Source organism: Gluconobacter sp. ESL1110, from assembly GCF_058107395.1.
Genome location: NZ_JBYLUK010000006.1, coordinates 1 through 54604, shown reverse-complemented (window position 1 = coordinate 54604; position 54604 = coordinate 1). Strand labels below are relative to the sequence as shown.

Genomic DNA, 54604 nt, shown 5'->3' with positions numbered 1-54604 from the left:
TGACGCTTGTTTTCCCTTCGACAGTGTTGGTCAAAAGATACAGGTGGTAGCCCCACGCATTTCCATTGTCGCGCCATGTCTGGAACACGGAAAATGGTCCGTCTGGTCCCTTGAAACTGTTCAAACCGTCATGCAGCGGCAAGGGTGTCAGTTGCTCCAGTTTCGGGGAGGCAGCCTGCATGTTCCTGGCCAAAGCCGGTGCGCAAACCGTGAAAGCACTTATTAGGAAAAGTGGGAGCGAACAGACGGCGACGTAACGCATCCCGTTAATCATTGCTCTGGACCCTCTTGTGTGGAGGCACGCTGTTCCCGATAACGAAGGAACTGAAATGGTTCGGCCATGCAAAAGGTGTTTTATGCTCGATATTTCTTTCGGTTCGTTCCCTGCGCTGAATGACAGCGCGCCGCAGGCTGTCGCGTTGATCTGTCATGGTAAAGGAACGTCTGATGACGCGACGTTCAAGGCGATTGATGAGGCGACAGCTGGCGCACTGGGGCGTGCTGTTTCGTTCAAGGGCTTCAAGGGTGATGCGGGGCAAACGCTTGTTCTGACAGCTCCTTCTGCCTCCCTGTCTCAGGTCGTACTTGTTGGATGTGCTGCCAAGGATGGTTCGGCTGTGACGTCCGTTGCCGTTGAAAATGCTGGCGGTACGGCGGCCAAGGCTCTGGATGGTGTGGAAAATGCTGTTTTGGCTCTGGGGGCGGATGTTGCCGGGTTTGCCGCGGAAGCCGCTTCGGGCGCGCGCCTCGCTCGTTATGATTTCGATCTTTATCGGACGAAGAAGTCTTCTGATCGTGCGTCCCTGAAAGCCTTGACGGTTGCGACGTCTGATGTGGCTGCTGCGGAAAGTCGCTGGGTGGCTCTGGATGCCGTGTCCCGCGGTGTGTTCCTGACGCGTGATCTGATCAGCGAGCCGGCCAACATTCTTTATCCGGAGACGTTCACCGCGCGTATCGAGGCGCTGCGTGAGGTCGGGCTTGAGGTTGAAGTGCTTGATCAGGCAGCGATGCAGGAGCTTGGGTTTGGTGCGCTTCTCGGTGTAGCGCAGGGCAGTGCCAATGCGCCTCGCACGGTCATTGTTCGCCATAACGGCGGTGGAGACGAAGCGCCGCTGGCATTCATCGGCAAGGGCGTGACGTTCGACAGCGGTGGCATTTCCATCAAGCCAGCCGCTGGCATGGACGAAATGAAGACCGATATGGGTGGTGCGGCGACCGTCATTGGTCTGATGAGCGCGCTGGCGCGTCGTAAGGCGCCGGTCAATGTTATTGGCGTTGTTGGACTGGTTGAGAACATGGTGTCCGGCCGGGCGCAGCGTCCTGGTGATATTGTGACGAGCTATAGCGGCCAGACCATTGAAGTTCTGAACACCGACGCCGAGGGTCGTCTGGTTCTGGCGGATGTGCTGGCCTACACGAAGGATCGTTTCAAGCCGAAGCTGATGGTGGATCTGGCCACGCTGACCGGTGCGATCGTGGTGAGCCTTGGCACGGAAAATGCGGGTCTGTTCAGCAATGACGACGCACTGGCGTCTGGCCTGTTCGAGGCCGGAAAGCAGGTTGGCGAAGGTCTGTGGCGGATGCCGATGGGCGAGGCGTACAACCGTCAGATCGACTCTGATATTGCCGACATGAAGAACATCGGTGGCCGTCCGGGCAGTGCCATTCTGGCCGCTGAATTCCTGAAGCGTTTTGTGGGTGATGCCACCTGGGCCCATCTGGATATCGCGGGCACGACCTGGAAGACGACGGCATCCCCGACGGCTCCAAAGGGCGCTACAGGTTTCGGTGTGCGCCTTCTGAACCAGTTCGTGCAGTTCCATGAGGCTCGTGCCTGAGAACGGGAGCCTGAGAGTGGATGTCGGATTTTACCATCTGACGCGGACGCCTCTTGAAGAGGCGTTGCCTGCGCTGTTGGGCAAGACGCTGGAGGTCGGGGAGCGGGCGCTTGTCCGTTGTCCCGATGCGGCGTCTGTCACCGCGCTGGATACGGCGCTGTGGGTGTCGCGTGATCCGGTCTGGCTTCCGCATGGAACGGCAAAGATGGGGCACGCGGCGCGACAGCCGATCTGGCTGACGGAAGGGAATGACGTGCCGAATGGTGCGAAATTCCTGTTCCGTGTTGATGGGGCGGGAGAGGATGACTTCTCTCCCTTCACAAGAATTTTTGATCTGTTTGACGGCCGTGATCCAGCGAGTGTCCAGCGGGCGCGTCAGCGTTGGGTTGGGCTGAAGGCTGCGGGGCATACGCTTGTGTACTGGCAGCAGCAGGAGCGGGGCTGGAAGAAATCCGGCTGACCTTCTGGCGGAACATCTCCCGCGCTCATGTCGTTGTGTGACTGAGTTCTTCCCGGGAGACGCCTTATGAAAACCGTTACGCTCCGCAACGGCACCACCGTTCCAGCCCTTGGAATGGGAACATGGAATGTCGGAGACAGTGCAGATCGTCGCTCTTCGGAAATCGAAAGCCTGCGTAAAGGGCTCGAAGCCGGTCTGCGCGTGATTGATACCGCGGAAATGTATGGCAATGGCCGGTCCGAAAAGCTGGTTGGCGAGGCCATCGCGGACGTGCGTGATGATGTCTATCTCGTCAGCAAGGTTTTGCCCTCCAATGCGTCATATGAAGGGGTTCGCCGGGCCTGCCGCCGTTCGTTGGAACATCTGGAGACGGACTGGCTGGATATGTATCTGCTGCACTGGCGCGGTGGTACGCCCCTGGAAGAGACGATCCGGGCGTTTGAAGACCTTCAGGAAGACGGACTGATCCGGGGCTGGGGTGTCTCGAATTTCGATGTCGATGACATGGAAGAAATCGAAGACCTTTCTGGTTCCTGCCAGATCAACCAGATCCTCTACAGTCTGGAACATCGTGGCACCGAGTTTGATCTGCTGGATCATGATCTGAAGGCAAGCGTGGTCACGATGGCGTATTCGCCATTGGGGCAGGGTGGGGAATTGCTTCAACATCCCGCCCTCAGGGAAATTGCCGGACGACACGAGACCTCTGCCGGGCCCGCTGATCCAGCGCAGATTGCGTTGGCCTGGGTGATGCGGCGGGAGAATGTCATGGCTATTCCGAAGGCTGGATCTGCGAAGCATCTGCTTTCGAATGTTGCCAGTCTGGAGATTGTTCTGACGGAAGATGATCTGAAAGTTCTGGATCATGCTTTTCCTCCGCCGCAACGCAAGGTATCTCTCGCCATGATCTGACGGGCATGATCTGATACGGCCCGTTTCCACTGCCGAAGCGGACCGTACCCTGTTCAATTTTTCGACCCTGTTTCATACCGATCCGGTCTCTCTGTGCCTCGCAGTATTGACTGTTCCTGCCGTTTTGAAAGCGGATCGGGACAGTATGGCCGGGCGTGGCCGGATTGCGCTTCCCGCGGCGCTCGTTGCGATCCTTGCGACGTCAGGTCCAGCCATTGCCGTGGCTCTTGGCGTCTGGATGACGCAGGAGCGCAAGGGGTGTCCGCTCTGGTGGGCATTGCCAGCGCTGCTGTGTTCCGTTCTGCTTCCTGACAGTACCGTGGCTCTTCTGGCACTTTTTCCGGTGCTTTACTGGCCTGCGCTGAGTTCACGCGATGGGGCGCAGTTTCCGGCTCTCTCTGGCATTCTTGCCGTTTCGACGCTCTGGCACGCTGGGGCCATCAACCCGATTGTTTGCATGGCAGGCCTCGGCGCGATGACGCTTCTTGTTTTGGGGCGGTGTGCTCTGTGGGGGGAAAAGCCGGGGGATCTTGGACTGCTTCGTCCAGCCATTCTGGCAACGCTCGTGATCGCAGCTCAGGATGAAGGATTGACGACGGGCGCCCGCATTGCCCTTGAAGCTCTGTTGCTGGATCTGACCCTTCTGGTTCTGTACGTCCCGGTGCTTCGTCTTCTTCCGGTGCTGGCCATTCTCAGGCTGCCTTTCCCACCGTTGCCGGGATTTATCGTGCTGTGGCTTGGGATCCATGCTGCGCTTGGGTTGGCTGCCGGTGTGCAGGGCTGGAGCGTGATCGGGGTGTTTGTTGCACTTCTGATCGGCCTGATTTCGTTGGTGGATGTTCTGACGGTTGGGCGTAGACCAGATTCTGGCGCGTTGCCTGTCGGCCCTGCCGGGGCGGTCGGTATCATTGCTCTGGCAACCATGGTGCTGCCTCTGATCGTGTTCGGTGTCTTCAGCCCGGTTCTTCATCATGTGGGGGGCGAATGGGTTTGGCCTTTCTGGTCTCTGGGGGGCGGAGACGGCGCGCATCTCAGGTTGCCAGCCATTGTCCTTCTTCTCGGCGTAATCTGGCTGTGGCTGGTCAAATCATGGCGGGTGGAGCGTGGGTTGGAAAAAGCCTTTGCAGGCCTGTTTTCCGGTCGGCTTCAGACTGCGCAAGGCGAAACTGGTCTGTTTGAAGAGCCAGCCGCGCTGCCGTGGGTTGTTCGTCGTCTGATCGTGGGTGGGCGGGGACGTTTCTGCGCCATGATGGCCCTGAAAGTCGGGAACATGCCGGAGACGCGGCGGATGGCTGTTGGACTGTGGCTTGTGCTGCTGGCTCTGGTGCTGGCCATTCTAGGGCTGACATCATGATGACGGCTGTCCTCCTTGCTGTCGCCCAGACGCTTTTTCAATGTGTTCTACTGCTCCTATTGACGCCGCTGATGGCTTGGATGCTGGAAGAACTGCCGCGCTGGATTAATGGTGAAGCTGTGTCCGGGCCTGCTCGTCAGGTGCGCAATGCCGGGCTTTTCTGGCGCACTGTATTTCGCCAGCCTTTGGCGCCCGGGTTGGCTCTCGTTCTCGCCGTGTCTTTGCTGAGCCTTGCGGTTTTGCCTGCTGTCACAACGGGAGGCGCCTTGATCTCGCTGGCGAACCCGCTGCTTGTCGGCATTCTGCTTCTTGTTGGACGGCTGATGCTGGGACGTTCCTCCTTGAGGGATGAAGGACGGCGCGTTCTTCCTGCGGTTCTGGTGTTGTGTCTGACGGAAGCTCTGATTGCTCTGGCGGCTCCGGGGGCAGATGGTCTGGGTGGGCTTTGTGCGATGCTGCACATTGAGCCCGTCCCAGGGCTGGAGGGCGCTTTAGGGGCCTGTGCTCTGGCTTTGGCCATTTCATGTCCGCCGCTTCGTGACGACGATATGCTTTTACGTCTGGAAGGCATGAAGGACCGGGCGGCCCGCGATATGGCGCGGCAAGTCGCGCAGGTTCTGAATTTTGCCTGGATTGTTCTGCTGGCTGATCTGGCGCTGCCCATATCTGTCGGATTGCGTGACGCAGGTCTCTCGGGATGGTTCGTGGGGCTGGCGGCCCTTCTGGCGCGTGTCTTGCTTGTGGTGATGGTGCTTGCGACATTGAGGCTGACAGCGCATGAGCGCAGCGAACGGCTGACGGCCCTGTTTGCGGGTGTGGCGCTTCTTCTGGCACTGGCCGGGAGGTTCGCGACATGATTGCCGGGTTTGGCGTTCTGCTCCTTCTGGCGTTGGCTGGCCTAGGCCGGGATGGACGTGGATTACCGCTATACGGGTTGGTCTGTGCGTTTGCAGGGGCGACGGTCTGTGGCGGCCTGCTTGCGCTGCTGACGTCCGTTACGTTGGTCGGGCTGAATATTGGTGCGTGGATCTGGCTGCGACGTTTTGCGCCTCACGTGCCAGACCGTGGCGCTGTATTGCCTGTGGTGGGGGCTCTTTTGCTGTTGCTGGCGCTGGGCCTCTCCGGAGCCAGTCTGGGACTTGCGCCTGTTCTTGGGGCCGGTGTTGTTCTGATCGGACTTTGTGGCGCGGCGTTCGGGCCGTCTCTTGTACAGTTTACGGGCCTTCTGGTGGCGGCTGACGGTCTGATCGTTATGGCGTGCATCCTGCAATCCTGGCCGTTGTTTGCCGCGGCTGTTGCGCTTTGGGGCGTTCTGGGCGCGCTAGGTGTTACGTTGCTGCCGCGTCTGGCCTGGCGCCGCGTGGAGGAAAACTGATGCATCCGCTTGCTCCGGTCGGGACATTGTTTGCCGTCACGGTCTGGCCGCTTCTGGCAGCCTTTCTGCTCATGCTTACGCCTGCAAACCGTCAGCCCGCCAGCAGTCTGACATTCGCCATTGCCGGGGCGATCATGACGCCGATTGCGGTCTGGCTGATGCCGGGGGCGGATGCACTGGCGGCGGCATGTTCGTGTGCCGTGGCCGTTATGCCGCTGCTGCTACCTCCTGCAAGGGATAAAACTGGTCGTATTCTGCCATTTTTGGTGACAGGGTGCGCCCTGATGGCGCTGAATGTTCATTCGGCATTCGCCGTGACGGTGCTGTGTGGGGCTGGGACTGTTCTGCTGGCGTGGCGGGAAGGCCGCGGGGCGCAGAAAGCAGCGATCGTCTGGGACATGGCCCGATCCCGTCTGGGAGGCGTCATTCTGGGTGTTCTGGGGGCGTCGCTGCTCTCCATGGAGCAGTCTCCGCTTGGGCCTGTTCTGCTGACGGTTGGTCTTTGCATGATGGCAGGGCTGGGGCCATCGCCCGTTCCGGAGCCGGAGGCTGCGTTGCTGGACACGGGTCTGCGCTTTGCGGCGGTCCTTCTGATGCTGCGGCTTGATCATCATGCGCTTGTGCATCTGCTGGTTCTGGTCGCAGGCTTCGGGACGCTCATCATGAAGATGGCCGTGCAATCGAAAGGGCGAGGGCAGTTCCTGCCAGTTCTGGCGGCTCTCGGGGCGATTGCCGCAGCAGTCGGGGAAGGTAGCGCGATTGTGCTTCTGCTCATGACGTCGCTTGGTCTGGCTGTGCTGGAACGGGAGGGAGATGCTGACCATTACCGGTCTGTCGCCGATGGGATGGTGCCTTGGCCGGTCTTCTGTGCACTTCTGGCAATAGGCCGGTCTCTTGAACCGTTCCTTCTTGCTCTCATGATTGTGTGCCTGTTACCGGGATTGAGGCAGGTTCGCTTTTCCACATTGATGCCGTCTGGTCTGGCATTGAAAGCCGGGATTGTGCCGGTGGTTGAGGCTGCCCTTCTCGCGATCGGGCTGTGCGGGCCTCTGCTGCTGACATGGCATCCAACGCCGGGGTGGCAGCCATGAGCGACATGGGAAAGATTATCCGAAGTGGGGAGCGTGTCGCGCTGTCTCATTATTCTCTGGATGCAGAGCAGTGGGAAGCCATGCTGGCTGCCCCGGGTGCGACATTGCCGCTTCTGTCCTGCTGGGCTGATGAACACCGTGTCTATGTTCTGCTGCTTAAAGGCGATTGCCCCCTGATGGCGAGCACGGCAGTAGAAGACCGTCGTTACCTTGCGCCGTCTTCCCGCTTTCCAGCGGCGGAATGGGGCGAGCGGGTGGCTTATGATCTCTGGGGTGTTGAGGCGATGGGGGCCTCCGGGGAAGGGCAGCCTGCATTGGATGAAGGAGTGTGGGAAGCCACATGGCCACTTTCTTCACGTCCCGGACCGGGTGGTCAGGCGGCGCGGCCTGTTCCGGGGCGTACTGTTCTACGTGCTGAAAAGTCGGGTCTGACGGGTCCGCTGGAACTGTCCTTTGATGTCGTTCGGGGGCGAGTGCAAGGGGTGTCCGTCAATGCGGGGCTGGCACATCGCGGCGTGCTGCATCGAATGATCGGCCTTACACCTGAGGAGGCTTTGCCTTTGGTGTCGCGGATGACCGCCGGAGGATTTGTGGCGCATCCGGTCGCGTTCTGCCGGGCTGTGGCTCAGGCGCGCGGCTTGCAGCCTGGTCCGGGTGTTCGGGATTGCTGGATGATCCTGCTGGAAATCGAGCGGATGTCTGTTCACCTGTTTGATATGGCGCGAACGGCCAGAGCCGTGGATGCGGGGCTTTTGGTGACGCATTGCGAACATGCGCGTGAGGCGATTGCTTTCGCCTGTGCTGAACAGGGTGTGTCCCGTCGTCTGACGGATCTGGTTCGATGTGATGGTTTTCGCGCAGGACTGGAAATCGTTCCGCTGGCACAGGCTGTTGTGAGTGCAATGCAGCCCCGCATGGCCCAACTCCGGGAACTGCAATCCGTTTTTGCGCCACGACTGAAGGGTCTTGCTGTTCTGACACCGACACAGGCGCGGGAATTTGCAGTAGGTGGACTGGTGGGGAGAGCCTCGGGGCGAAGTCTGGATGTGCGTCGTCGGGAAGCCGGGATGCGGTTGGATGCTTTGCGCTCGACAGGATCAAGTGAGGGTGATGGCGCGGCGAGAGATGCTTTGCGTCTGAACGAGATCCGCGACTCTCTGGCTTTGATTCAGCGTATTCTGGGCAGTATCGGCATGGATGATGACGAGCTCGTACCTGAGGCGACGCAGGAAGGTATTGGTGCTGCGGAAGGTGCCCGCGGCGATATCTGGTACTGGGTGAGGCTCAGGCACGGAAAGATCGAGGCCGTTCAGGCTCGTGATCCAGCGGTTTCGTTACTGTCTGTTCTCCCGGATATTTTGAAGGGAGAACTGCCGGAGAGCCTACCTGCGGCTCTGAGGTCTCTGGCTCTGTCTCCCTCGGGAGTGGCGATGTGAGTGTGTTTCAGAAGACCGGACCGCTGAGTGTCCTTCATGCCTTCATGGATGCGTCACGCTGGAGAGCCTCTGCGGACAAAGAGGCGTCCGTACACAATGATATGATCAGTCTGTATGTGCTGGAGACCGGTGGCTGCGAAGGCTGTGCCATGGAAGTGGAAAGTCTTTGTGGTTCTGCTTTTGCGCTGGAGCGGTATGGGTTCAGGCGTGTGGCAGATCCGGCAGATGCGGACTGGCTGCTGGTGACGGGGGCCATGAGTCGGGCCTGCGTGCAAATGCTTGAGCGCGTCTGGAACGCCATGCCGCCGGGGAAAAGTCTGGTGGCTGTAGGCGCCTGTGCTGTCGATGGGGGTGTGTTCGGATCGGGATATGCCACGCTCGGAGGGCTCAGGGCTTTGACCCAGGTTCGCCGGTCTATTCCTGGTTGTCCGCCGTCCCCGCAGGATATTCTTTTGGGTTTGCAGCGGCTGGCCGGGCGTTGAAACAGATCGGCTCCCGCACTCAGGTCTCGGGCTAAAAACAGAAATATTGATTTTTTGTGATGGGACAGCTTGCCCACAGAGGCTTTCCCGTTCAAGCAGACGGGCGCATACAGTGCGTTAATCCGTTTCTGGTTCCTCGTTTCGGGGGCCGTTAAAACAGTACAGGGCATGAGATGGCTGACTATCGCCTTGGTATCGATCTTGGTGGAACGAAGATCGAGATTGCAGTTCTCAATCGCCAGGGCGATCTTGTCCTGCGTGAGCGAATTCCTAATCCGGGTGTCTATCCGGAAGCTATTCTTGCGATCCGTGACCTCGTAACGAGTGTGGACCATCGTCTGGGGGCCGTACCAAGCCACCGGGTCTCCGCCGGTCAGAGCACGTCCACGCTGGGCATTGGTATTCCGGGATCCATTTCTCCGGAAACGGGCCTGATCAAGAATGCCAATGCGACGTGGCTGAATGATCAGCCTTTCGGCATGGATCTGGAATCCGCTCTGGCCCGTCCGGTCCGCACGGAGAATGATGCGAACTGTTTCGCTCTTTCAGAAGCAGCAGATGGCGCGGCGAAGGGTGCTCAGACAGTATTCGGTATCATCGTCGGGACCGGCATGGGCGCAGGCATTGTGAATAATGGTCGCGTGATTGAAGGTCGCCATCACATTGCCGGTGAGTGGGGGCATCTTCCGCTTCCGTGGCCTTTGCCAGAAGACGGTGAACCACGCCCGTGCTTCTGTGGGAACAAGGGGTGCATGGAGCGCTACCTGTCCGGACCCGCTCTTGCTGCTGACTGGAAGGGCGAAGGAAACCGCAACACCGCTGGGATTGAAGAGGCTGCTGCGAACGGGGATCAGGCTGCGATTGCAGCGTTGAACCGTTACATGGAGCGTTTCGCCCGTGCGTGTTCGCTGGCGATCAACTTCCTTGATCCGGACGTTATTGTTCTGGGTGGTGGGATTTCGAACCTTGCATCGCTGTATGACCGTGTTCCGCCGCTGTTGAGCAAGCACGTTATTACGCCGGTTTGCACGACGCTGATCGTGAAGAACCTGCATGGCGACAGCTCTGGCGTTCGCGGCGCTGCATGGCTGTGGGATGTGACAGAGTAAAAACTTCTGGGAAGCCGGATTTTCCGGTTTGTCAGGCATTAAAAAAGCCGCCAGACATCCCGGCGGCTTTTTGTGTTTCAGGCGAGCTCTTCGTCCACCGTTTCCGACATATCCTCGGCGGCTTTTCTCAGCCGGTGATAGGAACGGCGGGAAAACGGCAGAATGGCGACATAGAACAGACCTGCCGCAGCCAGTGCCCCCCAAGGATCAGCAACGAGAACAGCGGCATAGAGGCCGGTTCCCAGCATCAGGGGCAGTACGTATCGGGCTGGAACCTTGAAGTTCTTGAACGACCACACAGGAAGCGTGGACACAAGAAGAAGGGCCGTCAGGATAAGGCAGATGGCGGACACGATCGGTTCACGCGCAAAAGCCGACAGCCCTTCGGCGTGCATGCGGTCTGCTTCCAGCCCAAGAAAGACCGGGAACAGGACGATGCCTGCACCGGCAGGAGCGGGAACGCCCGTGAAGAAATTCGCGGAGTAGTCCGGCTTGTCGTCATCATCAAGGCTGGCATTGAAGCGGGCCAGACGCAGCGCCATGCAGACCGTGAACATGATGCACGGGACAAAAGCATAACGCCCGGCATCTTCCAGACACCACATCAGCAGCACAAAAGAGGGGGCGACGCCAAAGCACACGAAATCCGACAGGCTGTCGAACTCTGCGCCGAACCGTGTGGTTCCGCGAAGGAGGCGCGCGATCCGGCCATCCAGTCCGTCGATACAGGCTGCGATGAGAAGAGCGACCGCCGCATGGGCGAAACGATGCTCCAGTGCAAAGCGCATCCCGCTCAGCCCGGCGCAAAGGCCGAGCATGGTCAGGATGTTGGGAATCAGCCGGTTAAAGGACGGACCCCGCACGCGTGTGCGGGGAGTCCGTCCCATACGGCGGAGCCTGCGTCGGATGCGACGTCGGCGGGCAGGACGGGAGATATCCGCCGTTTCAGGAGTGGTCATGGACGCGTTCTGGCTCAGAGCTTCGCCAGGACGGTTTCGCCCCCGATCATGGTCTGACCTTCGACGACAATCGGTTCAACACCGGGTGGCAGATACACGTCAGTACGGGAGCCGAACCGGATCAGACCAAAGCGCTCTCCTGCTTCCAGATGGTCGCCTTCTTCAACGAAGCACAGGATGCGACGGGCAATCAGGCCAGCAATCTGCACGACCCCGATATTGCGGCCGTCTGGAAGTGTCAGGCGGATTTCGTTGCGCTCGTTGTGTTCGGAAGCCTTGTCGAGGCTGGCGTTCAGGAATTTGCCTGCATGGTAGGCGATTTTCGTGACCTGACCGGCGGCTGGCATACGGTTGATGTGAACATCCAGCACAGACAGGAACGTTGAAACGCGCCAGACGGGTGTGCTGCCCATTTCCAGAGCGGGCGGTGGCGAAACCAGCGAAACGCCTGTCACGCGGCCATCGGCTGAGGCCAGAACCAGGTTCGCACCTGGCGGCGGGGTGCGCTTCGGGTCGCGGAAGAAGTACAGGCAGAACGCGGAGAACGCGATGCCTGCCTTGCCGAGAAGACGCGTGCAGCGCCATGGCGTCGCGCGACCGATGAGCCCGACGAGGGCACCGGCGGCGAGGAAAGGAGTCGCGGCGCGATGCGGCGGCGACAGGACGAGCTTGAAGGACTGGATCAACGACATGGGACGCACTCTTACGGCACAGGGAGTTTGGGTCAAGAATTCGCCACAAAGAAGGCGTTTTTCAGGCAGGTTCCGCAACCTGTCTGGGAATGGCTACGCGGCTTTTTTCCTCCATGAGAGGCAGTCCTGCATAAATGTTTTTGCGGGCCAGCACGATATGGACGCCGGCGCAGGGAAACCGGGCTATTTTTCCAAGTCGTTCGGGGAGGGCTCCTGAAAGGCCTGAAAGCAGGGCCGGTGGCGTCATGAGGGCGCCCGTATGCTGCTCGATGCGGAAAAGCCCCTGTTCAAGAAGTCGCGTGATCTGGCCTGTGCTGAAGGGCGTTCCATGCCCGAAAGGGGTTGCATCCGTATGGGCCCAGCATCCTGACCGGTTGGGGACAACGAGGATCAGGACGCCATCATCGGTCATGACTTTCCAGATGGACCGGAGGAAATCCGATGCCGATCGGGTAAACTCCATGCCATGAATAACCATGATGGCTTCCATCGACAGATCATCGAAAGGCAGTCGTCCGCTATCGACCATGCAATCCTGAGCGGTATGCGGAAAAGCATTTTGTGTCTGCGGATGCTGAAGGCGGGCTGAGACAGCGTAGGCTGCATGGGATGGGAGATAAGGGCCAGGATAACCGATGCCGAGAAGGCGGCGTGTTTGCAGGTCCGGTACCAGTGCTTGCAACCTCTGGTTCAGAAGTGCCGCAGTGCGCGTGCCTGTCCGGCTTCCGTAGAAGGTCGCTGCATCTTCGGAACGGGTACGTGTCAGGCGCGTCAGCATGGTATGTATCTAATCAGCAAGCGAAGACCAAAGGAACCGTCATGTCACTCGATATTCAGTCTATCCCGGTTCTGTTAGACAATTATGTCTGGCTTCTGACAGCAGGAGACGGCGCCCGTGCTGTTGTGGATCCGGGAGAGGCCGGGCCGGTCATGGATGTTCTGGGTGAGGGGCGGCTGGATCTGATTCTTCTGACCCATCATCATGCGGACCATACAGGTGGGGTAGATGCACTACGAGAACGCTATGGTTCTAAGGTCTTCGGTCCATCACAGAAGCCGGAATGGCTGCCTCGACTGGATCGTGGTCTAGAAGATGGAGACACGTTTTTCATTGGCGACGTGGCCGTAGAGGTTCTGCTAACGCCGGGCCATGCTGTGGGGCATCTGTCCTATGTTGTCCCGGAAGTGCCCGCTCTTTTCTGTGGAGATGTTCTTTTCAGCGCTGGCTGTGGGCGTCTGCTGGAAGGAACGGCGGAAGAGCTGTTCCGGAGTCTGCATCGTTATGATGCTCTTCCAGAGGACACGCTGGTCTGCGCGGGGCACGAATACACGCGCTCCAACATTGCTTTCGCGCTGCATGTTGATCCGGAGAACGTGGCGCTCAAGGCGAGGGCAGCCGAGGTGGAAAGGCTTCTGGAAGCAGGACGCCCGACATTGCCAGTGTCTCTTGGTACCGAAAGGGCGACAAATCCGTTTCTAAGAGCGCCAGATGTGGCGCGCTTTGCGGAGCTGAGGCGTCAGAAAGATACCTTCTGACGGTAATAAAAAACCCCGCCCTTGTGAGGCGGGGTTTTTTCTTCCGGGGTAGGTCAGTGATGACCACCGAAAATGATTTTCTTGAGGAGTTCGGCTCCCACGCCAACGACGAGAACGCCGCTGGCCCAGAAGAGAACGAACCATCCGACCCGTTTCATCCAGGCGACGGGACCTGTTTTCTGATCGGGTTTTCCGTACTCGATTCTCATAATCCGAACTCCCGGAAAATCAGTGGTAGTGATGCTCTGCTGTCACTTTTCCGCGGAACACGTAATAGGAGTAGATCGTGTATCCGAGGATGACCGGCAGCAGGAACATGGCGCCGAACAGGACGAAAGCCTGACTGCTCGGCGGGGAAGACGCCTGCCAGATGGTGATGGTCGGCGGTACGATATACGGCCAGACATTGATCCCCAGTCCGGAGAAGCACAGGAAGAACAGACCGAGCGTTGAGATGAACGGCAGCAGGTGCGACTTGCGATTACGCAGGCCCAGGAACAGTGCCCCGGCAACAGCTACGACAGCCACCGGAACCGGCAGAACCAGAGCAAGCTGCGGCCATTCAAGCCAGTGTTGCATGTAGGTCGTGTGCAACTGCGGCGTCCAGACGGACACAGCCACGATCGTCAGCAGCATCAGGCCAGCGAGCGTGTAGGAAACGCGACGCATCGTGTCCTGAAGTTCGCCCTCACAGCGCCAGATCAGCCATGTGGAGCCCAGAAGCGCATAGCCGATGGTCACGGCAGCACCACAGAACAGGGCAAAGGGCGTGACCCAGTCGAGGGATGTGCCAACGAAGACGTTGTTTTGGACCGGGATGCCCTGAACGAGCGTGCCAAGGATGACACCCTGCATGAACGCCGCGACAATGGAGCCACCGCAGAACGATGCGTCCCAGAAAAGCTGGGACCGTGCGGACTTCATCTTGAAGCGGAACTCGAAGGAGACGCCGCGCAGGATGAGAGCCAGCAGCATGAACAGGATCGGCAGGTACAGCGCGGGAAGGATCGTGCCGTAAGCGACCGGGAAGACGCCGTAGAGTGCGGCGCCCCCGAAGATCATCCAGGTTTCGTTTCCGTCCCACACAGGGGCGACCGTGTTGACCATGACGTTGCGGTGATCGTGATCGCGTTCCTTGAGGAACAGGACGCCGATGCCAAGGTCAAAGCCGTCAAGGATGACGTAGAGGAAGATGGCAGAGGCCGCGAGAACGGCCCAGACCACGGGAAGCCAGAAGGCGGCGGATTCGGTCATGATCGCTTACTCCGCCAGACCAGCATTGTGGGGATGGTGAGACACCTGCGTCGTACCGGCAGACATGTGCGGCTCGTGCTCGGACGGACCTTCTTCACCCGAATGAGGTTCCTGGGCAAAGCTGCGCAGCAGGATCGTGATACCGCCTGTGAAAACGATGAAGTACACGATCACGAAGGCGATCATGGACGTTGCCATGCTCGGCAGGGCGATTTCCGACACACTGTCAGACGTCTTGAGCAGACCGTAAACAGTGTAGGGCTGACGACCCACTTCCGTCGTGATCCACCCACAAAGCAGAGCAATGAATCCCGCCGGAGACATCCAGAGCGCAACGCGATGCAGAAGAGCGTTGTTGTACAGGCTGCCCTTCCAGCGCAGGAACAGGGACCACAGACCGACCAGAACCATGAGCGAACCCAACGCGATCATGATGCGGAAGGAGAAGAACAGCAGGGGTGAGTACGGGCGCAGATCCTTCGGATAGTCCTTGAGGCCCGGCACCTTGCCATCAAGGCTGTGCGTCAGGATCAGGGAGCCGAGGAGCGGGATCTGGACCTTGTAGTGCGTCGTCTCGTTTTCCATGTCCGGAATACCGAACAGGATTTCCGGCGCGCGACCTTCGGACTCCCAGTCACCTTCCATCGCGGCGATCTTGGCAGGCTGGTATTCCAGCGTGTTCAGACCCTGCGTGTCACCGGCCAGAAACTGGACCGGGGCAACGATGGCGGCCATCCACATGGCCATGGAGAACATCAGGCGGACCTGTTCGGACGCCTGACGGCCTTCACGACGGGCCTTCAGCAGGTGCCAGCCAGCGACGCCAGCCACGATGAACGCGACGGACAGGAAGGCTGCCAGTCCCATATGCACGAGGCGGAACGGAAAGGAGGGGTTGAAGATGATCTGCCACCAGTTGCCCGGCAGGAAACGCCCCGTAGCTTCATCAATGATGTAGCCCTGTGGCGTCTGCATCCAGGAGTTGGAGGCGAGAATCCACGTCATGGAAATCAGCGTGCCGATCGAGACCATGCAGGTTGCACCGAAATGCAGCCCTTTGCCCACGCGGTTCAGGCCGAACATCATGACGCCGAGGAAACCGGCTTCAAGGAAGAAGGCCGTCATCACTTCATAGGCCAGCATCGGGCCAAGGATGGGGCCAGCTTTCTGCGAGAACTGGGACCAGTTGGTGCCAAACTCGTAGGACATGACCAGACCGGAAACCACACCCATCGCGAAGACGACGGAGAAGATTTTCAGCCAGTATTTGAAGAGGTCCAGGTAAGCGCTGCGTCCGGTCTTGAGCCAGAGGCCTTCAAGAACGGCAAGATAGGCAGCGAGCCCGATCGAGAATGCCGGGAACACGATGTGAAACCCGACTGTGAACGCGAACTGGAAGCGCGCAAGAAATAAAGCCGACAGGCCGAACATTGCGATGGTGCCTTCTGCTTGGACGGCGGATCGCAGAACCAGCCCGGAAGGAGCCGTCAGCTACGCTCGCGCCTTAGAAGTCAGGAAAAGAGCGAAGATCATGCGCACCGCACTGCACACATGACCCGGACCTGAACCCTGAAAGCCGCAGCACGACAAAAGTTTTTGCCTGCGCCACGATTTTGACAAAGATCAAGACATTCCCCGCGTCTACTCTCGCGAATGTGATACGTCAATTTTTTGTGTGGGGATATTTTGCAGAAGGGTTTCCAGAGGCATCGGAAAATGTCCGTTGAAGACCGGTATATCCAGACTCACCGACTGATTATTCCTGACGATGACCGGCGACTGGTTGTGGAGAGTACGCTCCAGAATGATCTGAAGGTCAGGCGAAAGAGCGGTTCGGACGGGAACTGTCTTCAAAAGCTGCTCTGCCGCCTCATGCCAGTTCAGCAGCGTAAGTGTGAGATGACCGGTGGCGGCGGGCAGATCAAGGGCTCCGGAAAACGACAGGCGATTGGCGTCTCCGAATGAAAATGTCGCTGTTTGCAGGAGAAGACGGTCATATCCTTCAAGAGAGAAGAAAGAAGCTGTGTCTTTCCGTGTTGAGGATGTCAGGGCTGCTATGAAGCGGACGTCTTTTGCAGAAAGCTGAAGGGACGGGAGGGCTGGCGAATGGAGGGATCGGGCGGAGAGTTCAAACCCCAGACGTGTTGCCCCGTAAGCGGCGTGTGGGACTGCGAGCAGGCGTCCGCTTACTTCGGTCAGGGATGCAGACTGGTCCAGTCCTTCTGTCGTCAAGGCAAGCTCTGCCGAAGGCGCCTTGAACGTCGTGTTTTGGTCTCCTGAGAACCGCAGATGCAGATCCTGCGACAGGACTGTGGCCTGAACGGTCAGGGAGAGGAAACGTGCTGCATTTCTGCCAGACAGGAAGACAGGCAGGTCTGTATGCATCAGATCCAGCCATGATCCTCCTGCCCGGAGGGTTGTTCCGCTCCATCCTGCGTCAAAGGGGGCTGCAACAGTCTGCTCGTGGCGCAGGCGTGGGGAAGACAGGGTAACCCATGCGCCAAATGGCCATCCACCAGATGAGGTCCGTTCGACAGTGGTGGTCCATCCTGCTGTCTGAAGGGCTGTGCGACAGGTGGCAATTTCTCTTTCGATCATACGCGTTGTACGCCACCACAGAAGGGTGTCCGCGCAGAGAAGGACTGTCACGAGACAGGCAATGACAAGTCCTGGTTTGAGGTAACGGGCAGTATTGAGAGAAAGCTTCACTGAGCCTGTCTTTATGAAGACGGATGTAAATCCTGTTTCTGGCAGGTCTATTTTATCCCCAAAAAAGGATTGAGGGAAAAAACAGTCACGCGAAAAGTGGCGGGGCGTCAATATGACAGAAAAAAGGCAGAGATTCTGTGACGAAATTCCAAGAAAATCCCGGAAAAAAGCGATTTTCGGGAAAGCCTTGGAAACTGGAAAGTTTCTTCCTTATTCCTACCGCGTAAAGGTATGAAATATCATCATCTCTCAAGGGAAGCCGAAGCGTTTCTCATTCCACAGAGTTATCCACAGGATCTCGCGGCAATGCGTGAGTTGCGCACAGTTCGTCCCATGCATTTTCCAGCGCCCCGGTGAAGGGGCCGCGCCCTTGCGTCGTGGGGAGCGGTTTGCCAATGGCGACCTTCAGAATGCCCGGTCTTTTGTGCCAGGGGGAGCGGTCCCAGAAGAGGCCGGAATTGGTGGCGACCGGGACGACAGGAACGCTGGCTTGCCGGGCAAGAGCTATGATCCCGGGCTGAATGGACTGCCGTTCTCCGGGGAGGGTTCTGGTCCCTTCAGGGAAGATGATAATCTGGCGGTTCGCTGCATGCGCGTCTGCGCTGTCTTTCATCATGGTCCGAAGGGCTTTGGAGCCGTCGCTGCGCTTGACCGGTATCATGCCTGCAAGGATGAGCATGGGGCCGACGAGAGGAATGCGCGTGAGTTCCTGTTTGATGATGTAGGTCGGCAGAGGCACCAGAGCCATCCAGACAAACCCGTCGAAAAAGGACTGGTGTTGCGATGCGATCAGGCATGGGCCTGGGGGAATGTTTTCCTGGCCCGTAATGTCGATGCGAACAGAGCAGAGGCGTGAGAAGCCAAACAGAACCGCTCGGGACCAGAGCTTGGCGTAGCTCAGGGCCAGATCCTTTCGGCCTAGTGCGCGTATCGGCAGGGCGCCAAGCCCCATGATCAGCGTAAGGAACAGGAAATACAGATTGAACAGCAGGCCGCGGAATATGCTCATGATGCTGTCTGCTCACCAGAAAATGGCCCGTTAGACAAGGGCAATCAGTGTGTGGTCAGGCCCGCTTTTCCATCAGGAAGCCCTGTGAGGTTGCCGAGTTCGGCCCCGAGAAGCTTGAGATATTCGCGAACAAGAAGATGCAGGCTCTGGCGCGTTAAAGGGGCTTCCAGTGCGGGGGGCAGAACGGGATATGGCACCAGATCCAGTTCCGGTGCTGTACGATGCAGTTCGACGATGGCGCGCCGGATATGGTACCCGGCCGTGACGACAAGCAGGCTGTGTAGTTTGTGTTCCCGCGCCCATGTGGTGATTTCATACGCGTTGCCGATGGTGCTGACGGCGCGGCGCCCCAGCGTGATCCGGGCGATCATGTCGTCTGACAGGGACTGTCTTTGCAGTTTTGCCAATTGGTCGAGCGTGACATGTGGCCCGACACCCGAAATAAGAAGGAGCTGGCCGTATCCGCCCTTGAGAAGGGTCATGGACGTGTCGATCCGTGACTGTCCACCTGTGAGAGTGACGATTCCGTCGCAGACCGTTGCGACCTGGGGAGGCTGTCTGGAGTCATGGATGAACCACGCCAGACCAAGGGTCCATATCAGAGCGGTCAGCAGCAGGATGGAGGCGGCGGCTCTCAAGGCAGTCGTCTCAGCCAGACGAGAACCACACCCTGTGCCGTGAGCCAGCCAAGGCAGGCTGCAATGAAGGGCAGTGCTCCCAGTTCTTTCAACAAAGACGACGGAAGGATGCGCAGAGTGGTCCACCAACCATCAAGGGTCGTTGGAAACGCAGTTGGAAGTGCGGATTGATGCGCGAAAGGTGAAAGTGTCGTTGCAAGAGAGGTTGTGAGCGGTGTGAGTAGAACCAGTCCTGCGATGCCACCAAGGAAGCTGAGGAGCGCAGCTCGACCTGCGATATGGCTCGAAATAGTGAGGTCGGCGGCGCCGAGGGCATGCACAATCTCAACCGCACGCTTTTGCGCAGCTACGGAACGTCGAACGGTCATGCCGATCGAGAGGGCAGCGATGGCTGCAATCAGGGTCACAGCCAGCCATGCGCAGCCGGTCAGACTTGTGCCGAGGCGCTCGAGTCTCTGGCCCCATTGAAGGTCTTCCTGAAGAACGGCTTCCGGAAGTGTATCGTGGACTGTCGTGATCAGGTCGGTTCCAGGAGTGTGAGCGACGATCAAGACTTCAGGAAGAGACAGGCCCGGTAGGCCTTTGTGAGAGCCTACAGGTTGCCCGAGCCACGGGGAAAGAAGCTCCTGTACCTTGTCGGTCGAGAGTTTCTGGATGTTCGTGACACCATTCATTGCTTTCAGAGCTTGGATAAGTGCGTTCGTTCGATCCGACGCATTCGGGATATCCGTCGGGATTTCGATGGTTGCTGCACTATGAGCAGCCCGGGACCACCCTTCGGCCAAAGCCTGAATACCCGTCAATCCGGCGAGGGCCAGTCCTGCCAGAAGGGTCATGAGGGCAACAAGGAGTGGCAGGCTGCCGGAGCGCAGGCCGGGAGAGACGCGACGGCTCATGGTGTGACAGCCTGCGGATCAAGCATGCCGTCGCGAAGCATGATGGACGGTGCGGGCGCTTCTCGCACCAGTCCTTCATTATGGGTGGCAACGATGACGGTGGTTCCGAGATCAATCAGTTCCTGAAAGGTGGAGAGAAGACGTCTGGCCTGAGACTCTTCGAGGGCGTTGGTGGGTTCGTCTGCGAGGAGAATATCGGGGCGTCCGATCAGGGCGCGGGCGATGGCAACGCGCTGCTGTTCTCCGCCTGACAAAATGGTGGGGCGGGAGTGGGCGTGGGCGGCAACATCCAGCCATTCCAGAACGGAGAAAACTTCCTGCCGGATATCGCGCTCTGACCGGCCTCGTAACCGAAGCGGGAGGGCAACATTGTCAAAAACGGTCCATTCCCCGATCAGACGATAATCCTGCGGTACAAATCCGATGCGCCGCCTCAGATTTCTTAAAGCCCCCCGGCTGGCGTTGGTGATGGATGTTCCCAGAATATCCATCTGGCCAGACGCAGGGCGTGCACCAAGGGTCAGAAGCCGTAGTAGGCTGGATTTGCCTGCGCCCGATGGCCCAAGCAGCCAGCGGAATTCACCCTGCGGAATGTTCAGCGTCATGCTGTGCAGGACGGGTTGCCCAACGCCAGCAGGTTTCAGAGACACATCGCGCAGCCGGATCATGAATGGGCAATCAAAGGTGTTGCGGGTACATTAACCATTTATTAACGGTAACCCCTTCATATGGGCAAGCCAGTTCAGATCAGGCTGATGTCGGTAGAGCCTGATTGTTGAAGGATACTGTGATGCGTCTCGAATGTCCCCACTGTCATGCGGTTTTTGAAGTGCCTGAGGCACTTTTGGACCATGCACGCCGGTTGCGCTGTGCAAATTGTGGGGAAAGCTGGGAGATAATGCCTTCCGAGGCCGAAGTGCAGGAGGCTGAAGGAGGCGATCAGGGTGTGGCGCAACCAGTGGCCCCAGAGGGAGGGTCGGATGAGCGACAGGATAACGAAGCGGTTTCTCTGAAGCCTCAATCAGTCGGGGTATGTAGTCTGGCGGCAAGAGAAATCGAGCGTCGGCAGGCTGTGCTGCATTCCCGTTCATCCGTTGGCGCGCCAACTGGATCAGAACCCATGGCACGGAAAATGATTGGTAGCACAGGGCGCTGGCTGGCCGCATGGGGTGTCAGCCTTGCCATGGTCGGGGGTGGTGCCGTCGCCGCATGGCATTGGAAAGCGGGGGAATTGGTTCACCTGTGGCCAGGTGCGGGTCATTTTGTTTCCCCCTGAGCTTTCTTACATGTTGCGGGCAGCCAGTGCAGAAAGCGTAGCTCCGATAGCGGCGAGGCCCATGAGCAGGAAGCCGTCGAACATCAGCGAACCCGGCGTCAGTAGGTGGCTTCCGATCTGAAGATGCGTCGGGAGTGTACCGGCGACGTGATTCATGATGTCCTTCGCCTGCGGGTCGGCGCTGGCAGCGCTGGTCGTGATGGCGCTGACGATATGGGGCAGGATGTACCAGCCCAGACCCAGGATCAGCAGCAGTGGAGCCAGAAGTTCGGCCACCTGCTGGGCGAAGTAGAAGACAAAATAGCACACGGACCAGATGCCCGTCCGGATCAGGGCCCCGGTTGAAAGAGGACCACTTTCCCCGCTACGGGTATTGAGCAGGCGATCCGTAATGTTGCGGGAGGGCTGAATGTCCATAGATACGGCTTCCACTGGTCCGGTAACGGGAGTTAGTCTTCGCCCCTTGGAAATCGGACGAACATCAGCTTCGGACTAGCTGCAAGAGGCCGTCAATGCAAACATTCCGTCACCGTCATGCTACCTTCTGATCTCAAAACTCCGTCTGGAGTGACGGAGACGGCGCGCGTTCTGCTCGTGGAGCCGGATGACACCCATGCCCAGCGGATCTGGCGTGTTCTGCTGAAAGAAGGTTTTGCCGTCACCTGTCTGGGGAGTGGCGAGGCCGCGCTGGGCATGGTCGAAGACCTGATGCCCGACCTTGTGGTCGTCTGCTCAGAATTGCCGGGCATGACGGGCGGCCAGCTTGCGCGGCGTCTGCGGCTGGATGCGTTGACCCGGACCATTCCCATCCTGATGCTAACGGAAGACGCGTCTCCGGGCGTGGAGCGTGAAGGACTGGAGAGCGGGGCCGATGCCTATATTTCCAAATCCGCGCATCCGGATCTCCTGGTGCTGCGCATGCGAGCACTTTTGCGGGAGGGGCCGGAGCTTCTTCAGGTAGACGAGGCTTCCCGCCTGCGACGGGCCAGAATCGTGATCGTCAATTCTCCCCGCGATGAGGAAGAAGACGAAGAGATTTCCGACGATGCGCCTGAGACGACGCTGGGCGAACTGCTCTGGCGCGATGGTCATACGGTTACGTCCATCGAGCGGTCTGATGATCTGATTGAAGGTGGCTGGTTGCGGGGCGCGGATGGGCCTGACTGTCTGGTCCTGGAACTGGGAAGCGGCGAAGAGGATCTGAAGTTCTGCTGGCTGCTCGATGCCCGCCGGCAGGCCGTGCTTGAGGCGGGTGGTATTCCCTTCCGGACGTTGGGCATTGTCGAGGCGTCGCGATTCAGACGGCAGTCTTCCGGCGAGTTCTTCGAAGCAGGCATTGATGATCTGGTGCCTAGCGATATTGCCATCGAAGCCCTGGCGATGCGGATCAGGACGCTGGCCCAGCGGCGTATGGCGCAGGATGAATTTCGCCAGCAGGAAATTGAACGTCAGCAGAATGCTCTGACGCTTGAGGCTGCAAGAGCCAAAGCTGAAATGGCCGAGGCACTGGCGCAGGCCAACATGGAACTGGCCCGGACGAATGAGCAGCTCATTCAGGCCCAGTCCAAACTTGTTCAGACAGCCAAGATGGCGTCTCTGGGTGAGCTAGTGGCAGGCATCGCGCATGAGATCAACAATCCTCTGGCGTTTACGATCGCTCATGCGGATACAGTTGAGCGGACCCTGAAACGCCTTCAGACGATGGGTGGCCCTGAAGAGGGGGCTCCTCTCATGCAGAAGGGAATTTCGCGCCTGGAGTCCATGAAGCTTGGGCTTCAGCGTATCCAGAACCTTGTTTTGAGTTTGAGGCGCTTTTCGAGGCTGGATGAGAGTTCATTTCAGACAGTCAACGTTCCCGAAGCTCTGGAAACGGCTTTGGCCCTGTTGGGACATAAGCTGGGACCAGATATTATTATTGAGAAAGACCTTCAGGCACCGGCGCATCTGGTCTGTCAGCCTGCATTTTTGAATCAGGTCGTCATGAACATCATCTCCAATGCTGCCGATGCTCTGGCAGACATGTCTCCGGAGGGCGGTCCGGTGGAGGGGCGGATTGTCATTACGTCACGGCTGGAGAATGGTCGGTATGACATGACGATCAGCGATGACGGGCCGGGTCTGCCGTTTGAATTGAGAAACCGTGTCTTCGATCCGTTTTTTACAACGAAGCCTGTTGGCACCGGAACTGGATTGGGGCTGGCAATTGCCTATAGCGTCATGGAAGCCCACGACGGAACCATCGAAATCACGGATGCCAATCTGCCGGATGGCCGAGGCGTGGGAGCTTGCTTTCGGCTCAGCCTGCCCGTGACAATGACAGAAGAGGGGCCGGTTGCGACTGGTCGTCCCGTATGAGTGTATGGAGTGCCAAGGGGCCAAATCGTCCCCGGATTCTTCTGGTGGATGATGAGGAGGAAATCCTTGTTGCCCTTGAGGATCTGCTGGAAGACCAGTACGAGATCCTCGCCACGACGGACCCGCTCAAGGCGCTGGATCTTCTGCGCGCGCATCCGGATGTCACAACGATTATTTCCGATCAGCGGATGCCGGGCCTGACGGGCGATCAGCTTCTGATGAAAGCGCGCGCGTTTTCCGATGCGCGCAGTATTCTTCTCACGGGGTATGCGGATCTGGATGCCGTGGTCTCGGCGCTGAATCTGGGGCAGGTGCAGGCCTATGTGCACAAGCCCTGGGATTCGGATGCACTGAGGTCTCTGGTTGGGGAAGTTACGCAGCATTGCGTGGCCCAGCGTGCCTTGCAGACGGAACAGGCGCTGTTGCGCGGGTTGATGGATACGCTGCCCATCGGACTGGTTTTTTCGGATGCGCAGGGGCGATGCATCCGGAGTAATATTCTGGATGAAACGGTTCAGAATGGTGGCGATGAACTCCTGCATTTTCCTGAAACGCTGCGCGAAGACGTCCGGCAGATGCGGGAAGACGTTCGGCAGAGCGGTCAGGAAGAGCGGTTGATCGCGGAAAGCGTTCTTGACGAAGAGAGTGGCACGACGCAACGCTGGCACGAGCTGACGCGCCTTGCTCTGGCGTGGCCGGAGAATGTCCCTTTGTCGGAGCGTTGGCAGGTCAGCATGGACCGGGATGTCACCCGCCGGGTCATGATGGAAAGCCGGTTACGTCAGGCGGACAAACTCCAGTCTCTAGGAACGCTGGCGGGGGGTATCGCGCATGATTTCAACAATCTTCTGGCAGCGATTTCTGGATCTCTAGAGTTGCTGGAAGATATGGTTGATCTGGATGAGACATCCGGTGCACTTGTCAAAAATGCTATGGAATCTGCGCAGCGGGGCGCGGTTCTGACGCGGCGGCTTCTTCAGTTCGGGCGCCCGCGAGAGGCAAGGCTGGCTCCGGTATGGTTGCAGGACCTTTTGCCGGGGCTTGAGGCTTTGCTGGTGCAGAGTCTCAAGCGCAGAACAGGTGGGGGAGATGCCGCATGTGTTCTGTCTCTTGGCGAACTGGCTGCGGATTTTCCTGCGGTCTGGTCGGATCAGGATCAGCTTGAAATGGCGCTTCTCAATCTGTGCGTAAATGCGCGTGATGCGATGAGCCAGGGAGGAACCGTACGGGTTTCGGCCCGTCTGGTCGGGCAGAAATTCGATACTTTGCCACCGGAATGTTGTCTTGAGCAGGCGGTAGCGATTGATGTGATCGATGAAGGCGAGGGAATGTCTCCAGAGGTGATGAAGCGGATTTTCGATCCGTTTTTCACCACGAAGGATGTGGGGCGTGGAACCGGCCTTGGTCTGTCCAGTGTCTATGGTTTTCTGAGCCGGAGTTATGGCGAGATTGTTGTAGACAGCACGCCCGGGATCGGGACGTGCATGACACTGATTTTACCCGTGGTTCGAGTGGAAGTCATTGCCGGGCAACAGGAAAAAGACCAGGCGACTGTTTCTTTGCGTGTGCTTGTGATTGATGATGAAGCGCCTGTCCGGATGGTGACAGCCGGGTTCCTTCGTCATGACGGGCATAACGTGACCGCTGTCTCGTGTCTTGCAGAGGCGCTGATGGTTGTGGACGAAAGTGAACCGTTCGATCTCGCGGTGATTGACATGCGGATGCCGGATCATGACGGCCCCGCCTGTGCAGCGGCCCTCACAGAAAGGCTTCCGGATCTGAAGGTTCTGTTCATTAGTGGACATACGGACATTGTGCCCATGCAGGGCTCAGAAGAGCCTCTTGCCAAACCGTTCACGCATAAAGGGTTGCAGTCCGCGATCCAGCGTCTGATGCAGCCGTCTTCAGCATAAACCGGCGTCATGATCTGAAATCGAGCGCCCTCTTGTCAGTGAAAAAGGCAGCCCCATCTTTTCAGGTGATGTCTTACCAAACTACTCCCCACGATCCGGTCGGCTGGCATGGCACGACCATTCTCTGTGTCCGCCGCGATGGGCAGGTTGCCATGGCGGGGGACGGGCAGGTCTCTCTCGGAGCGACTGTCATCAAAGGCAATGCGCGCAAGGTTCGGCGTATTGGTCCGCATGGCAAAATCCTTGCTGGCTTTGCTGGGGCGACCGCTGATGCCTTTACATTGCTGGAAAGGCTTGAGGCAAAACTTGAGCGCTATCCGGGGCAACTCGAGCGGGCCTGCGTCGAACTGGCAAAGGACTGGCGCACAGATCGCTATCTGCGCCGACTGGAAGCCATGATGGCCGTTGCCGATGCGGAGCGCTCCTTCACGCTGACAGGAAATGGCGATGTGCTGGAACCGGAAGATGGCATCGTCGCCATTGGTTCGGGCGGGAACTACGCCCTGTCGGCTGCGCGAGCGTTGATGACGGTTGAAGGTCTGAGCGCGGAAGAGATTGCGCGCCGGGCCATGAAGATTGCTGGCGATATCTGCGTTTACACGAACTATTCCGTGACTTTGGAAACACTTGGCGGGGAGGCTTCCTGATATGGCCGTACCAAATTTTGCTCCCCGCGAAATCGTCTCCGAACTTGATCGCTTTATTGTTGGTCAGTCCGATGCCAAGCGCGCTGTCGCGATTGCCATGCGTAACCGTTGGCGTCGGTCCCAGCTTCCGGACGGCCTGAGGGACGAGGTTGTTCCCAAGAACATTCTGATGATCGGCCCGACAGGGTGCGGCAAGACGGAAATTGCCCGTCGTCTGGCAAAGCTGGCACAGTCACCGTTCCTTAAAGTCGAAGCCACGAAGTTCACGGAAGTGGGCTATGTGGGCCGTGATGTGGACAGCATCATCCGTGATCTTGTTGAAGTCTCGCTGACCATGCTGCGTGAAAGCCGCCGCAAGGATGTGCAGGAAAAAGCCCGGGCAGCGGCTGAAAACCGTCTGGTTGATGCGCTTGTCGGGGAAGGGGCTACGGCCGATACAAAGGTCAAGTTTCGCCAGATGCTTCGGGACGGAACGCTGGAAGATAAGGAAATCGAGATCGAGATTGCCCCTGATCCACAGACCGGAGGTGGTAAGGAAGGCGGCGATATGCCCGGTTTACAGTCAGGACAGATCATCAGCTTCAATGATATGATGAAAGGCTTTGTGAATCGGATGCCTTCACGCAAAAAGCTGAAGGTGTCTGTGGCGCGGGAACAGCTTATTCGGGAAGAGGCCGACAAGCTTCTGGATGATGATGCCCTCAAGCGCGAGGCTGTGGAGCATACCCAGAACCATGGAATTGTCTTTCTGGATGAGATCGACAAAGTCTGTGCGACGTCTGAGCATGGAACGCGGAGCGGGGATGTCTCTCGCGAAGGCGTGCAACGCGATCTGTTGCCTTTGATCGAGGGGACGACGGTTAGCACGAAATATGGTTCTGTGAAGACGGATCATATTCTCTTCATCGCTTCCGGGGCCTTCCATGTCGCTAAACCGTCGGATCTGCTGCCTGAGTTGCAGGGGCGTCTCCCCATTCGTGTGGAACTGTCAGGACTGAACCGGGACGATCTGAAACGTATTCTGATGGAGCCGGAACACTCGCTTCTCAAGCAGTATGTCAGTCTGCTGGGAACGGAAGGTGTCACGCTTGAATTCGCGGATGATGCGGTAGACGCGCTGGCGGAACTGGCTGCCGATATCAATGAGCGTGTTGAAAATATTGGCGCCCGCCGTCTGGCAACCGTTCTTGAAAAGCTGCTTGAGGACGTGTCTTTTGCGGCTTCCGAGCGCAAAGGCGAGACCGTGAGGGTGACGGCAGAGGATGTTCGTGACAGGGTGGCGCCACTTGCCCGCAAGGGTGATTTGAGCCGCTTCATTCTGTAACGGAGACTGATTTGTGAGTGATGCCTTTCTTGCGCCGCAAGAGGAAACTGCTGCCGCTGCCATTGAGGAAATCGAAGCCGAGCTGGCTATGTTCGACGACTGGATGGAGCGGTATCAATACATCATCGAGATGGGGCGCAAGCTGCCTGTTTTTCCGACGGAATGGCAGGATGATGCCCATCGTGTTCCGGGATGCCAGAGCCAGGTCTGGCTTGAAGCGGAAGACCGTGAAGGCAGGCTGGTTTTCGCCGGGGCTTCGGATGCTGCGATTGTACAGGGCCTCGTAGCATTGCTGCTACGTGTCTATTCGGGGCGTCCCCGTGAGGAAATTCTTCAGACGAGCCCTGTTTTTCTGCACGATATGGGGCTGGTCAAGGCACTGTCTACCAATCGTGGAAATGGGGTCGAAGCCATGGCACAGGCTATTCTCAAGCGCGCTGCGGCCTGATTTCTCCGTTGGATTATGCAAAAGCCCCTGCCAACATTTGCTGGCAGGGGCTTTTTTTATGCTCAGTTGGATGGCTGTGCCGCCTGAGGGGCAGGAGCATCACACTTGGTGAACTTGCCCTTGGCGTCGCGACAGGGCTTTGGCTTCTTTGGAGCCTCGCATTTGGTGAATTTGCCTTTGGCATCGCGGCAGGGCTGGGACTTGGCGTGTGCAAGCTGGCCGCCAAAAGCAATGGTGGCGCAAGCAAGAAGAGCGACTTTACGAAAGGTCATGTTTAGCCTCTGTACAGTTTTGCCCTGAAACGACAGGGTTTTGATGCAGGGAATGGACTGGACTGCCCTCTGGACGCAAGGTTTCACTGAAATCCGTCGTTCTTATTTTTTGCGTCTGACGACCAGTCTATGGTGCCATGATAAGGTGCCGAAACGGGTTGTCCGTCTTTTATGGCTGGAAGGTATCGAGCCAACGTGAAATAGGCGAGTGTTGCCTGTCTCAAAATTTCTGGTCCCGGACTGGCGGCACAGTCATGTGCAATGCCCGCCATATCAACCTGGCACGTTACAGTAAATCTTCCTGAAATATCTTTGTCATTGGCAAAATCTGGATAGTACGGAAATGCAGTGTGCGCGTGATCCAGGGCAGGGGTAGTCGCTGTTTTTCCAGTTCGAAAGGGAATGGTGTCTTCCCAGTGACTTTCTATGGGCTGGCCGTCTTTATAAGCGGGTAAAAATTTGGATGAATAAGCATAAGCTTCCGCGGCCAGCGCGAAATCTGGTGCGGTAGCGGATGTCTGGCAGCTTCGAGGCTGACCTTTTTCCGTAATGATGCAGAGAATGTGGGCCGAGCCCCCATGTCGTGCTTCAAGTTCGGCTGGTGGATACACTAGGTGCCCGCGATGATTGGGATCCAGAACCGCTATTACGGGTGCGGTATCGTCGCTATGCGCGGGAAAAGGGACAATTGCCAAGAAGGCCGAGATGGTGAGAGCTATTCCGTACCGAAAAACAAGCACTGTACCCTCACTGTAGGAATGTATTTCATAATGTAACGGAAGTTTAGAAAGTTTTTGTTGGGATTTGAAGATAAAAAAGGGGCACCCGAAGGTACCCCTTTTCTGAAAATCAATGCTTTACCGAGTGATCACTTCTGATCAGCAAGGCTGTAAGCAATCAGATCATCACCCATGACTGTCGGGAAGGAGTTATGACCACCGGCGTAGGTGACCACGTACTGCTTGCCATTGACGGCATAGGTCATCGGCGTGGCCTGTGCTCCGGCCGGCAGACGGTCCTGCCACAGGGTCTTGCCTGTCGTCAGATCGTAAGCGCGGATGTAGTAGTCCATCGTGCCCGTCAGGAAGCCGACGTTACCAGCCGTGGAGAGCGGGCCGCCAAGGCTCGGAACACCGATCTTGATCGGAGGCAGCGGGATGGGCAGGGAGCTGCCGTGCATGGAGTCACGGAGCGTACCGTTACGATGCTGCCAGACCACCTTGTTGGTGCGCAGATCGATGCCGGCCACATAACCCCAAGGCGGCGTGCGGCAAGGCATCTTGATGCCGAGCGGCAGCAGGACCGGGTCCATGAACGGATGCAGGTCAACAGCATACGGGATGCCGTAGTTGTGCTGCAGGCCAGTTTCGCCACCTGTTCCCTTTGCGTCGCCTTCCGGCCAGAGCGGGTTGCCCGGACCACGGGGAACCAGACGGGAGACGAACGGCAGGGAGATCGGGTTGGCGAAGGCCACCTGACGCTGTGGATCAACCGACAGGCCACCCCATTCGAACATGCCCAGATCGCCCGGGAAGACCAGCGTGCCCTTGAGGGACGGCGGCGTGAACGGACCTTCGTAGCGCAGGGAATGAAAGTAGATGCTGCAGAACATCTGGTCGAAGATTGTGCCACCCCAGATATCAGCATCGGAGAGTGGGTTCTTCGGACGGAGGGTTAGCTGCGACATCGGCTGCGTCGGGCTGGTGTGATCGCCCGGAGCTGCACCACCTGGAACTGGTGTTTCAGGAGCAGCAACAACTTCCTTGCCTGTGCGACGGTCGAGAACGAAGATATCGCCTGTCTTGGTCGGGATGTAGATCGTCGGAAGGATGGAACCGTCCTTCTGGGTGACGTCTACGAGGCTCGGCTGAGACGGAGCATCCATATCCCACAGATCATGGTGAACGGTCTGGTAGTACCAAGCCAGCTTACCCGTGTCTGCGTTCAGCGCGATGACGCCTGGAGCATAACGCTCGGATTCCTTGGTGCGGTAACCGCCCCACTGATCCGGCGTGCCAACACCCATCGGGATGTAAACGAGGTTCAGGGCTTTGTCGTAGGACGACACGATCCAGGAGTTCGGGGAGTTAGGATGGAAGACCGGGTGGTCTGCATCCGGCATCTGGTTCGGGTCCGGGTTGGACGCATCGAAGACCCAGACGCGCTTGCCGGTGTAAACGTCAAATGCCTGCGTTGCGCCCGATGCCTGCTTGATGGAGCCGTTATCGGTGATGGCGCTGTTGGCAATAATCAGCTTGTCGGTAATGACCGGCGGAGACGTCGGCTCATACATGCCTGGCGTGACGTAAGGCTGGTTCGGCTCGCGCAGATCCAGTTCGCCGTCATTGCCAAACCCGGAACACTTCTGCCCGGTTTCTGCGTCGACTTCGACAAGGCGGCCGTCGTTGACCGGCAGAATGATACGCTTGGCGCAATCCGTCGGAGCAGGGTTGCCATCGCTGTCCGTTGCATCAGCAGGCGTCTGATGGAAGCTCACACCACGGCAGGTCAGATGCTGGAAGCCTGGATTGACCTGAAGATGCGGATCGAACGTCCACTTGACGTGGCCTGTTGCGGCATCAACGGCCCACAGTTTCTGATGCAGCGAGCACAGATACAGCGTGTTGTCGAATTCGATCGGGGTGACTTCGTTGGTGGCTTCGCCCGGATCATTCGGTCCCATCAGATCCTTGGTGTGGATGTGCCATGCCACCTTGAGATTCTGAACATTGGTCGAATTGATCTGCTTCAGCGGAGACCAGCGATCGCCAGCCTGCGTACGGCCATAGGCGTGCCATTCGCTGTCCGGTACGTTGTCCGGGTCAGCCGGGGCTGCATTGGTCAGCTGCGTTGGCAGATTGCCGCTGATGTCACGTGGGTCCGTGAACAGACCGGCGATGAGCACCAGAATCGCCAGACCAACGGAACCAGCGAGTGGCAGCGTCGTCGCTCGGGTGCCGCCGATCTGGCGGGACACGAACGGGATCAGCAGCCAGATACCGAGAATGATCACAATATCGGAGCGGGGGACGAGGCTCCACAGGTCGAGGCCGACCACAGAGAGTTCCCACACAACCGTTGCAAACACGACGGCAGCAAAGAGCCACAGGGCAGCCGGATTACGGCGCCATGCAAGGACAGCCGTTGCGAGAAGCGCAAGGCCGAGAATGAGGTAATATAGTGGGCCGCCGAGGGATGCGGCCCAGGCGCCGCCCACGGTCAGGATCGCGCCGCAAAGCGCGAAGACCGCGGCCGTAATCAGGGCCCAAAGCCCTGGCCGGGAAGATGTGCTCATGATGTTCCTAGAGCTGTTATTTGGTGCAGCACTTGACCTTCGGACAAACACATAGAAGCGCATTAAGAATCAAGATGTCAGAAGGTTCATCTTGCTCACGTCACTGTGAGTGAGATCACAGTGACGTGACTTGAAGAAAGGCTCGTCTTTTGCTTGCGCGTTAAAGAAAATAAAGTCCTTGGTAGAATCATCCAGATGGGATAAGGCAGCCGCTCCGTGTACGCGTCCGGGCCTCAAGTGGCATGCCCGGCCGTGCAGAGTCCCGCTTTTGTGGGACCAATCGTTTACGGCGAGGGAGACCGAAATGCCCAAGATGAAGACCAAGTCGTCGGTCAAGAAGCGGTTCAAGATCACCGCGACCGGCAAGGTAACATGCGGCCCAGGCAACAAGCGCCACGGCCTTATCAACCGTCCGCAGAAGATGAAGCGCACCAACCGTGGTCCTCAGACCATGACGGATATGGACGCTAAGACCATCAAGCAGTGGGCGCCCTACGGGCTCTAAGGAGATAAGGTAACATGGCACGTGTTAAGCGGGGCGTAACGACGCACGCCCGTCACAAGAAAGTTCTCGACCTCGCCAAGGGTTACCGCGGCCGTTCGTCTACGAACTACCGTATTGCTCTGGAGCGCGTTGAGAAGGCGCTGCGCTATGCGTATCGCGATCGTCGCAACAAGAAGCGTGATTTTCGCGCCCTGTGGATTCAGCGTATCAACGCTGCCGTTCGTGAGCACGGTCTGACGTACAGCAAGTTCATCAATGGCCTGGACAAGGCTGGCATCGAGATCGACCGTAAGGTCCTTGCTGCCATTGCTTTCGACGACGCAGCTGCATTCGCAGAAATCGTCAAGAAGGCACAGGCCGCTCTCGCAGCCTGAGCTTTTCAGACCTGATCCCCACGTGTGGGGGCTGGTGACTGGCGGGCCGTCCTGTTATCAGGGCGGCCCGTTTTGTATTTGTACTGTAAGCGATGGGCGGTATGGCTGACGATCTCGACACGCTGAAGAATGACACTCTTGCTGCGCTGGGCGCTGCTCAGGATCGCGCGCAATGGGATGCCATTCGCGTTGGAACACTGGGGAAGTCTGGTGCCCTGACCGGGCTGCTCAAACAGCTTGGAAAACTTGATCCCGAAGAGCGCAAGCTGCGCGGACAGGCTTTGAACCGCCTGCGGGACGACCTGACCAAAGCGATTGAGGAGCGTGGTCGTGAGATCGAGGAACAGGCTCTTGAAGCGCGCCTGAAGTCCGAACGGGTGGATGTGACGATGCCTGCGCCGTCGGTTGCGACGGGCGCTATTCATCCGATCAGCCGTACCATTGAAGAAATGACGGCCATTTTTGGAGCGATGGGCTTTTCGGTTGCTGAAGGACCGGATGTCGAGAGCCAGTGGCACAATTTCTCTGCGCTTAACACGCCAGACCATCATCCAGCCCGTACCGAGCACGACACGTTCTACCTGCCGCCGAAGTCAGGAACCAATGAGCCGCGTGTTCTGAGAACGCAGACCTCCGGCGTTCAGATCCGGACGATGCTGGGTCAGAAGCCGCCCATCCGCATTATCGCTCCTGGCCGTACCTATCGTGCAGATCATGATGCCACCCATTCGCCAATGTTCCATCAGTGCGAAGGGCTGGTCATCGATCGCAATATTACGCTCGGGCACCTGAAAGGCTGCCTGATCGAGTTCCTGCGTGTCTATTTCGACAAGCCCAATCTGCCGGTGCGGTTCCGCGCGTCTTACTTTCCCTTCACTGAGCCGTCCATGGAAGTGGATATCGGCTGGTCCAAGGCGACCGGCGAAATCGGTGGCGGTTCTGACTGGTTGGAAGTTCTCGGGTCCGGCATGGTCCATCCACGCGTGCTGGCCAACTGTGGCCTTGATCCAGCCGAGTGGCAGGGTTTTGCATTTGGCATGGGCGTTGAGCGTCTGGCCATGCTCAAGAATGGTATCCCGGATCTACGCTCTTTCTATGAGAGCGATCTGCGCTGGCTGCGTCACTACGGATTTTCGGCTTTCTCCCCCGCCACGCTGACGGAGGGCGTGTGACATGAAGTTCTCTCTTTCATGGCTGCGTGAACACCTTGATTTTACGGCTTCTTGTGAAGAGATCTGTGCGCGTCTGAACGGCATTGGTCTTGAAGTCGAAGGTGTGGAAAATCCAGCCGAGAAGCTCGCTGGCTTTCGGACCGCTAAAATTCTGGAAGCGCATCGTCATCCGGATGCGGACCGTCTCCAGCTTTGCCGCGTGGCTGCTGGTGCGGGTTATGAAGACCTTCAGGTCGTTTGCGGTGCACCGAATGCACGCGCTGGCTTGCATGTGATTTTTGCACCTCCAGGCACTTATGTCCCGGGGCTCGATATCACCATCAAGAAGGGCAAGATCCGTGGTGAGGAAAGCGGCGGCATGCTGTGCTCCCTGCGCGAACTGGGTCTCGGTGAGGAAAGCAATGGCATTGCCGAGTTGCCGGAAACAGCCCCGATCGGTGAGGCATATGCAACGTATGCCGAGCTTGATGACCCGGTCATTGAAATTGCGATTACGCCAAACCGTGGCGATGCTCTGAGCATTCGCGGCATTGCGCGTGATCTTGCTGCGGCAGGGATTGGCCACCTTAAGCCGTGGTTAACGGAAGCCGTTGAAGGGGATTTCGAGTCTCCGATTACGTGGAAGACGGAAAATCCGGGCTGTCCCTATATCGTGGGGCGCATCATTCGAGGCGTGAAGAATGGTCCCAGCCCAGAGTGGCTTCAGCGCCGACTGAAGGCTGTTGGTCTCAAGCCGATTTCCAGGCTGGTTGACGTCACGAATTACTTTACATTCGACCTCGGCCGTCCGCTGCATGTTTTTGATGTTGCAAAACTTTCTGGCACTACTCTGACCGTTACCCATGCCGCACGCGAGACGTTTACGGCACTGGACGGCAACGAATACGTCCTTGGTACGGATGATATGGTCATCGTCGATGATGCCGGGGTGCAGTCTCTTGCAGGCATTATGGGTGGTCAGCAGAGCGGAGTGGATGAGAGCACAACAGATGTGTTTGTTGAGTCCGCTCTGTTCGATGCCGTTCGTATCGCCCTGACAGGTCGACGTCTGGCCATTCATACCGATGCACGTCAGCGTTTCGAGCGTGGTATTGATCCAGCGTTGGTGCGGAGTGGTCTTGAAGCCGCCACCATCATGATCCGGGATCTTTGCGGAGGTGAGCCAAGCGAGATCACGGAAGCTGGCGCGGTGCCAAACTGGAAGCGTACGGCGACTCTCCGTTTCGAGCGTTTGGCAACACTGGGTGGCGTACAGATTCCGGCTGATGACGCTGTTCGCTCCCTGGAGCATCTCGGCTTCGAAGTTGTCGAGCGTGACGATGAGCGCGCAACATTCGCAGTTCCGTCCTGGAGGAATGACGTCGCGTCCGGACAGGTGCTGGCCCAGGCCGCAACACTGGACGAAGACGTTGCCGCCAAGGCGGCAGCCAGCGTGTCGCGCATGGAAGCGGAATGCGACCTTGTGGAAGAAGTGCTGCGCCTTTACGGGCTGGATGCTGTCCCTCCTGTCCCGCTTCCACAGACGGCAATGATTTCTGCTCCTGCCGTAACGCCTCTACAGGCGCGGACTGCACTCCTGCGCCGGATCTGTGCAGCGCGCGGCATGATGGAAACAGTTGGCTTCTCATTTGTCGCCAATGAAGATGCGGTCCTTTTCGGGGATGTGCCTGAGACGCAGCGTCTGTTGAACCCGATTGCAACTGATCTGGATCAGTTGCGTCCAACGCCACTCGTCAATCTGGCGCGCGCTTTGGGGCGTAATCTGGCTCGCGGGCTGGGCCTCTCGGGCGAAGGATCGCTCTTCGAAATCGGGCCGTGCTTTGACTTTGAAGGGCAGCATCTGCGTCTTGCAGGTCTGCGTGGTGGTTTGACGGCCCGTGAACCGGGTCGTGTAGCACAGGAAGCGACGCTTTGGGATGCCAAGGCAGATCTGACGGCAGCTCTGAGCGCGCTTGGTGTGCCGGAAGCCTCGCTGTCCGTAACGGCAGACGCCCCCGGCTTCTACCATCCGGGTCGTTCTGGTCAGGTGCGTCAGGGGCCGAAGCTCGTTCTCGGAACTTTCGGTGAGCTTCATCCTCGCGTGGCGCGTGCGCTCGGACTGAGTGGAACGGTTGTAGCGTTTGAACTGTATCTGGATCGTATTCCGCAGCCGAAGGCCAAGAAGAAGTCCGCGCCTGTTCTGTCAGCACTTCAGCCAGTTCGTCGTGACTTCGCATTCCTTGTCGGACCGGATGTCGAGGCACAGGGTGTTTTGAAGGCTGTTCGCATGGCGGATCGGAACCTTATTCAGGATGTGCGTCTCTTTGACGTTTTCGAAGGTGGGAGCCTGCCGGAAGGGTATCGTTCGCTCGGTGTGGAGGTTGTTCTTCAGCCGCAGACCGAGAGTCTGACCGAGGCTGGCCTTGAAGCGCTTTCCAAATCGGTAGAAGGTGCAGTTCTCAAGGCAACAGGGGCCACGCTGCGTCGATGAATTCTCTTGCAGACTCCGGATCAGGCGATCAGTCGATGAACAGGTCTTTCAAGTCGGGGGCGCCTGTTCCCCAGCATGGGCGTGTGATCTGGATTTTGGCAGGAGAAGCCAGCGGAGACGTGATTGGTGCCCGTCTCATGCTGGCACTGCATGCGCAGGACCCGACTCTGGTGTTTGCCGGAGTTGGCGGTGGTCGGATGGAGGCTCTGGGGCTGCATAGTCTGTTTCCCATGAGTGATCTCGCCGTCATGGGTTTGGTTGAAGTTCTGCCGAAGGTGAAGCATCTCAGGCAGCGTCTTCTTGAGGCTGTGCAGGATATTGAACTGCGCAAACCTGACCTCGTAGTAACGATCGACAGTCCGGGCTTTACTCTCCGGCTGCTTCAGAAAATCGAAAATTCAGGGATCAAGCGTGTTCATTACGTTGCCCCTCAAGTCTGGGCCTGGCGTGAAAAGCGCGTAAAGGAGTTTCCGGGTCTTTGGGACAGGCTTCTGTGCCTTCTCCCGTTTGAGCCGGAATGGTTTGCACAGCGTGGGCTGGAAGCGCGTTTTGTCGGGCACCCGGTTCTCCAGTCCGGTGTAAGACAGGGAAACGCTGCCCGTTTCCGGTGTCGGCATAATATTCCGGACAATGCGCCTGTTCTGATCCTGATGCCGGGAAGCCGTCGCTCTGAGGTTCCGAAACTGCTGCCCGTTTTCCGCAAAATGCTGGATATTCTTCGCAAGACGCATCCAGATATCTGCCCGGTTATTCCAGTTGCACCTGTCATTGCACCAACGGTGCGAAACCTGATCCGGAAATGGCCAGTGCAGCCCCATATCGTGACGGACATTCATGACAAGCATGATGCGTTCGCGGCGGCTCAGGGCGCGCTGACGAAATCTGGGACGTCCACCCTTGAACTGGCTATGGGGAACGTTCCCATGGTGGTCACATACCGCGTCAATCCCGTGACAGCGATGATGGCACGTCGGATGATCAAGGTGCCGTATGTCGCCATGGTCAATCTGCTGGCTGGCCGGGAAGTGGTCCCTGAAATGCTTCAGGAAAACTGCACGCCTGAGAAGCTGGCCGCGACGATTGGCAAGCTTCTGGATGATCCTGCGGCGGCTGACAAACAGCGTATGGCATTTGCGGAAGTGCTTGAAAAACTCTCGCCGCCCGTTGGAACCCCGGCGGATGCAGCGGCGTCCGAAATCATGGATCTACTGGATGAGCCGGTTTCCCGCTCACCCAGACAGGCCAAAGTTTTTAGCGAATAAAGCCGACCAGACGCTCGGCTTCCTGCACGATTGGCTCGGAAATCTCACGGGCACGATCGGCACCTGCACGCAGGACGGAGATGATATGATCTTCGTTCTGCATCAGGCGTGCAGTCTCGGTAGCCACGGGACCAATTTTCTCCACCAGCAGATCTGCCAGAGCACTCTTGAACGGTCCAAATCCTTGGCCACCGAAGCGTGCCAGAACGTCAGACATCGTTTCTCCTGACATTGCGGCGTAAATCGCCACCAGATTGCGTGCTTCTGCACGGTCGCCAAGGCCTTCAACTTCACTCGGCAGAACTTCGGAATCTGTCTTGGCACGGCGGATCTTCAGAGCAATTTCATCTGGCGTATCGGTCAGGACAATCCGGCTCTGCTCGGATGGGTCTGATTTGGACATTTTCTTCGTACCATCGCGCAGGCTCATGACGCGGGCTGCTGCTGGCGGAATGAATGCCTCGATTTGCGGGAAAAAATCCGTGCCCATGTCATGGTTGAACTTCTGGGCGATGTCATTGGCCAGTTCGATATGCTGCTTCTGGTCATCGCCAACGGGCACGCGGGTGGCATGGAACGCCAGAATGTCAGCGGCCATCAGGTTTGGATAAACATACAAACCAGCAGAATGGTTTTCCCGGTTCTTGCCTGCCTTGTCCTTGAACTGGGTCATACGGTTCAGCCAGCCAAGGCGGGAGACGCAGTTGAAAATCCAGCCGAGACGGGCATGGGCGCTAACGGCAGACTGGTTGTAGAGGCGCGTCGGCTCAATGCCTGTTGCCAGAAGGCACGCGGCGGAACCGAGGGTCTGCTTCCGGAGATCTTCCGGAGTCCAGGGCATCGTGAGGGAATGCATATCCACGAGGCAGAAAACGCAGTCATGGTCTGCCTGCATGGCGGCCCAGTTGCGGATGGCGCCCAGGTAGTTACCCAGATGAGGAATACCGGTCGGCTGAATGCCGGAAAATACACGCTGCATGATGAACTCAGTCTTCGGCTTTGGGGAAAATCAATGCCCTCATGGAAGCGGGTGCTTCTGATTGAGGATCTGGCGTTCTTGATAACTGGTTGCGGGGTCGCCCGGTTGGGCGCGGACGCTGGCGACCTCGGCTGCCGTAAGGGCAGGTGTGGGTTTGCTCTGGCCCCGGACGATCAGCCAGTTCAGGACATCGGCGATCTGCTGATCATTGAGGCGATCACGGTAAGCGGGCATGGAATAGTCATAACGATACCCCTGCGTGTCAAAACGCCCGCGAAGTCCGTTCAAAAGAACCGTCGCAAGGTAATGGCGGCCTTCCGGAGTCTGGGCAATGACGTCCAGCCGACCAACCAGGGGAGGCGTTTCGCCCGGCATGCCGCTGCCACCATGATGGCAAATTCCGCAGTTCGGGCCGTAAACGGCTTGTCCAGCCGGCTTCTTTCCACAAGAGGTCAGAGCGAGGCAGAGAGGAAGAGCGATCCGTTTCATAGCAGAGGCGTCTGCTGTTCCAGTTTCTGGCGTTCGAGCAGAACTTCTTCGGGAGAAAGCGGATGTTTGCGCTCTTCAGCGATTTCTGCGGCTGTAAAGGTCGGGCCACCGGAGGACATTTCCTGACTGGCCACAAATGTCAGGATCCGTGCGATTTCATCGTCGGGAAGTCGGTGAAATGAAGGCATGGAGCTGTTGTAGGATGCGCCGCCTGCGGTAATGGGGCCATCAAGACCATTCAACAGCACATGAATGATGTAGCGGTGGCCTTCTGGCGTCAGTGCGATATGGCCGACCCGACCAAAGATCGGAGCGACGGCCCGGACCTGTCCATGTCCACCGTGATGGCAGATGCTGCATTCATTCGAATATTCGCGAGGCGCCTGTTCACGATTTTCCCAAGCATGACCGACGACAAATGCAATCGCCAGAAAAATGGCGATAAACAGGGGAAGCCGGATTGCGGGGTCTAATCTGATCACGGACTGTTTGTCGCATTTTCAGACCGCATTCAGCAAGGGCGGGTCTTGGCAAATCCGTCCCGATAGGGCTCATGGGCGCTATCGAAGGGAGAAAGCATGAGCAGCAAGGGACGTCTGGTACTGTATGTGGGGCCAATGTTTGCAGGAAAATCCTCGCATCTGATCAAGGCCGCGGCTGCGCATGAGCGTGTTCTTGCTCTCAAGCCGGGATTCGATACGCGGGATGGCGCCGAACTGGTGAGCCGGGACGGATCACATTTTGCTGCCCGATCCGTGCGTCAGTGGCCCTCACAGGCGGATGAATACGATCATATCGTGCTGGACGAAGTGCAGTTCATGGTTGCCCCGCATTATGAGGGCGACATTGTTGCGGAATTGCAGGCTGCAAAACTGCGCGGGGCGATAGTGACTGTTGGCGGGCTGGATAGTGATTATCGACAGCAACCGTTCGAAATCGTTTCAAAACTAATGCAGTTTGCCGACGATATCATTCATCTTGAGGCCCGGTGCCATACCTGCAACGATCCTGCACGCTGGACGGCCAAGACGCATGAAACAGGGCGTCTTCTCGAGACGGGCGATCAGGAACTGTATGAAGCGCGGTGCAATGCACACTGGTGCCTTCCAGAAAAGCCCTGAGGCTTCTCTGGAAGGGTAGGGCAGTTTTTACTGCTGCCCGTTGTTGACGCCCAGAAGCTGGATCTTGAAGATCAGAGGGCTGTTCGGCGGAATGATGCCCATGGAGCGCTTGCCATAACCTAGCTTGGCGGGAAGGTAGAGCATCCACTCATCCCCAACATGCATCATGGGCAGCGCTTCAAGCCAGCCTTCGACCAGACCATCCAGCGGCATTTCCATGTAAGCGCCGTTACCATGCTGGTCGGAGCTGTCAAAAATGCCCCCATCCGGCAGACGGCCTTCATAGATCACCATCATGGTGGAGCCACGATGCGGACTTTCCCCGTCCTTTGGTCCTGATTTCAGAACCTTGTAAGACAGCCCGTCGGGGAGGGTCTTGACGCCCGGTTCTGCCCGCACTTTCGCCATGAACTGCTCAGGCGTCAGTTCAGGCGCGTCTTCTTTGTGTCCGGCACACCCCGCAAGGAGTGCACCACAAAGGGTCAGGGCTGATGTAAGGCGAAACAGGCTGGTCATGGTCCCCCGCAACTGGTTATGGATCAGAGTGCGCCACCGCGACGGCCAATCTGGCCACCGAGACGCAGGCGCAGTGCGTTGAGCTTGATGAAACCCTGCGCATCCTGCTGATTGTACGCGCCTTCGTCGTCCTCGAATGTCACAACGCGGGTATCGTACAGGCTGTTCGGGCTCTCGCGACCGACGCAAACGACGTTGCCCTTGTAGAGTTTCATGCGGACGCGACCATTGACGGAATGCTGACTGGCATCGATCAGAGCCTGAAGCATCCGGCGCTCAGGCGAGAACCAGAAGCCGTTATAGATCAGCTCGGCATAGCGCGGCATGATGCTGTCCTTGAGGTGGGCAGCTTCGCGGTCCAGCGTGATGCTCTCGATAGAGCGGTGAGCGGCCAGCAGGATCGTACCGCCCGGCGTTTCGTAGATGCCGCGGGACTTCATGCCCACGAAGCGGTTTTCCACAATATCCAGACGGCCAATACCGTTTTCGCGGCCTAGTTCGTTCAGGCGCGTCAGCAGTGTTGCCGGGCTCATTGCAACGCCATTGATGGCAACCGGGTCACCGTTGACGAAGTCGATGCTGATTTCCGTAGCCTTGTCCGGCGCGGCTTCCGGGGAGATGGTGCGCTGGAAGACGATTTCGTCAGGCGCTACAGCCGGGTCTTCGAGCAGTTTGCCTTCGGACGAGGAGTGCAGAAGGTTCGCGTCAACGGAGAACGGGGCTTCGCCGCGCTTGTCCTTCGTGACGGGGATCTGGTTTTCTTCTGCAAACTCAAGCAGCTTCGTCCGGGAGGTCAGCTCCCATTCACGCCATGGGGAAATGACCTTCACGTCCGGCTTTAGGGCATAGTAGCCCAGTTCGAAACGGACCTGATCGTTGCCCTTACCGGTTGCGCCGTGAGCCACAGCATCCGCGCCAACAGCTTCGGCGATCTCAATCTGGCGCTTGGCGATCAGCGGGCGGGCGATGGACGTGCCGAGCAGGTACTGGCCTTCATAGACCGTGTTCGCACGGAACATCGGGAAGACGTAGTCCTTGACGAAGGTCTCGCGCAGATCTTCGACGAAAATTTCCTTCACGCCGAACATCTCGGCCTTTTTGCGTGCTGGCTCCAGCTCTTCGCCCTGACCAAGATCGGCCGTAAAGGTCACGACCTCGCAGTTATAGGTCTTCTGGAGCCATCGGAGGATGACCGAAGTGTCCAGCCCGCCGGAATAGGCGAGAACGACTTTCTTGACGTCCTGATGGGCGCTCATAACTGCGTGGTCCTTATGGTTTTCGTTCGGAAGGCGTTTCTAGCATCCCGCGTTCGTGAGGGAAACCGGGCGTCAGGCGGTTTTGCGCTGACGCTCGCTTTCGGTCTTGAGCTGCCCGCAGGCCGCAAGAATGTCCTGCCCACGTGGGGTACGGATCGGAGAGGCAAAGCCTGCATCCATCACAATTTTCGCAAACTTTGCGAGTTGCTCTCGTGTGGACGGTTTGAAGTCTGAACCAGGCCATGGGTTGAACGGGATCAGGTTGACCTTGGCTGGCATGTCCTTGATCAGGCGCACCAGTTCACGGGCATCGGCTTCGCTGTCATTGACGCCGCGCAGCATGATGTATTCGAACGTGATTCGGCGGGAATTCGACGCTGCCGGATAGCGTCTGCAGGCCGCCATGAGTTCTTCGATCGGATATTTCCGGTTCAGCGGGACGATCTGATCGCGTAGATCGTTCGTGACGGCGTGGAGGGAGATGGCAAGATTGATGCCGAGTTCATCGCCGCAGCGGTCCATCATCGGGACGACACCGGATGTGGACAGCGTGATGCGGCGGCGCGACAGAGCAATGCCTTCACCATCCATGATGATGCGCATGGCCTTGGCCACGTTGTCATAATTATAGAGCGGCTCACCCATTCCCATCAAAACGATGGTGGACAGGAAGCGCGGCATGTCTGCGCTCGGGCTTGGCCATTCCTTGTAGCTGTCCCGTGCTGCCATGAACTGGCCGACGATTTCTGCCGGTCCCAGGTTGCGGACGAGCTTCTGGGTCCCGGTATGACAGAATGTGCAGGAGAGGGTGCAACCGACCTGTGACGAAATGCACACCGCACCGCGATCTTCCTTGCGGTCCGGAATATAGACCGTCTCGGCTTCCTGTCCGTCGCGGAAGCGGAAAAGGAATTTGCGGGTAGCATCGACGGATGTCTGTTCCGTCGTTGTCGTGGGGCGGCCGACGATGAAGTGTTCTGCCAGCTTCGCCTGAAGAGGCTTGGCAATGGTGCTCATCTTCGAAAAGTCGGTTGCGCCCTGGTGGTAGATCCAGTGCCAGATCTGCTTTGCCCGGAATGGCTTTTCGCCAATTTCGGTCATCAGGGTGGCAAGTTCCTCACGCGACATGCCAACCAGATCGCGGCGGCCATCTTCCAGCCGGGCTTCCGGTGGAGCGAAGAGGGCGGATTTCGCGCGGATACGCTCCCGCTCGGCCTCGTTCAGATCATCTGAAGCGACGGAGTTGATGCGCGGGCGGGTATCTGGGTGTGTCAGGACGGTCATGGCGGCGGACCCATAGCACGGAGAGAGCGCGGATTTCCAAAGGAAAGTGAGTCTTGATGCAATGGGATGGACTCTTTGTACCAATCGGTACAAATTGGGCACGCCACTTTCAATCAGGAAACTGCACCATGAACATCAGACCACCCCTGCCGCCGTTCACGCGTGAAACGGCCATACAGAAAGTTCGTGCTGCAGAAGATGCATGGAATGGTCAGTGCCCGGAGCGGATAGCTCTGGCCTATTCGCAGGATAGCCGTTGGCGAAATCGGGATGAATTTCTCGCTGGTCAGGCTGAAATTACGGCATTTCTTACCCGGAAATGGGAACGGGAACTCGAGTACCGTCTGATTAAGGAGCTTTGGGCATTTGATGGAAACAGGATCGCGGTACGGTTCGCCTATGAATGGCGCGATCAGAGTGGTCAGTGGTGGCGTTCTTATGGAAACGAAAACTGGCGCTTCAATGATGCCGGGCTGATGGATGAACGGCATGCCAGTATCAATGACGTCCGGATCGGAGAGGCAGAGCGTTTATTCCGTTGGGAAGAATCGGTGCGGCCTGATTTTCATCCAGGGCTGAGTGAGATGGGTCTGTGACGACTTCTTTCCGTCGGGACCGTGATCCAGTTCTTCAGGCAATTGCTGAGGTCTTCCGGCGCCATGGATATGAGGGGACTTCTCTTAGTCGTTTGACCACCGCAACCGGGCTGGGAAAGGGGAGTCTTTATAACCTTTTCCCGCATGGGAAAGAGCAGATGGCCACCGAAGTGCTGGCTCATATCCAGCGATGGTTTGAGACAGAAATTTTTGTGCCGCTTAAAGTGACTGAAGATCCGTCGGCGGGAATTGAACGCATGTTTCGGAGTACGGAACAGTATTTCCAGTCAGGTCAGAGAATTTGTCTGATGGGCCTTATGGCATTGGATGGGGACACGCCGTTCGGGACACAGATCCAGGCTTATTTTTCCGACTGGCAGACCGCTCTGGCCTCAGCGATTCACAAATCTGGAAAGCCTCAGGAGGAAGCCACTGATCTTGCAGAAGAGATTGTCAGTGGGATTCAAGGGGCTCTGGTTCTGGCGCATGCGCGATCCGATGCAGGGATTTTCCTGCGTCGGATGCAGTCATTCAGGCGTCGGCTGGCATTTCCGTGCGGCGGGCTGCAATAAGAAATTCCCGATTGCCTTCGGGGCCAGTAATCGGGCTGGCTTCGATTCCAAGGACTTCCCAGCCAGGGAGTGAGGCAAACCAGTCCCGGATTTCGGCGCAGACACGGTCATGGACGGCAGGATCTCGCACCACACCTTTTGCCCCCACTTCTCCGCGACCTGCTTCGAACTGAGGCTTGATCAGCGCAATCGCCCATGCGTCAGGCGTTGTCAGGGCCAGAGCGGCGGGAAGTACTGTCTTGAGGCCAATGAAGCTTGCGTCACAGACGACAATGCCAGCCACTTCAGGGATTTGCTCCGCCGTGAGGGCGCGGGCATTCGTCTTTTCCATGACGACGACCCGCTCGTCGGAGCGGATCTTCCATGAAAGCTGACCGTGCCCGACGTCGACGGCATAGACCTTGCTGGCGCCATGGGTCAGCAGAACATCTGTAAAACCGCCTGTGGAGGCACCGACATCAATGGCGATACGGCCTTTCGGGTCCAGCCCAAAATGCTCGATGCCATGAATGAGCTTCAGGCCACCGCGGGACACCCAGGGATGATCCTGCCCTTTGAGGGATAAGGGAGCATCCTCGGGAATCTGGTCACCAGCCTTCGCGATGCGCCTGTCCCCATTATAGGCCAGACCCGCCATGATGAGGGCTTGGGCGCGGGTCCGGCTTTCGACCAGCCCCCGATCAACGAGGAGCTGGTCTGCACGGCGTTTAGCCATGGATCAGGCGGACTGCTGGGCGACTTCAACGCCCAGCGCTGCAGCAGCAGTGCGCACAATGTGCGGAGCCGTCAGGCCAGCTTCGTCGTACTGAACGTCGGGGTTGTTATGGTCGATGTATTTGTCTGGCAGTGCCATCGGACGGAACTTCACCGTATCCAGCTTGCCGGTTTCAGCAAGATGCTGAACGACCAGGCTGCTGAAGCCGCCGATAGCACCTTCTTCCAGCGTGATCAGTACGTCATGCTGTGCGACCAGGTCATCCACCAGCTTGGTGTCGATCGGCTTGGCGAAGCGTGCATCTGCGACAGTTACGGCGACGCCCTGTGCGGCAAGCTGGTCTGCTGCGCGAAGGGATTCGTGCAGACGGGTTCCCAGCGACAGGATGGCGACACCGGAACGTGTGCCCGGAGCCTGACGGGACTCGCGAACGATACGACCCTTACCGATTTCCAGAACTTCTCCCTTTTCAGGCAGGTCCAGACCAATCCCGCTGCCACGCGGGTAACGGAAAGCGATCGGGCCAGCATCGTATTCGCAGGCCGTTGCAGTCGCGTGGAGCAGTTCGATTTCGTCAGACGGTGCCATGACGATCATGTTCGGCAGACAGCACAGGTAGTTCAGGTCGAAAGAACCGGCATGCGTTGCGCCGTCAGCGCCAACGAGACCTGCACGGTCGATCGCAAAGCGGACCGGCAGGTTCTGCAGGGCAACGTCATGGACGACCTGATCGTAGGCGCGCTGAAGGAACGTCGAATAGATTGCGCAGAACGGACGCAGACCTTCGGATGCAATGCCAGCAGCAAAAGTGACGGCGTGCTGCTCTGCGATACCGACGTCAAAGAAACGGTCAGGATAGGCTTTTGCGAAAGCTGTCAGGCCGGTGCCGGACGGCATGGCAGCCGTGACTGTGACAAGCTTGTCGTCGGTCTTGGCGCGGCGCATCAGTTCGCGGCTGAAAACGGACGTATAGCTTGGCGGACCGGCTGGAGCCTTCTTCTGCTCGCCCGTTACAACATTGAACTTGTTGACGGCATGGTACTTGTCGCCTGCAGTTTCGGCAGGCTTATAGCCGCGACCCTTTTCCGTGATGATGTGGAGCAGGATCGGTCCCTGATCGTCCGCATCACGGAGGTTGCGCAGGATGGGAACAAGCTGGCTCATGTCATGGCCGTCAACCGGGCCGACATAATAGAAGCCAAGTTCTTCAAACAGCGTGCCGCCAGTGATCATGCCACGGGCATATTCTTCGGCGCGCTTGGCTGTGCGCTCGATCTTGCCGGGCAGGCGCTTAGCGACCTTGCCAGCCAGATCCCGCAGACCGAAGAACTGGCGTGAGGACATCAGACGCGACAGGTAGTTCGACATTGAGCCAACCGGAGGGGCGATCGACATTTCGTTGTCGTTCAGCACCACGATCAGGCGGTTTGCGCCTGGCCCTGCAACGGCGGCGTTGTTCATGGCTTCGTAAGCCATGCCAGCGGAAATGGAACCGTCACCGATGACCGCAATCACGTTGCGTTCGTGGTAGCTCGGATCTTTTTCGGCGTGGAGATGATGCGCCACAGCCATGCCGAGACCGGCGGAAATGGATGTGGAAGAATGTGCTGCACCGAACGGGTCGTATTCGCTTTCCGCGCGACGGGTGAAACCGGACAGGCCTTCTGGCTGACGCAGCGTACGGATGCGATCACGACGGCCCGTCAGAATTTTGTGCGGGTAAGCCTGATGGCCAACGTCCCAGATGATCCGGTCATCAGGCGTGTTGAATACGGCGTGCAGCGCGACGGTCAGTTCGACGACGCCAAGCGACGCACCAAGATGGCCGCCGGTCGTGGAAACGGCGTCAACCGTTTCTGAGCGCAGTTCGTCAGCAAGCTGCTTGAGCTGATCGACGGAAAGATTCCGCATGTCTGATGGCAGCGTTACGCGGTCCAGAACCGGATAGCGGCCGTAAGTAGGAATCGTAGAAGACGGGTTGCTCATGAAATCAGTTCCTGCGCTCGACGACGTAGTCTGCAAGGGCCCTGAGGGCTGCGGCCTGTGCGCCGAAAGATGAAAGGGCCTCCCGGGCCTGATCGCTCAGGCGGCGGGCCTCGGCGCGGGCTCCGTCAATGCCGAGCAGGGAGACATAGGTTGATTTTCCGCTGGCTTCATCCTTGCCAGCAGTCTTGCCGAGTTCCTCGGCGCTTGCGGTCGTGTCCAGAACATCGTCAGCGACCTGAAAAGCCGTTCCAAGATCACGACCATAAGCGACGATGGCGTCCCGGCGTTCATCGTTCACGCCAGCCAGAATGGCACCAGACTCTGCTGCGTAGCGGATCAGGGCGCCTGTCTTCAGAGCGTGAAGGCGGCGGACGTCGTTCAGCGGCAGGGCACGGCCTTCACCGCGAATATCCACGACCTGACCACCAACCATGCCAGCCGCGCCGGAAGCACGGGCCAGAGCGAGGGCCAGATTGGCGCGGATTGTGGCATCCGGGCTGGTTTCAGGTTCAACGAGGATTTCGAACGCGCGTGTCTGGAGGGCATCGCCCGCAAGAATGGCAATCGCTTCGTCAAACTGGCGGTGCGTTGAGGGTTGTCCGCGGCGCAGATCATCGTCATCCATGGAAGGGAGATCGTCATGCACCAGCGAGTAGGCGTGCAGCATCTCGACGGACGCCGCAACGCGCAGTGCGGCCTGACGATCCGCTCCAAACAGGGAAGCAACTTCTACGGCCAGAAAGCCGCGCAGACGCTTGCCGCCGCCGAGGGAGGCGTAGCGCATGGCTTCGAGAAGAACGGATTCGTCACCCGGGACCATTGGGAGCAGAGCGTCGATTGTCGCTTCAATATCCGTGCAGGCGTGGGCGAGAGCCTCCTTGAGGGAGGTGGACGTGGTGGTGGCACTCATCGGCCGGTCTCTCCGGTATCGGCAAGAGGCTCCGTGCCTGTGCTGCCGTCATCGTTCTGCACGATGGCACGCACACGCATTTCGGCCTCTCCCAGCTTTGCATCGCAGTGTTTGCGCAGGGCAGCACCGCGTTCATAGGCTGAAATGGCGTCTTCAAGCTTCATCTGTCCGCCCTCAAGGCCACGGACGATCCGCTCCAGCTCGGAGAGAGCCTCTTCGAAAGACATGGCATCAATAGGTTCGGGCATGGAAAGCCTCAGGACATGTTTTGGAAACAAGGTAGCGAGGGATTACAGCCAGATGACAGCTTTTGCCAGCCCTGTGCATGGGAACGGGGGAGTTTCCTCAGAAGGGTTGCGTTTCTGCACGCCTGCGGATGACGAAGGACAGGACGCCTGCGCTTTCGGTAAAGGCGACGAGGGCATGTCCTGTTTCACGGCAGTAAGACTGGAAATCTGCCACCGAGGCGCGATCTGTCGCCAGAATGCGAAGGCGGGCGCCGGGCGTCATGTCGCGGAGCGCACGGTTCGCCTTGAGAACAGGCATGGGGCAGGCGAGACCACGCAGGTCCAGCAGGGTCTCCGTCGGAGGTAATGTCATGGTGTCCGTTATGCCTCGGCATGGATCGCGGGCCAAGAGATCGTTTTTCCGTTGCTGGAATGTGAGGATTTTTCTATATTTGTGGCTTAATGCCATAAAGCGTCCTTCGGGGCGCTTTTTCTGTTTTTGGAGAATGTATGGAAAAGCAGGTGTGCGAGAGCCCATCGGTTTCTGAGAGAAATGAGCGCCGTGCCTATACGTTGCGGGTTCTGGAAGACCGGGTTCTGCGGTTGGAAACCGTGGCTGGAGGATTGTCTGATCGGTATGAGCAACTGCGGACAGAAATGCGTCAGGAGATCAGTTCTCTTCGTAACCAGATGAAATCTCTTGAGACCAAGATGGATGACGGTAACAGGATTGTGAATGGAAAATTGGACCGTCTGATCGGTGGACGTGCGGTTCTGACGGCTCTTGTGACATTGGCGACATCTATTCTTGGCACAGGGATGGTGCATTTTGCCCTGTCCCTGAGTACGCATTGAGGGGGCGGCATCATGACTGGACTTGATGTTGCTCAACTTAAGCATTGTGTCGTTGACCCCACACTGACGGGTCTTGGACTCGGAGGAGCAGCGGCTGTTAACCTCCTGACTGGAACGGCACTTGCAGAAAGTCGAGGCATGTATCTGAAGCAGGTCGGCGGAGGCCCTGCGCTTGGATTGTGGCAAATGGAACCAGCAACACATGACGATTGCTGGAACAACTTTCTCCGTTTCCCAGTGGGAAAACGCCTTGGTTGTCTTCTGGAGGAGATGCTGGCGCCGGATCTGCCCCGTAGCGCCCAGATGATTACAAACCTGCGATATGCCTGCGCGATGGCCCGTATTCGTTTTTATCGCGTGAAAGAGGCTCTGCCGGGTGCGCATGACCCTTATGCCCTCAGTCGCTATCATAAGGTGCATTATAATACGGTTCTGGGTGCGGCTGACCCTAGCGCGAATGCCGTCTATTTCAAGGCGGCATTGCAGGCATAGAAGAATGAGCGATGCCGGGGACTTGTATGCATCACGCTCCCGACACCGCAGACCTGACCTTAAACCGCCTTATTATGACGGAATAGTGGCGTTGCTGACGCGGAAGAGTTTTATTTGATTGGTTTTTATAATTATCTGACGAGTGGCAATATCCGGTTTGCAGGATTCCCACAAAAGGTTGCCGGGCCAGTGTGGGAAAGTATCAGACCACGGTGAATCCAGACTGTTCCGCCAATGTCGATCCATCTGCGACAAAAGGCATAATCTTCGGAAAGATAGGTTCGGGTCTCTGGTTCGATCATACAATCGAAGAGAGCGAACGCGTCTGTTTGTTCATGGGTAAATGGGCTGTGGTCTCCGCTCTGTTGAGCATCAATCCGTCTATAGCGGCTCTCTGGATAGGCAGCGGTCATGCGTTGAATGGTTGCGCGGGTTAATAAAAGGAAGCCTGTTCCAACATAAGAGACCTGAGCCACATCCGAAGGCGTTTTTTCTTCATAAAGAGCCGCACAATCTCCAACATAGCGGAGACTGGCAGTTTCAGGGGGCTCGCCCGATGCGAGAAAACGCTCTGTATTCTTGTCCCAGTAATGGGATTTGAGGGGATATACGCCCCCGATAACAGGCTTGTCAGCGGCAAGGAGAGCCTGAATATCCGAAAATGAAAAACCGATATCGCTGTCGATAAAAAGCAAATGGCTTGCATCTGTCATGGTGATGAACTGATGCAGAAGCGTATTTCTGGCTCTGGTAATCAGCGCATCGCTTCCCAGCGTTGACAGCGTCAGGCGGATATTCTGGGAGGCGGCTTCCGCCATGCAACCGATGACGGACTGCATGTAGGACTGGGTAACAGATCCGCCGAAGCAGGGTGTCGCGATAAAAATATGGGGGCTGGCACTCATGCTGTGCATGTTGGGCCTGCCCCTCTTAACAAAGACTTAAATTGAGAGCGATTAAAGTCCTTAGCTGCCCATATGGCTCTGAAGAATCATGTAGAGAAGAAATGCGGCATCAAGGCCAAGAACGATCGGTGTCAGACGTTTGAAGTCTCGCAGGGCGAGCGCCAGTCCGGTATAAAGGAGCAGACCACAGGACAGGCTGAGCATGAAATTGCCGGTCACGCCTGCGATGAGCAGCATTGTCAAAGGCGGAATGGCATCGGAGGGATTGTCTGCAACGCGATGCAGGCTTCCGAGCATGTTCAGCCCCACGAGAACCAGAACAGGCGCTGTTGCGATTGCTGGAATGGCAGTGATCAGTGGCCAGAAAACGGACGATACAGCGAACAGAAGTGCCACAACCAGTGCGCTCAGCCCTGTACGGCCACCAGCTTCCACGCCGGCCAGACTTTCCACATATGCTGAAACCGTACAGGTCCCGAGGCTGGCACCAATGATGCTGGCGGCACCGTCCGAGGCAAAAGCGCGATGATCGAGTGCTGGCTTCTCCGGTGTTCCATCCAGTCCCGCACGGTGAGCCACGCTCATCATAGTGGCCGTTGCATCAAAAAAATCGCTGATGAGGAAGTAAAGCGTGATGGGGATGAGCAGGCCGAGATGGGAAAAGAAACCGGCAAAATCAAAGGGCAGGAAGAGGTTGGTCGGATAATGTGGCCAGTCCACAGCATGGGCAGGCAGGGTTGTGATCGTACCCTTGTCCGTATGGATGAAAAGGCCTGCAACCGTCAGGGTTGAAATGGCAAGAAGCAGCCCGGCTGGAACACGCAGGACGACCAGAACCGCACAGAGAAGTACGCCCGCCATACTGAGGAGGACTGATGGATCGCTCAGGGAACCGAAGGTCAGACCCTGCGCGGTAGGTACCGCGATACCGCCGGTCGTCAGGCCAATACGGGCAATGAAGGCGCCGAGGGCGACCTGGATGCCCAGAACGATTGAGGGCGGAAAACCACGGATGATGCGCTGTCTGATTTGGCTGAGCGAAAGCGCCGTGAAGCAGAGGCCGCTGAACAAGACGACAGTAAAGGCTGTGCGTGGGCTGACATGCGCCTGCTGAACCACAACCTGTGCAAACAGCACATTGCTGCTCATGGCGGGAGCCAGCGCAATGGGGAGCCGCGCCCAGAGCGCCATCAGCAATGTGCCAGCAACCGCTCCGGCGATGGTCGTCATGACCATATCATGCCGGTCCAGCCCCGCGGCGGACAGGATGGAAGGATTGACGGCGACGATATAGGCCATGGCGCCAAAGATCGTCAGACCAGCAACGATCTCACGGGGTACGGTGGAGCCACGGGCGGAAATATGAAACCAGCGGTCGAGTGTGGACAGCAACGATCAGGCACTCCGGCGGGAACGAACATTGTGCTCAGCTATAGTGAAAAATGCTCATTCCGCCATGGGGCTCTGATGTTTTTTCATTTCGGCTTCGATTTTTGTGCCCATGCTTTGCGCACCTGGGATGGTGTCAGGTGTTTTATAGGCTTGCCTGTTCCGCTCTGTTTTTCAGGATGCGGCACGCTGCTGACTCCTGCGCCTGTGGTGCCACCCGGTGCAATTCCAGCAGCCGGATTTGTGTTGGCTTCCTGAACTGCGCGCTCACAAGCAGAGCCTTCTCCGACACCAAGCTGGATCGTCGGGATCAACGCTGCGGGCGGGAACAGGACGCCAAGCCCTACAGAGGCAGCAACCCGGCCAACAAGTTCTGCTCCAGGCAAAATATTGGGGCTACTAAGAGGGCCAAAAATGTGAACCGCGCCGGGTAAGGAGAGGATCTGTGGATGGATGGCGCGCGTAGTAACGGCGTAATCCAGCGTGTCATTGTGAAAGTTGACTGTGCCTGTCCCGGTCGTACGGGTCGTTTCTGTTTGTAGCAGGAGGGACTTTGTTTTCAGGATACCGTTGTCCAGAGGCATGTCCGCCACGAGGCATTCCAGCTTGGATCGGTCCGGGATTCCAAGTGCGGAAAGAACGGCAGAGCCCAGTTTGAGGCCCAGAAGGTCGGGCAGAAGTGCCGTCACATCGCCCCCGCGATCCAGTACCAGCGTGGTTCCGCCATCGCCATTGGCAACCAGAGACGCGACGGAATTGCCGGTTGATGTGAGTGTGATATGGCCGCCAATTGTCCCTTCACCCTTGAAGGTGTCCGTAGCCTTCATGATTCGGGATAGGGGCAGACGAGAAACATCCAGACGGAATTTCGTTCGGAACTGTTCGTTTTTAGTCGGTTGCAGCGTTGCTGTTGCAATGATTTTTCCCGAACCGGTCGCAAAAGACAGGTGCTTCAGATCGATGGCACCATCTTTGACTTCAAATTCCGTATCGATGTTGTCCAGAGGCCAGTCTTTGTTGCGGATATGATCACCGTGATAGGTGACATGCGCATTCACGGCATTCAGCTTGGGAACATTGATTTTCTGGTCAGGCAGAACGCTGCGGCTGGGCGAAGCAGTCTTTTTTGCTTCGCCTGTTTTGGCACCAACGAACCCTCCCAGATCGGCCAGATCAACCGAATGGGAATGGAGTGCCGCTTCGACGAAGGGGGGCTTGAGATGCGGGTTGACGTTGATGTCGCCGCCGATATCGGACGAGCCCATCCTGCCTTCAAATTTCTGGAAACGAATGGCGCTCTCGGAGTAACTGAGATTACCCGTGATGCTGTAGGCAGGTGTATGCGGGATGGGTATGCCTGTCAGACCGTAGAGCAAAGACATGTCCGGTCCTGCAAAGTGAAGTGCTAGCTTCGTGCCCTTGAAGTGCAGAGGATCATCAACCGTACCTTTCAGAGTGGCATAGGTCGGACCATTCTCAATGCGCCCATCAATGGGATAAGGCTCTGCGGGTTGTGTCAGGGAGAGCAGGGCGCCTCCAACGATATGACCATTAATTGGCGCCTGGGCGTAACGGCCCTTGAGATCCACAACAACATTACCCTTGGTGCCGTTCTGTGGTGGCGTTGTGTGAATCAAGACGTGCATGTCGGTCTTGAGCTGTGCGAGCGCCAGCCGGATATCGGCATCCTGAATATCAATTTCGCCAATGTCCGGTAAGGTCATGGGCTTTGATGGCGTTTGTGTTTCTGCCTTCTCAGTCGTGCCGCCGAAGGTATAGTTGTTCTGGCCATTTATCCGGGAAATGACATCGCCCTTGGGCGTATCCATCCGAATGACTGGAATAAAAAGCCCACGTCTCGTCAGATAGCGCCAGACATCTACTTTGACTGTCAGGGATTTCGCAGATGCGAAATCTGCCTTTTCCTTTTTGAATCCTTCGGGTTGGGAAATCTTCAGATCATCGACCGTAACGCTGGTTCTAAGCCCCGGCGACACATGGAGATGAGCAATGCTGACCGGTCGATGAAGCGCGTCAGAGGCTTTGCGATTGATAAGAGGGACAAACCAGTCCCACTGCCAGATCATGATCAGAATGAGGATGCCAAGAGCGAGGACCCCGAAGACACCACCGGTCGTCTTAAGGGCTAAGTGCCGACTACGACTGGTTGATCCGGGGGACGAAGATGTTTCACTCACCATTGTAATTCCCCATTACGAAAAGTCTGGCAGGATTGAAAAGATGACTGCATTGGTATGAATACGATTTGCAGTCGGGCCAGTTTCGCTCGCAGGGAAAAGAGTACGGAAATGCGTGAAGACGACCCTCTGACCAAGCTGCGTGAAGTCAGCCGCACCATTCATGAGCAGGTCGACAAAGCCTATTCGGGATTCAGTCTGTCAGATGCTGCTTCCTACACGGCGTTTCTACAGGCGCACGGACGTGTTTTGCCGCAGGTTGAAGCCTGGTTGAAAACAATTGTGAACCTTCCATCCTGGCGCGAACGGACGGAGTATCTCCGAAGCGACCTTGCTGAATTGGGGCATGATCTTCCGGAGTATCTGGATTGGCAGCCTCCTTCAGGAGCAGGGGCTCCACTCGGGGCTTTGTATGTTCTGGAAGGATCGCGGCTTGGCGGTAAAATGCTGGCTGCCCAGGTTGGTGCAGGTTTGCCGCACACCTATCTTTCGGCAGGGCACGAAAAAGGCGCGTGGCCAGCTTTCCTTCAAACTTTGAGAGAACGTCTTCAGAATGCTGACGACAGTTACCGTCAATCAGTCATGGATGGCGTGACGTCAGCGTTCGACCTTTTCCGGAAGGCCGCAACAGTCAGGGGGTAGGTGACGCGTATTTGGTGGGGCGAATGTTGCGGGGAACAAGGCCTGGAAAGGCTTCAGACAACCGCTCTGCTTCGTCGGGTGGAAGCATTGCAATGGCGCATCCCAAAGCAGTTGCGTCTGGAGTGGGCAATCTTTCAAGCCCTCGCAAAAGCGCGGCAAGAGTGTGCCCACCCTGACAGAGGACCGTGAATGCGGTGATTCGATTGGAAAGCTCTGCAGAGGGCGTATGCTTGACGAGTGCTTGGTCGGGTATTGGGAGTGCCACGTTTTGATCCGTCAGAGGAGACACAATGAGACGTCTCTCGGGATCAAGTTTTAGCGGGACGATCGGGAGAAGGCATGGGGACTGCTCCACATCCAGACAGGATACGGAACAGAGGCGCTCTGTAATGAGATATGCCGGGTGAGA

The 54604-nt window shown here is 57.7% G+C and carries 58 protein-coding genes and 2 pseudogenes (1 of these 60 cut by a window edge); 29 read left to right on the top strand and 31 right to left on the bottom strand.

What is annotated here, in order from left to right; translation table 11 throughout:
• On the bottom strand, positions 1–181 hold the 5' end (the start) of the coding sequence (locus AC3B6F_RS03065; RefSeq protein ID WP_489823353.1) for a hypothetical protein. 386 nt of this gene lie to the left of the window's left edge; 181 of the gene's 567 nt are visible here — the first part of the coding sequence; its start codon is at positions 179–181; the stop codon falls past the left edge of the window.
• A gap of 175 nt (positions 182–356) precedes the next feature.
• On the opposite strand from AC3B6F_RS03065, the gene AC3B6F_RS03060 reads away from it, so the two are divergent.
• The 10 genes from AC3B6F_RS03060 (at position 357) to AC3B6F_RS03015 (ending at position 10057) form a co-directional block, all read left to right on the top strand.
• Positions 357–1838: a leucyl aminopeptidase gene (locus AC3B6F_RS03060; protein WP_489823352.1), complete on the top strand. Its 1482-nt coding sequence runs from the start codon at positions 357–359 to the stop codon at positions 1836–1838.
• A gap of 16 nt (positions 1839–1854) precedes the next feature.
• Positions 1855–2298 (top strand): DNA polymerase III subunit chi, encoded by a 444-nt coding sequence (locus tag AC3B6F_RS03055; RefSeq protein ID WP_082905360.1) that lies wholly within the window; start codon positions 1855–1857, stop codon positions 2296–2298.
• Positions 2299–2364: 66 nt separating this feature from the next.
• Positions 2365–3210: an aldo/keto reductase gene (locus tag AC3B6F_RS03050; protein ID WP_489823351.1), complete on the top strand. Its 846-nt coding sequence runs from the start codon at positions 2365–2367 to the stop codon at positions 3208–3210.
• A 145-nt stretch (positions 3211–3355) separates the two neighbouring features.
• Positions 3356–4564: a hypothetical protein gene (locus AC3B6F_RS03045; RefSeq protein WP_489823350.1), complete on the top strand. Its 1209-nt coding sequence runs from the start codon at positions 3356–3358 to the stop codon at positions 4562–4564.
• A complete protein-coding gene (locus AC3B6F_RS03040) occupies positions 4561–5421 on the top strand; it encodes a hypothetical protein (RefSeq protein WP_489823349.1) in 861 nt (286 codons plus the stop codon). Before AC3B6F_RS03045 ends, AC3B6F_RS03040 begins: the two co-directional genes overlap by 4 nt.
• Positions 5418–5939 carry a hypothetical protein gene (locus AC3B6F_RS03035; RefSeq protein ID WP_489823348.1) on the top strand — a complete coding sequence of 174 codons (522 nt, stop codon included), beginning with the start codon at positions 5418–5420 and terminating at the stop codon, positions 5937–5939. The genes AC3B6F_RS03040 and AC3B6F_RS03035 overlap by 4 nt, the downstream gene beginning before the upstream one ends.
• Complete coding sequence (locus AC3B6F_RS03030; RefSeq protein WP_489823347.1) at positions 5939–7030, top strand: hypothetical protein; 1092 nt, start codon at positions 5939–5941, stop codon at positions 7028–7030. The genes AC3B6F_RS03035 and AC3B6F_RS03030 overlap by 1 nt, the downstream gene beginning before the upstream one ends.
• Positions 7027–8466 carry an NADH-quinone oxidoreductase subunit D-related protein gene (locus tag AC3B6F_RS03025; protein WP_489823465.1) on the top strand — a complete coding sequence of 480 codons (1440 nt, stop codon included), beginning with the start codon at positions 7027–7029 and terminating at the stop codon, positions 8464–8466. Before AC3B6F_RS03030 ends, AC3B6F_RS03025 begins: the two co-directional genes overlap by 4 nt.
• On the top strand, positions 8463–8948 hold the full coding sequence (locus tag AC3B6F_RS03020) for an NADH-quinone oxidoreductase subunit B family protein (protein WP_489823346.1): 486 nt from the start codon (positions 8463–8465) through the stop codon (positions 8946–8948). Before AC3B6F_RS03025 ends, AC3B6F_RS03020 begins: the two co-directional genes overlap by 4 nt.
• 173 nt (positions 8949–9121) lie before the next feature.
• On the top strand, positions 9122–10057 hold the full coding sequence (locus AC3B6F_RS03015; protein ID WP_489823345.1) for an ROK family protein: 936 nt from the start codon (positions 9122–9124) through the stop codon (positions 10055–10057).
• A gap of 77 nt (positions 10058–10134) precedes the next feature.
• On the opposite strand, the gene AC3B6F_RS03010 is transcribed toward AC3B6F_RS03015, so the two are convergent.
• The 3 genes from AC3B6F_RS03010 to AC3B6F_RS03000 all read right to left on the bottom strand — a co-directional run bounded on the left by AC3B6F_RS03010 (position 10135) and on the right by AC3B6F_RS03000 (position 12486).
• Positions 10135–11016, bottom strand: coding sequence for a CDP-alcohol phosphatidyltransferase family protein (locus tag AC3B6F_RS03010; RefSeq protein ID WP_489823344.1), 882 nt, complete (start codon positions 11014–11016; stop codon positions 10135–10137).
• 14 nt (positions 11017–11030) lie between these two features.
• Positions 11031–11708 (bottom strand): phosphatidylserine decarboxylase, encoded by a 678-nt coding sequence (locus tag AC3B6F_RS03005; protein ID WP_010501976.1) that lies wholly within the window; start codon positions 11706–11708, stop codon positions 11031–11033.
• 61 nt (positions 11709–11769) lie between these two features.
• Complete coding sequence (locus AC3B6F_RS03000) at positions 11770–12486, bottom strand: methyltransferase (protein ID WP_489823343.1); 717 nt, start codon at positions 12484–12486, stop codon at positions 11770–11772.
• A gap of 41 nt (positions 12487–12527) precedes the next feature.
• Here AC3B6F_RS03000 and gloB point away from each other — a divergent pair, with 41 nt between their 5' ends.
• A complete protein-coding gene (gene gloB, locus AC3B6F_RS02995) occupies positions 12528–13244 on the top strand; it encodes a hydroxyacylglutathione hydrolase (protein ID WP_489823342.1) in 717 nt (238 codons plus the stop codon).
• A 53-nt stretch (positions 13245–13297) separates the two neighbouring features.
• Here the strand turns inward: gloB and AC3B6F_RS02990 are convergent, their stop codons facing one another.
• From AC3B6F_RS02990 to AC3B6F_RS02955, 8 genes are all read right to left on the bottom strand, one after another.
• The gene (locus AC3B6F_RS02990; protein WP_007282826.1) at positions 13298–13453 is read right to left on the bottom strand and encodes a hypothetical protein; all 156 of its coding nucleotides are present in this window, start codon (positions 13451–13453) and stop codon (positions 13298–13300) included.
• 19 nt (positions 13454–13472) lie between these two features.
• Positions 13473–14498: a cytochrome d ubiquinol oxidase subunit II gene (gene cydB / locus AC3B6F_RS02985; RefSeq protein ID WP_061932483.1), complete on the bottom strand. Its 1026-nt coding sequence runs from the start codon at positions 14496–14498 to the stop codon at positions 13473–13475.
• A gap of 6 nt (positions 14499–14504) precedes the next feature.
• Complete coding sequence (locus tag AC3B6F_RS02980) at positions 14505–15929, bottom strand: cytochrome ubiquinol oxidase subunit I (protein ID WP_489823341.1); 1425 nt, start codon at positions 15927–15929, stop codon at positions 14505–14507.
• 210 nt (positions 15930–16139) lie between these two features.
• Positions 16140–17207 (bottom strand): DUF2125 domain-containing protein, encoded by a 1068-nt coding sequence (locus AC3B6F_RS02975; protein WP_489823340.1) that lies wholly within the window; start codon positions 17205–17207, stop codon positions 16140–16142.
• A 271-nt stretch (positions 17208–17478) separates the two neighbouring features.
• Positions 17479–18216 (bottom strand): lysophospholipid acyltransferase family protein, encoded by a 738-nt coding sequence (locus tag AC3B6F_RS02970; protein WP_489823339.1) that lies wholly within the window; start codon positions 18214–18216, stop codon positions 17479–17481.
• A 44-nt stretch (positions 18217–18260) separates the two neighbouring features.
• Positions 18261–18854 (bottom strand): YdcF family protein, encoded by a 594-nt coding sequence (locus tag AC3B6F_RS02965; protein ID WP_489823338.1) that lies wholly within the window; start codon positions 18852–18854, stop codon positions 18261–18263.
• Positions 18851–19750, bottom strand: coding sequence for a cell division protein FtsX (locus AC3B6F_RS02960; protein WP_489823337.1), 900 nt, complete (start codon positions 19748–19750; stop codon positions 18851–18853). Before AC3B6F_RS02960 ends, AC3B6F_RS02965 begins: the two co-directional genes overlap by 4 nt.
• The gene (locus AC3B6F_RS02955; protein ID WP_489823336.1) at positions 19747–20418 is read right to left on the bottom strand and encodes a cell division ATP-binding protein FtsE; all 672 of its coding nucleotides are present in this window, start codon (positions 20416–20418) and stop codon (positions 19747–19749) included. The genes AC3B6F_RS02960 and AC3B6F_RS02955 overlap by 4 nt, the downstream gene beginning before the upstream one ends.
• 122 nt (positions 20419–20540) lie before the next feature.
• Here AC3B6F_RS02955 and AC3B6F_RS02950 point away from each other — a divergent pair.
• Both AC3B6F_RS02950 and AC3B6F_RS02945 read left to right on the top strand, forming a co-directional pair.
• Positions 20541–20633, top strand: a pseudogene (locus AC3B6F_RS02950) (zinc-ribbon domain-containing protein); the annotation flags it as partial.
• A gap of 15 nt (positions 20634–20648) precedes the next feature.
• Positions 20649–21026, top strand: a complete 378-nt coding sequence (locus AC3B6F_RS02945) for a zinc-ribbon domain-containing protein (protein ID WP_489823469.1) — start codon at positions 20649–20651, stop codon at positions 21024–21026.
• Between the two features lie 6 nt (positions 21027–21032).
• Here AC3B6F_RS02945 and AC3B6F_RS02940 read toward each other — a convergent pair whose 3' ends face one another.
• Positions 21033–21443, bottom strand: coding sequence for a hypothetical protein (locus tag AC3B6F_RS02940; protein WP_023942966.1), 411 nt, complete (start codon positions 21441–21443; stop codon positions 21033–21035).
• A 117-nt stretch (positions 21444–21560) separates the two neighbouring features.
• Here AC3B6F_RS02940 and AC3B6F_RS02935 point away from each other — a divergent pair, with 117 nt between their 5' ends.
• From AC3B6F_RS02935 to AC3B6F_RS02915, 5 genes are all read left to right on the top strand, one after another.
• Entirely contained in the window at positions 21561–23381 is a 1821-nt protein-coding gene (locus AC3B6F_RS02935) for an ATP-binding protein (protein WP_282858935.1), read from the top strand.
• Positions 23378–25294, top strand: a complete 1917-nt coding sequence (locus AC3B6F_RS02930) for an ATP-binding response regulator (RefSeq protein ID WP_489823464.1) — start codon at positions 23378–23380, stop codon at positions 25292–25294. Before AC3B6F_RS02935 ends, AC3B6F_RS02930 begins: the two co-directional genes overlap by 4 nt.
• A 68-nt stretch (positions 25295–25362) precedes the next feature.
• Positions 25363–25941 carry an ATP-dependent protease subunit HslV gene (gene hslV / locus AC3B6F_RS02925; RefSeq protein WP_016738073.1) on the top strand — a complete coding sequence of 193 codons (579 nt, stop codon included), beginning with the start codon at positions 25363–25365 and terminating at the stop codon, positions 25939–25941.
• Between the two features lies 1 nt (position 25942).
• Positions 25943–27265, top strand: coding sequence for an ATP-dependent protease ATPase subunit HslU (hslU, locus tag AC3B6F_RS02920; protein ID WP_489823335.1), 1323 nt, complete (start codon positions 25943–25945; stop codon positions 27263–27265).
• Positions 27266–27278: 13 nt separating this feature from the next.
• Positions 27279–27713, top strand: coding sequence for a SufE family protein (locus tag AC3B6F_RS02915; RefSeq protein ID WP_489823334.1), 435 nt, complete (start codon positions 27279–27281; stop codon positions 27711–27713).
• Between the two features lie 62 nt (positions 27714–27775).
• On the opposite strand, the gene AC3B6F_RS02910 is transcribed toward AC3B6F_RS02915, so the two are convergent.
• The 3 genes from AC3B6F_RS02910 to AC3B6F_RS02900 form a co-directional block, all read right to left on the bottom strand.
• On the bottom strand, positions 27776–27985 hold the full coding sequence (locus AC3B6F_RS02910; protein ID WP_034880455.1) for a hypothetical protein: 210 nt from the start codon (positions 27983–27985) through the stop codon (positions 27776–27778).
• A gap of 83 nt (positions 27986–28068) precedes the next feature.
• Positions 28069–28680, bottom strand: coding sequence for an energy transducer TonB (locus AC3B6F_RS02905; RefSeq protein WP_234931019.1), 612 nt, complete (start codon positions 28678–28680; stop codon positions 28069–28071).
• A gap of 173 nt (positions 28681–28853) precedes the next feature.
• Positions 28854–31280: a glucose/quinate/shikimate family membrane-bound PQQ-dependent dehydrogenase gene (locus AC3B6F_RS02900; protein WP_489823333.1), complete on the bottom strand. Its 2427-nt coding sequence runs from the start codon at positions 31278–31280 to the stop codon at positions 28854–28856.
• Between the two features lie 304 nt (positions 31281–31584).
• On the opposite strand from AC3B6F_RS02900, the gene rpmI reads away from it, so the two are divergent.
• The 5 genes from rpmI (at position 31585) to lpxB (ending at position 37063) form a co-directional block, all read left to right on the top strand.
• Positions 31585–31785 (top strand): 50S ribosomal protein L35, encoded by a 201-nt coding sequence (gene rpmI, locus AC3B6F_RS02895; protein WP_010501937.1) that lies wholly within the window; start codon positions 31585–31587, stop codon positions 31783–31785.
• A 14-nt stretch (positions 31786–31799) separates the two neighbouring features.
• The gene (rplT, locus tag AC3B6F_RS02890; RefSeq protein ID WP_007282845.1) at positions 31800–32159 is read left to right on the top strand and encodes a 50S ribosomal protein L20; all 360 of its coding nucleotides are present in this window, start codon (positions 31800–31802) and stop codon (positions 32157–32159) included.
• 101 nt (positions 32160–32260) lie between these two features.
• Complete coding sequence (gene pheS / locus AC3B6F_RS02885) at positions 32261–33331, top strand: phenylalanine--tRNA ligase subunit alpha (protein ID WP_010501933.1); 1071 nt, start codon at positions 32261–32263, stop codon at positions 33329–33331.
• Between the two features lies 1 nt (position 33332).
• Positions 33333–35801, top strand: a complete 2469-nt coding sequence (pheT, locus tag AC3B6F_RS02880; RefSeq protein WP_489823332.1) for a phenylalanine--tRNA ligase subunit beta — start codon at positions 33333–33335, stop codon at positions 35799–35801.
• The gene (lpxB, locus tag AC3B6F_RS02875) at positions 35798–37063 is read left to right on the top strand and encodes a lipid-A-disaccharide synthase (RefSeq protein WP_489823331.1); all 1266 of its coding nucleotides are present in this window, start codon (positions 35798–35800) and stop codon (positions 37061–37063) included. Before pheT ends, lpxB begins: the two co-directional genes overlap by 4 nt.
• On the opposite strand, the gene trpS is transcribed toward lpxB, so the two are convergent.
• From trpS to AC3B6F_RS02860, 3 genes are read right to left on the bottom strand one after another with little or no spacing between them, the layout of a single operon-like run.
• The gene (gene trpS, locus AC3B6F_RS02870) at positions 37053–38042 is read right to left on the bottom strand and encodes a tryptophan--tRNA ligase (RefSeq protein WP_010501927.1); all 990 of its coding nucleotides are present in this window, start codon (positions 38040–38042) and stop codon (positions 37053–37055) included. The genes lpxB and trpS overlap by 11 nt on opposite strands.
• Before the next feature lie 39 nt (positions 38043–38081).
• Positions 38082–38531, bottom strand: a complete 450-nt coding sequence (locus tag AC3B6F_RS02865) for a c-type cytochrome (RefSeq protein ID WP_062504695.1) — start codon at positions 38529–38531, stop codon at positions 38082–38084.
• Positions 38528–39013, bottom strand: coding sequence for a c-type cytochrome (locus tag AC3B6F_RS02860; protein WP_489823330.1), 486 nt, complete (start codon positions 39011–39013; stop codon positions 38528–38530). The genes AC3B6F_RS02865 and AC3B6F_RS02860 overlap by 4 nt, the downstream gene beginning before the upstream one ends.
• Before the next feature lie 96 nt (positions 39014–39109).
• Between AC3B6F_RS02860 and AC3B6F_RS02855 the strand changes: the two genes are divergently transcribed.
• On the top strand, positions 39110–39652 hold the full coding sequence (locus tag AC3B6F_RS02855; RefSeq protein ID WP_211568550.1) for a thymidine kinase: 543 nt from the start codon (positions 39110–39112) through the stop codon (positions 39650–39652).
• 27 nt (positions 39653–39679) lie between these two features.
• On the opposite strand, the gene AC3B6F_RS02850 is transcribed toward AC3B6F_RS02855, so the two are convergent.
• The 3 genes from AC3B6F_RS02850 to rlmN all read right to left on the bottom strand — a co-directional run bounded on the left by AC3B6F_RS02850 (position 39680) and on the right by rlmN (position 42708).
• Positions 39680–40168: an FKBP-type peptidyl-prolyl cis-trans isomerase gene (locus AC3B6F_RS02850; RefSeq protein ID WP_034880451.1), complete on the bottom strand. Its 489-nt coding sequence runs from the start codon at positions 40166–40168 to the stop codon at positions 39680–39682.
• A gap of 23 nt (positions 40169–40191) precedes the next feature.
• Positions 40192–41424 (bottom strand): argininosuccinate synthase, encoded by a 1233-nt coding sequence (locus AC3B6F_RS02845; RefSeq protein ID WP_007282854.1) that lies wholly within the window; start codon positions 41422–41424, stop codon positions 40192–40194.
• 72 nt (positions 41425–41496) lie between these two features.
• The gene (gene rlmN / locus AC3B6F_RS02840) at positions 41497–42708 is read right to left on the bottom strand and encodes a dual-specificity RNA methyltransferase RlmN (protein WP_061928879.1); all 1212 of its coding nucleotides are present in this window, start codon (positions 42706–42708) and stop codon (positions 41497–41499) included.
• A 128-nt stretch (positions 42709–42836) separates the two neighbouring features.
• Between rlmN and AC3B6F_RS02835 the strand changes: the two genes are divergently transcribed.
• Entirely contained in the window at positions 42837–43304 is a 468-nt protein-coding gene (locus tag AC3B6F_RS02835; RefSeq protein WP_489823329.1) for a nuclear transport factor 2 family protein, read from the top strand.
• Positions 43301–43876, top strand: coding sequence for a TetR/AcrR family transcriptional regulator (locus AC3B6F_RS02830; protein WP_489823328.1), 576 nt, complete (start codon positions 43301–43303; stop codon positions 43874–43876). Before AC3B6F_RS02835 ends, AC3B6F_RS02830 begins: the two co-directional genes overlap by 4 nt.
• Here AC3B6F_RS02830 and AC3B6F_RS02825 read toward each other — a convergent pair.
• From AC3B6F_RS02825 to AC3B6F_RS02805, 5 genes are all read right to left on the bottom strand, one after another.
• Positions 43836–44591, bottom strand: a complete 756-nt coding sequence (locus tag AC3B6F_RS02825; protein ID WP_489823327.1) for a TlyA family RNA methyltransferase — start codon at positions 44589–44591, stop codon at positions 43836–43838. The genes AC3B6F_RS02830 and AC3B6F_RS02825 overlap by 41 nt on opposite strands.
• Positions 44592–44594: 3 nt before the next feature.
• Positions 44595–46577 (bottom strand): 1-deoxy-D-xylulose-5-phosphate synthase, encoded by a 1983-nt coding sequence (gene dxs, locus AC3B6F_RS02820; RefSeq protein ID WP_489823326.1) that lies wholly within the window; start codon positions 46575–46577, stop codon positions 44595–44597.
• Between the two features lie 4 nt (positions 46578–46581).
• A complete protein-coding gene (locus AC3B6F_RS02815) occupies positions 46582–47487 on the bottom strand; it encodes a polyprenyl synthetase family protein (protein ID WP_010501911.1) in 906 nt (301 codons plus the stop codon).
• Entirely contained in the window at positions 47484–47735 is a 252-nt protein-coding gene (locus AC3B6F_RS02810) for an exodeoxyribonuclease VII small subunit (protein WP_010501909.1), read from the bottom strand. The genes AC3B6F_RS02815 and AC3B6F_RS02810 overlap by 4 nt, the downstream gene beginning before the upstream one ends.
• Before the next feature lie 97 nt (positions 47736–47832).
• Positions 47833–48087, bottom strand: a complete 255-nt coding sequence (locus AC3B6F_RS02805) for a sulfurtransferase TusA family protein (protein ID WP_026017447.1) — start codon at positions 48085–48087, stop codon at positions 47833–47835.
• A 137-nt stretch (positions 48088–48224) separates the two neighbouring features.
• On the opposite strand from AC3B6F_RS02805, the gene AC3B6F_RS02800 reads away from it, so the two are divergent.
• Both AC3B6F_RS02800 and AC3B6F_RS02795 read left to right on the top strand, forming a co-directional pair.
• Positions 48225–48569 carry a hypothetical protein gene (locus tag AC3B6F_RS02800; protein WP_489823325.1) on the top strand — a complete coding sequence of 115 codons (345 nt, stop codon included), beginning with the start codon at positions 48225–48227 and terminating at the stop codon, positions 48567–48569.
• 12 nt (positions 48570–48581) lie between these two features.
• Positions 48582–49061, top strand: a complete 480-nt coding sequence (locus AC3B6F_RS02795) for a hypothetical protein (RefSeq protein WP_489823324.1) — start codon at positions 48582–48584, stop codon at positions 49059–49061.
• 131 nt (positions 49062–49192) lie between these two features.
• On the opposite strand, the gene AC3B6F_RS02790 is transcribed toward AC3B6F_RS02795, so the two are convergent.
• The 3 genes from AC3B6F_RS02790 to AC3B6F_RS02780 all read right to left on the bottom strand — a co-directional run bounded on the left by AC3B6F_RS02790 (position 49193) and on the right by AC3B6F_RS02780 (position 53556).
• A complete protein-coding gene (locus tag AC3B6F_RS02790; protein ID WP_489823323.1) occupies positions 49193–49975 on the bottom strand; it encodes a hypothetical protein in 783 nt (260 codons plus the stop codon).
• A gap of 51 nt (positions 49976–50026) precedes the next feature.
• Positions 50027–51358 carry an NCS2 family permease gene (locus AC3B6F_RS02785; protein ID WP_489823322.1) on the bottom strand — a complete coding sequence of 444 codons (1332 nt, stop codon included), beginning with the start codon at positions 51356–51358 and terminating at the stop codon, positions 50027–50029.
• Between the two features lie 83 nt (positions 51359–51441).
• Positions 51442–53556: an AsmA family protein gene (locus AC3B6F_RS02780; RefSeq protein WP_489823321.1), complete on the bottom strand. Its 2115-nt coding sequence runs from the start codon at positions 53554–53556 to the stop codon at positions 51442–51444.
• 108 nt (positions 53557–53664) lie between these two features.
• Between AC3B6F_RS02780 and AC3B6F_RS02775 the strand changes: the two genes are divergently transcribed.
• The gene (locus tag AC3B6F_RS02775; protein WP_489823320.1) at positions 53665–54195 is read left to right on the top strand and encodes a biliverdin-producing heme oxygenase; all 531 of its coding nucleotides are present in this window, start codon (positions 53665–53667) and stop codon (positions 54193–54195) included.
• Here AC3B6F_RS02775 and AC3B6F_RS02770 read toward each other — a convergent pair.
• A pseudogene (locus AC3B6F_RS02770) lies at positions 54185–54604 on the bottom strand (glycosyltransferase family 2 protein); the annotation flags it as partial. The gene AC3B6F_RS02775 and the pseudogene AC3B6F_RS02770 overlap by 11 nt on opposite strands.

Bases quoted from the DNA above. Each gene is read 5' to 3' on its own strand.
- AC3B6F_RS03060 (WP_489823352.1), top strand. From the start codon at position 357: ATGCTCGATATTTCTTTCGGTTCGTTCCCTGCGCTGAATGACAGCGCG.
- AC3B6F_RS03010 (WP_489823344.1), bottom strand. From the start codon at position 11,016: ATGACCACTCCTGAAACGGCGGATATCTCCCGTCCTGCCCGCCGACGT.
- cydB (WP_061932483.1), bottom strand. From the start codon at position 14,498: ATGACCGAATCCGCCGCCTTCTGGCTTCCCGTGGTCTGGGCCGTTCTC.
- hslV (WP_016738073.1), top strand. From the start codon at position 25,363: ATGTCTTACCAAACTACTCCCCACGATCCGGTCGGCTGGCATGGCACG.
- AC3B6F_RS02780 (WP_489823321.1), bottom strand. From the start codon at position 53,556: ATGGTGAGTGAAACATCTTCGTCCCCCGGATCAACCAGTCGTAGTCGG.
- AC3B6F_RS02800 (WP_489823325.1), top strand. From the start codon at position 48,225: ATGGAAAAGCAGGTGTGCGAGAGCCCATCGGTTTCTGAGAGAAATGAG.
- AC3B6F_RS03000 (WP_489823343.1), bottom strand. From the start codon at position 12,486: ATGCTGACGCGCCTGACACGTACCCGTTCCGAAGATGCAGCGACCTTC.
- AC3B6F_RS02945 (WP_489823469.1), top strand. From the start codon at position 20,649: ATGCCTTCCGAGGCCGAAGTGCAGGAGGCTGAAGGAGGCGATCAGGGT.
- rlmN (WP_061928879.1), bottom strand. From the start codon at position 42,708: ATGACCGTCCTGACACACCCAGATACCCGCCCGCGCATCAACTCCGTC.
- AC3B6F_RS02815 (WP_010501911.1), bottom strand. From the start codon at position 47,487: ATGAGTGCCACCACCACGTCCACCTCCCTCAAGGAGGCTCTCGCCCAC.
- pheS (WP_010501933.1), top strand. From the start codon at position 32,261: ATGGCTGACGATCTCGACACGCTGAAGAATGACACTCTTGCTGCGCTG.
- AC3B6F_RS02865 (WP_062504695.1), bottom strand. From the start codon at position 38,531: ATGAAACGGATCGCTCTTCCTCTCTGCCTCGCTCTGACCTCTTGTGGA.
- AC3B6F_RS03045 (WP_489823350.1), top strand. From the start codon at position 3,356: ATGGCCGGGCGTGGCCGGATTGCGCTTCCCGCGGCGCTCGTTGCGATC.
- AC3B6F_RS02795 (WP_489823324.1), top strand. From the start codon at position 48,582: ATGACTGGACTTGATGTTGCTCAACTTAAGCATTGTGTCGTTGACCCC.
- AC3B6F_RS02825 (WP_489823327.1), bottom strand. From the start codon at position 44,591: ATGGCTAAACGCCGTGCAGACCAGCTCCTCGTTGATCGGGGGCTGGTC.
- AC3B6F_RS02855 (WP_211568550.1), top strand. From the start codon at position 39,110: ATGAGCAGCAAGGGACGTCTGGTACTGTATGTGGGGCCAATGTTTGCA.
- AC3B6F_RS02805 (WP_026017447.1), bottom strand. From the start codon at position 48,087: ATGACATTACCTCCGACGGAGACCCTGCTGGACCTGCGTGGTCTCGCC.
- AC3B6F_RS03015 (WP_489823345.1), top strand. From the start codon at position 9,122: ATGGCTGACTATCGCCTTGGTATCGATCTTGGTGGAACGAAGATCGAG.
- AC3B6F_RS02810 (WP_010501909.1), bottom strand. From the start codon at position 47,735: ATGCCCGAACCTATTGATGCCATGTCTTTCGAAGAGGCTCTCTCCGAG.
- AC3B6F_RS02970 (WP_489823339.1), bottom strand. From the start codon at position 18,216: ATGAGCATATTCCGCGGCCTGCTGTTCAATCTGTATTTCCTGTTCCTT.
- AC3B6F_RS02775 (WP_489823320.1), top strand. From the start codon at position 53,665: ATGCGTGAAGACGACCCTCTGACCAAGCTGCGTGAAGTCAGCCGCACC.
- AC3B6F_RS02845 (WP_007282854.1), bottom strand. From the start codon at position 41,424: ATGAGCGCCCATCAGGACGTCAAGAAAGTCGTTCTCGCCTATTCCGGC.
- AC3B6F_RS02850 (WP_034880451.1), bottom strand. From the start codon at position 40,168: ATGACCAGCCTGTTTCGCCTTACATCAGCCCTGACCCTTTGTGGTGCA.
- dxs (WP_489823326.1), bottom strand. From the start codon at position 46,577: ATGAGCAACCCGTCTTCTACGATTCCTACTTACGGCCGCTATCCGGTT.
- lpxB (WP_489823331.1), top strand. From the start codon at position 35,798: ATGAATTCTCTTGCAGACTCCGGATCAGGCGATCAGTCGATGAACAGG.
- AC3B6F_RS02990 (WP_007282826.1), bottom strand. From the start codon at position 13,453: ATGAGAATCGAGTACGGAAAACCCGATCAGAAAACAGGTCCCGTCGCC.
- rplT (WP_007282845.1), top strand. From the start codon at position 31,800: ATGGCACGTGTTAAGCGGGGCGTAACGACGCACGCCCGTCACAAGAAA.
- AC3B6F_RS02900 (WP_489823333.1), bottom strand. From the start codon at position 31,280: ATGAGCACATCTTCCCGGCCAGGGCTTTGGGCCCTGATTACGGCCGCG.
- AC3B6F_RS02935 (WP_282858935.1), top strand. From the start codon at position 21,561: ATGCTACCTTCTGATCTCAAAACTCCGTCTGGAGTGACGGAGACGGCG.
- AC3B6F_RS03035 (WP_489823348.1), top strand. From the start codon at position 5,418: ATGATTGCCGGGTTTGGCGTTCTGCTCCTTCTGGCGTTGGCTGGCCTA.
- rpmI (WP_010501937.1), top strand. From the start codon at position 31,585: ATGCCCAAGATGAAGACCAAGTCGTCGGTCAAGAAGCGGTTCAAGATC.
- gloB (WP_489823342.1), top strand. From the start codon at position 12,528: ATGTCACTCGATATTCAGTCTATCCCGGTTCTGTTAGACAATTATGTC.
- AC3B6F_RS03025 (WP_489823465.1), top strand. From the start codon at position 7,027: ATGAGCGACATGGGAAAGATTATCCGAAGTGGGGAGCGTGTCGCGCTG.
- AC3B6F_RS02930 (WP_489823464.1), top strand. From the start codon at position 23,378: ATGAGTGTATGGAGTGCCAAGGGGCCAAATCGTCCCCGGATTCTTCTG.
- AC3B6F_RS03050 (WP_489823351.1), top strand. From the start codon at position 2,365: ATGAAAACCGTTACGCTCCGCAACGGCACCACCGTTCCAGCCCTTGGA.
- AC3B6F_RS02910 (WP_034880455.1), bottom strand. From the start codon at position 27,985: ATGACCTTTCGTAAAGTCGCTCTTCTTGCTTGCGCCACCATTGCTTTT.
- trpS (WP_010501927.1), bottom strand. From the start codon at position 38,042: ATGCAGCGTGTATTTTCCGGCATTCAGCCGACCGGTATTCCTCATCTG.
- AC3B6F_RS02960 (WP_489823337.1), bottom strand. From the start codon at position 19,750: ATGAGCCGTCGCGTCTCTCCCGGCCTGCGCTCCGGCAGCCTGCCACTC.
- AC3B6F_RS03005 (WP_010501976.1), bottom strand. From the start codon at position 11,708: ATGTCGTTGATCCAGTCCTTCAAGCTCGTCCTGTCGCCGCCGCATCGC.
- pheT (WP_489823332.1), top strand. From the start codon at position 33,333: ATGAAGTTCTCTCTTTCATGGCTGCGTGAACACCTTGATTTTACGGCT.
- AC3B6F_RS02940 (WP_023942966.1), bottom strand. From the start codon at position 21,443: ATGGACATTCAGCCCTCCCGCAACATTACGGATCGCCTGCTCAATACC.
- AC3B6F_RS02980 (WP_489823341.1), bottom strand. From the start codon at position 15,929: ATGTTCGGCCTGTCGGCTTTATTTCTTGCGCGCTTCCAGTTCGCGTTC.
- AC3B6F_RS03030 (WP_489823347.1), top strand. From the start codon at position 5,939: ATGCATCCGCTTGCTCCGGTCGGGACATTGTTTGCCGTCACGGTCTGG.
- AC3B6F_RS03040 (WP_489823349.1), top strand. From the start codon at position 4,561: ATGATGACGGCTGTCCTCCTTGCTGTCGCCCAGACGCTTTTTCAATGT.
- AC3B6F_RS02835 (WP_489823329.1), top strand. From the start codon at position 42,837: ATGAACATCAGACCACCCCTGCCGCCGTTCACGCGTGAAACGGCCATA.
- AC3B6F_RS02955 (WP_489823336.1), bottom strand. From the start codon at position 20,418: ATGATCCGGCTGCGCGATGTGTCTCTGAAACCTGCTGGCGTTGGGCAA.
- hslU (WP_489823335.1), top strand. From the start codon at position 25,943: ATGGCCGTACCAAATTTTGCTCCCCGCGAAATCGTCTCCGAACTTGAT.
- AC3B6F_RS02790 (WP_489823323.1), bottom strand. From the start codon at position 49,975: ATGCACAGCATGAGTGCCAGCCCCCATATTTTTATCGCGACACCCTGC.